The sequence below is a fragment of the Rathayibacter sp. AY1F9 genome (genome assembly GCF_002932155.1).
In the GTDB taxonomy this organism is placed as follows: Bacteria; Actinomycetota; Actinomycetes; order Actinomycetales; family Microbacteriaceae; genus Rathayibacter.
This window is the reverse complement of record NZ_PSVA01000024.1, coordinates 1-56,222: the sequence shown is the minus strand read 5'-3', so window position 1 is coordinate 56,222 and position 56,222 is coordinate 1. Positions and strand designations below refer to the sequence as shown.

Here is a 56,222-nt window from a genome sequence, read left to right as displayed (position 1 = left end):
CGCGCCTCGCGGGGGTCTCGATCGCGACGGTCTCGTTCGTGGTCAACGACACCAAGCCCGTCTCGCCCGAGACCCGCGAGCGGGTGCGGGCGGCGATGCGCGAGCTCGGCTTCCGGCCGCACGCCCTGGCCCGCGCTCTCGCGCGGCGCCGCTCCGGGATCGTCGCGGTCGTCTATCCGCTCGTGTCGAGCCGGCCGCTCAACACCGCCACCTCGTTCCTGCTCGGAGCCGCCGAGGCCGCGGCGGAGCAGGACCACTCGATCGTCCTGTGGCCGACGGTCGGCGGCTCCGACCGCCTCGCCGACCTGCGCGCCGACGGCCTGATCGACGGCGTCGTGCTGATGCAGGTCACCAGCGAGGACGAGCGCGTGCCGGTCCTTCGGGACTCCGGCACGCCCTTCGCCCTCATCGGGCGCACCCGCGACCCGTCCGCCCTCGACTGGGTCGACATCGACTTCGAGGGGATGGTCGAGGAGGCGCTCGGCCGGCTCGCCGGCCTGGGGCACGCGCGGGTGGCGCTCGTGCTCGGCCCGGACCGCGACGCCGCGGCCGACTTCGGCCCCTATGCGCGCACCCAGGAGGCGTTCGCGCTCGCCTGCGCGGCCCGCGGCGTCGAGGGCGTGCTGCTGCGCTGCGAGGAGTCGCCCGCCGGTGGCCGCACCCTCGCCCGCTCGTTCGACCCCGCCTCCGCGACCGCCGTGGTGATCGTCAACGGGGGCGCCGCCGTCGGGTTCGCGCACGAGGTGCGGCACCGCGGGCTGCGCGTGCCCGAGGACCTCTCGATCGTCCTGCTCGCCTCCGACCCCGACGTCGCCGACCTGGCCGACCCGGCACTCGACCTGCTCGTCGCGCCCGGCCGCGAGCTCGGCCGCCGCGGAGTGGAGGCGCTGCTCGCCCGCCTCGCCGACCCGGCGGCGCCGCTCCTCCAGGAGCGCATCGGCGGCCCGTGGCGCCCCGGCGGCTCGGTCGCCCCTCCGCGCTGACGGCCGGCGCCCCGGGAAGCCCCGGGAGCGCGCGCTACGGCACGATCGAGTCGATGTAGCCGCCGTCGACGCGCACGGCGGCGCCCGTGGTGGCCGAGGCGAGCGGGGAGGCGAGGTACGCCACCATGTGGGCGATCTCCTCCGGCTCGATGAGGCGCTTCAGCAGCGACTGCGGCCGGTGCAGGCGCATGAACTCGCGCTGCGCCTCCTCCCACGGGAGCTCGCGGTCGACCAGCTCGTAGACGAAGTCCTCGACGCCGCCCGTGTGGGTCGGCCCGGCGAGCACGCTGTTCACCGTCACCCCGGTGCCGGCGGAGGCCTTGGCGAAGCCGCGCGAGACGCCCAGCAGCGCGGTCTTCGACACTCCGTAGTGGATCATCTCGGCGGGCGTGACGACGGCGGAGTCGCTGCCGATGTAGAGGACGCGGCCCCACTCGCGCTCCATCATCCCCGGGAGGTAGGCGCGGGTGAGGCGCACGCCGGTGAGCACGTTGACCTCGAAGTAGCGGCGCCACTCGTCGTCGTCGATGGAGAGCGCATCGGCGGAGCCGAAGATCCCGAGGTTGTTGACGAGCACGTCCACGTCGGCGGCCGCGCGCAGGAGGGAGGCCGTGCCCTTCTCCGTCGACACGTCGGCCGCGACTCCGCGCACCCGCGCCTCCGGCACCGCCGCGCCGACGGCCTCGATCGCCCGGCGGATCGACCGCTCGGAGCGGGCGTTCACGATCACCTCGGCGCCCGCCTCCGCGAGCGTCGTCGCGATGGCCAGCCCGATGCCCTGCCCCGACCCCGTGACGAGGGCCGTGCGCCCGGTGAGATCCAACCCGATCATGCTGCTCCGCTCCGCTCCGCGCCGCCGCCCGCCGGCCGCGCTCGGGGTCGAGCATGCCACCGAGCCCTGACATCCGGCCCGCTTCCGGCTGAGGACGCCCGCGGGTCGCCGCGGCATCGCTCGGAACGGCGGAGACCGTTGCCAACCGGACACTCGTGCGTTACGGTCTAATCAATCGGCAATACGTATTACCCGCGGGTAGTAGGCCGATGACCCAGACTGTCGACGAGGACGAGGCGGACGCGTGACCCCGATGCAAGCAGATGTCGCCGTGATCGGCGGCGGCCTCGGAGGAGTGGCGGCGGCGATCGCCCTCGCCCGCAACGGCCTCTCGGTCGTGCTGACCGAGCAGTACCCGTGGCTGGGCGGCCAGCTCACCTCGCAGGGCGTCCCGCCGGACGAGCACACCTGGGTCGAGCAGTTCGGCGTCACCGCCGACTACCGGCGCCTCCGGGACGGCATCCGCGGCTACTACCGCCGCAACTACCCCCTCACCGCCGAGGCGATGCGCGACGACCGCCTGAACCCCGGCCGCGGACTCGTGAGCCGGCTCTGCGCCGAGCCCCGCGTCGCCGTCGCCGTGCTCGACGAGATGCTCGCCCCCTACCGCTCGAGCGGAGCGATCCGCGTCGTCACCGGCGTCGTCCCCTTCGCCGTCGACGGCGGCCCGGGCCGGATCGAGCGCGTCCTGCTGCGCGACGCGGTCTCGGGCGAGGAGCTCGCCGTCTCCGGACGGTACGTGGTCGACGCGACCGAGACGGGGGAGCTGCTCCCCCTCGCGGAGGTCGACTACGTCACGGGGTCCGAGTCGCGCGACGAGCACGGCGAGCCCAGCGCTCCCGCCGTCGCCGACCCGATGAACGTGCAGGCCGTCACCTGGTGCTTCGGCTTCGACAGCGCGGACGGCGACCACACCATCGAGCGCCCGGCCGACTACGACTACTGGCACGAGTACGAGGTGCCGTTCTGGGGCGGGAAGCTCCTCTCCTTCACCGCGCCGAACCCGAGGACGCTGCGCCCCGAGACCCGCACGATGCACGTCAACGCCGTGGGCGACACCCGCACCGCCGACCAGCGCGCGCAGGGCGGGGACACCGACCTCTGGATGTTCCGCCGGATCCTCGCGACCGAGACCCTCCGGCCGGGCGCGCTCGACAGCGACATCGTGCTCGCGAACTGGCCGATGCTCGACTACCTCGACAGCTCGATCCTCGACGTTCCGGAGCCGGAGAAGCACCTCGCCGGCGCCCGCGCGCTCTCGCTGTCGTACTTCTACTGGCTCCAGACCGAGGCGCCCCGGCCCGACGGCGGCCGCGGCTGGCCCGGGCTCCGGCTCCGCGGCGACGTGATGGGCACCGCCGACGGCCTCGCGCAGGCCCCCTACATCCGCGAGTCCCGCCGGATCCGCGCGCTCAACACCGTGCGCGAGCAGGACGTCTCCGTCGCCGCCCGCGGGACGGGGAGCCCTGCGCGCTTCGACGACTCCGTCGGCGTGGGCATGTACCGGATCGACCTGCACCCGACCACCGGAGGCGACAACTACCTCGACGTGGAGTGCTCGCCGTTCGAGATCCCGCTCGGCGCCCTCGTGCCGCGCACCCCGACGAACCTGCTGCCCGGGGGCAAGAACATCGGGACGACGCACATCACCAACGGCGCGTACCGCCTCCACCCCGTGGAGTGGAACATCGGCGAGGCCGTCGGCGAGCTGGCGGCCCTCGCCCTCGCCGAGGACCTGTCGCCCCACGAGATCGCCGCCGACCCCGCCCTCGTCGCCCGCCTGCAGGCGAGGCTCGAGTCGCGCGGCGTAGAGACCCACTGGCCCGACGTCGTCGGGTACTGACCGGGAACACCGAGAAGACCATTGGAGAAAGAGAGACGATGAGACCAGCGAAGAAGCTGATGGCCTCGCTCGCCGCAGTCGGAGTGATCGCCGCCCTCTCGGGCTGCGGCGCCGTCGGCGGCGGGGACGACTCAGCACCCGTCGCTCTGAGGATGTCCGTCTGGACCTCCGACGAGAAGCAGCTCGCCCTGTTCGACTCGATGGCCGACGAGTACATCGCCGACCACCCCGAGATCGAGTCCGTGACCTTCGAGTCCCTCCCGTTCGCGGACTACAACTCGACCCTGACCACGCAGGCCGCGGGCGGCAACGCCCCCGACCTCGCCTGGGTCGGCGACATCGCGAAGGACCTGATCGACGCCGGAGCGCTCGCTCCGCTGACCGAGACCTTCGAGGGGACCGAGGGCTACGAGTACGACGACATCCTGCCCAGCGTGGCGCAGTCGTTCAGCCAGGACGGCGAGCTCTACGCGTACCCGTTCTCCAACTCGCCGTTCGCGCTGTACGTGAACCAGGACCTCATCGCGCAGGCCGGGCAGACCGTCGACCCCGCGACGCTCAGCTGGGAGGACGTCGACCGCATCGGCGCGGCCGTCAACGAGTCGACCGGCAAGGCCGGCTACATCATCCGCGACTTCGACTTCTCGGGCTGGCTGAGCCTCGCGAACCTCTGGGCGGGCTGGGGAGCCCAGCCGTGGAGCGACGACGGGACCCAGTGCACGATGGACTCGCCCGAGATGGTGGAGGCGTTCCAGTTCTTCCACGACTCGGTCTACGTCAGCGGCGCGACCCCCGGACCCGGCGTGACGGCGGACTTCTTCGCCGGCGACGCCGCGTTCACGACCGCGCAGGTCTCGCGCGCGAGCCTGCTCGACGGCTCGTTCCCGTTCGAGATCTACCCGCTGCCCGTCGGCCCCGCCGGCGAGTACGGCAACATCGGCCAGGCCGGCATGGCCGCGCTCGCAGGCGGCGACCACGTGGAGGAGGCGACCGGCTTCCTCTCGTTCATGACCAACCCGGAGAACTCCGCCAAGCTCGCGCAGTTCTTCCCGCCGCCCCGCGAGTCGCTGCTGTCCGGTGAGGAGCTGGCGAAGGTCAACACGCGCCTCAGCGCCGAGCAGCTCGACCGCGTCGTGGTCGACGAGCTCGCCGACGTGTCCGCCACCCCTCCGGTGACGAGCCCCGCCGAGATCACCTCGGTCGGCAAGACGGCGCTGGACCGCATGTGGTCGGCCGATGCCGACGTCGCCGAGGTGCTCGGAGGCGTCTGCGACGCCATCGCGCCCGTCCTCCAGGGGAAGTGATCCCGTGACCGCGACCTCGACGGACAGCCGCCGATCCGCTCCCGCCGGCGCCTACTGGAACCTCCGGCGCCGCGACGCGCTCGCCGGCTGGCTCTTCATCGCGCCCCAGCTGCTCGGTGTGATCGTGTTCGTGCTGCTGCCCGTCGGGCTCGCGGTCTGGTTCAGCCTCAACGAGTGGAACGTCTTCACCGGCTCCATGACCTTCGTGGGCGGCGAGAACTACGAGCGGGCGATCAACGACCCGAGCATCGGCGCGGTGCTCGGCACGACCGCGGTCTTCTCCGGGGGAGTGGTCGTCCTGAACCTCGCCCTCGGGCTGGGCCTGGCCGTGCTGCTGAACCGGAGGATCCCGGGCGGCGCCCTGTTCCGCACGCTCTTCTTCTCGCCCGTCGTCATCTCGGTGGTCGCCTGGACCCTCGTCTGGGGCTTCCTCCTCCAGGACAACGGCGCGATCAACGGCCTGCTCTCGCTGGTCGGCCTCGACGGGCCGAACTGGCTCCAGGAGGGACCCACCGCGATGGCGAGCGTCATCGTCACGCAGGTCATCCGCAGCGTCGGCGTCAACATGGTGCTCTTCCTCGCCGCGCTGCAGGGGGTGCCGGGCGACCTCTACGAGGCGGCCCGGCTGGACGGCGCGAGCCCCCGCGCGATCTTCTTCCGGATCACGCTCCCGCTCATCTCGCCCACCCTGCTCCTCACCGCCATCCTCACGATCGTCGGCTCGCTGCAGGCGTTCGCGCAGGTCGCCGTCCTGACCGAGGGCGGGCCGGAGCTGTCGACGACAGTGCTCGTCTACTACGTGTTCCAACAGGCCTTCGAGTTCAGCGACATCGGCTACGGCGCGACGCTCTCGCTGATGCTGCTCCTCTTCGTCCTGATCCTCACGGTCGTGCAGTGGCAGCTGCGCAGGAAATGGGTCTTCTATGAGAACTGACGCCGTCGTCGAGCAGGGGACCCCGCTCACGCCACGCCTCGAAGCCGTCCCGGAGCCGCCCGTCAAGCGCCGCCGCGGCCGCAGCCCGCTCATGACCGCCCTGCTCGTCGTGACGCTGATCCTGCTCGTGCTGCCGTTCGCGGTGCCGACGTTCTGGATGATCGCCTCGTCGTTCAAGCCGGTGAACGAGATCTTCTCGAACCCGCCGACCCTGCTGCCGGACTCGCCGAGCCTGGCGGGCTACGCCGAGGCGTTCCGGTTCCAGCCGTTCGCGCTCCAGTACTGGAACAGCCTCTACATCGCGGTCACGGTCACCGTGGTCACGCTGCTGGTGTCGAGCCTGGCCGGCTACGCCTTCGCCCGGATCCCGTTCCCAGGCCGCAACGCGGTGTTCCTCGTCGTCCTGACCGGCCTGCTGGTGCCGACGGAGGTGACGATCATCCCGCTGTTCCAGATCTTCCGGCAGCTCGGCTTCATCGACACCCACGTGCCGCTGCTGCTGGTGCCGATGGTCGGAGCGCCGGCGGTGCTGGGCACGTTCATCATGCGGCAGTACTTCATCGCGATGCCCGGCGAGCTCGAGGAGGCCGCGCGCCTGGACGGCCTCGGCCGCTTCGGGATCTGGCGGCGCATCTTCCTGCCGCTGTCCAAGCCCGCGCTGTCGGCCGTCGCGATCCTGACCTTCCTCGGGTCCTGGAACATGTACCTCGAGCCGACGGTCTACCTGACCTCGCCCGAGCTCTTCACCCTGCCCCAGGCGCTCACCCGCTTCACCGACGCCTACGGCGGGGAGATGTGGGACGTGCAGCTCGCCGCGGCGACGATGACGGTCGTGCCCGTGCTGGCCGTGTTCCTCCTCGCTCAGCGGCAGTTCGTGGAAGGGCTCGCGCACTCCGGTCTGAAAGGCTGACCCGGTGTTCACGGATCGCCCCCTCGCCGCCCTCCGCGAGTTCCGTGCGGAGGTCGCGGAGCCCGACGACTTCGACGCCTTCTGGCGGGCCACCCTCGCGCTCGGGCGGGAGGGCGGCCCCGGCGTCAGCGCCGTGCCGGTCGACGCGGGCCTCCCGCTGGTGCGGGTGCGGGACGTGCGGTTCCCCGGCTTCGCGGGCGAGCCGATCGCCGCCTGGCTGGTGACCCCCGCGGTCGACCCGGGCGCCCCGCTCCCCGTGGTGATCGAGTACCCCGGGTACGGCAGCGGACGGGGCCGGCCGATCGAGCACCTCTGGATCGCCGCCGCCGGGTACGCGCACCTGGTCGTCGACGCGCGAGGCCAGGGAGCCGGCCGCCTCGCCCGCTCCGGAGCCACCCCCGACCCCCACGGCAGCGGCCCCGCCTACCCCGGGGTCACGACCCGCGGCATCGAGTCGCCCGAGACGTACTACTACCGGCGCCTGATCGCGGACGCGGCGCTCGCCGTCGACGCCGTGGAGGCGCTCCCCGGGCTGGACCCGGACCGGGTGTCGGTCTTCGGCGGCAGCCAGGGCGGAGCGCTCGCGACCGCCGCGGCGGCGCTGCGCCCCCGGATGCGCGCGGCGATCGCCCTGGTGCCCTTCCTCTCCGACGTCCTCCGCGCCACGACCGTCACGAACGAGGCGCCCTACGTGGAGATCGCCCGCTACCTGGCGACCCGCCCCGAGGACCTCGACGCCGTCGAGCGGACCCTCTCCTACGTCGACGGCGTCCACTTCTCGCGGCGCCTGCGCTGCCGGGTGCACCGCTCGGTCGGCCTGATGGACCCGATCTGCCCGCCCTCGACGGTCTTCGCCTCCCACAACGTCTCCGGCGGTGAGACGTCGATCGACGTGTGGCCGTACAGCGGGCACGAGGGCGGCGGGGTCGGCGACCGCGAGCGGGCGCTGGAGGTGCTGCGGGAGGTCCTGTGACCGGACGGGCGTGACCCCGCGTCGTGGCGCCCAACCCTCCTTCCGCTGAGGGGAGCGAGGTGCGCCTCGGTCGGTGCGTCCGAACGGATACCGCACCCAGTCGCGCAGCCGGCACGCGGTTCTAATTTAAGGAGGGCAAGAGGTATCGTTCCTCGGCTCACTGCCACTCCGCGGCCTTATGAAAAATCGGGAAGGCTACGCAACCCTCTGGCCAGATAACCAGCTAGCCCGGATTCAAGAGCGAGTAAACGTCAATAGTCCAGAGCTTAATCAATTGCTATCTGCCAAAACCTACACTTAGCTTCACCTGACGTTATGCTGAGGTGTTTCTTGGCAGCGTTTCCTCGGTCCGAAAGCACACCTTCGTCGAGTTCAAATCGGTCGCAGATCGAAATCGGCGGTGATCCATTAGGGCCGCCGGACCGCACTGGTGAACCCAGCCGCAAACAATGCCGTGAATGCCCAGCCTGCGGCGTTTAGGATCACCGCCGCGATGCTAAGCAGGCCTCCCTGAGGAGTAGCGGTTGCTGCGCAATCGATGCTACTGCTTGAGGAAACCAGCGGCACGGACATGTTAACGGCAACCTGGAGGATTTCGGAAACGCGACAAGAAATAGCTGCTGTAGGAGCAAGGGGATTAGGATTGGCGACACTTTGCGCTAGCGCTCCGGGCATGAGACACGCGAGACATGCAAGCAGGAATATGAGGAACACGCCAATGAGCGCTCGCCATGGTTCGTATCCGTACCCAAGCGTGATACCGGTGAATCGCGCCCAGCCTTTTTCCCGCCGGGAGAGCGTGCCTCGTGTAACTTGGTCGTTCCGCTGAGCAATTAATGCCCTCCGAGCATCACCGTCGTGTCCAGCAGCCCGAGCTGCAGCGGCAAGCTGTTGGTACGGTTGCGGTCGATATTCGAGGGTCGACTGCGTAAGAATACCCAACCATTTGCTAAATCCGATACTCGGATAGCCTCCATACGTGAGCCCATCGAGTTTCCATGTCGACGGCCCTTCACTGCCGTTCAGTGTCAACGAGCCGCCGATCTTACAATTCTGGACGTCAATAGTACTGTTACCTCCAGAAGAAGATGCAAACGAGCCATTGAGGTAAGCGCTTGCTCGCACTTGCATTCCAACGCCAGAGAATGCCACGCCCTCGCTTATCGATACTCGAGCTGAAGATAATACTAAACTACCGTCAATCTTTGCGCCATCTAAAACAAGAGCCCCATTGCCCCATGTTTTTCGGACCTCAAAATGTCCTGAGAATATTGCATCTTTTGTAGCCGACAATCCCTCTGCCATTAGTGCTGGGCCCGCGGTGCTGACTATGTGGACCGAATCTAGGTCCACTTGGCCCGCGATACTACTTCCTGCAATGCGGACCGCCCCGTCTGGTCCGCTACTCGTTACGTGAACCTCAGCGAGAATTAACGACCCACCGATTGTCATACTGTCCGCCACAAGAGCCGGACCCGAGAGATTAGTAATCTCCCCCTCTCTAAAAACAAGTTGGCTCCCAACGTCCGCGCCGACCATCCGGATGGCGCCTGTCTCACCAACGCCGATCGCTGAAAACTTGTCCTGTAAGATAATCCCGTTATGTACAGATATGCCATCCGAATTCAATGCTGGTCCGCAGTCGTTTTCCATTAGGCCCGAAACCACAAATGGTCCTACGATCCGGGCATTATTCAGTCTTACACAACCGCTATCAAAGCTGCTCTGCGCAGAAAAGTCATTATCGAAAAATGCATCAGCGTCGAGTGTCAGCCCGTCGGCGACGAGAGCTGGCCCTGTCCGGTTTATCAAGGTGGCCCCCGACATGTTGAAAGTTCCCGAGATTTGAGCACCTTTTAGCATTACCGTACCTCTAGGGCCGTTGCCGGTCGCATTGAAGGTGCCATCGAGAAAAACTCCACTCCTAGCGACTAGACCATCGGCTACAAGACCTGATCCGGAGGAGTTTTTGATAGTTGCGTTGGACATGTCGATTTGCCCCAAGACTTCCGCTCCTGCTATCCGTAGGGCACCTTCATCTCCCTCTCCATCGGCTCTAAATCGCAAGTCCAGTTTCAAGTTTTTGAGGACTTTCATTCCGTCTGCGTGGACGGCGGGCCCGCTGTCATTCAGGATTGTCGCGCTACTCAAGCGGAGATCGCCGGCTATCACAGCACTTGCGAGGCAAAGCGACCCTTGTGGACTCGCACCACTTGCCACGAAATTTCGATCCATCAAAACGTCACCGGCAACTTCAATGCGTACACATTGCAGAGCAGGACCGGATTCATTTACGATGGTTGCGCCACTGAGAATAAACGACCTCGAAAACCTTGTATAAGCCATCTCAACGGCACCAGCCTGACCCGCGCCGCGCGCTACAAACTGACGAAGGTTGACCTCTCCCTGAAACGTCGATCCTGCGGCATTAAACGCAGATCCGTTTTCGTTGTAAGCACTGGTTCTTTGAAGATCGAAACCCTTTGCCACGTTCGCTCCGGCGAGATCGAGGGCGGAGTGCTGGGACGTGCCATTTGATTCGACAATGGAGTTTATTAAAGATAGGCGAGAGACGGACATGTCACGCCCGCTGAAGCCTTCTGTGAAGTGGCAAGTATCGAACGTTAGTCCGGCCTCGGTCGTGACCTCGTCAAGAGCAAGGCGACCGATGATTCTGGCCCCTCTTATGTAGAAGGTGTGTGGCTTTATCGAAACTCCCTGAACAAGATTCTCGAGGATGAGTTCCATCAAAACCGCAGCGCGAATTTCGCGGCTCTCGTCAAATTCTCGTACCGCCATCTCATCGAGATGAACGTGAGGAGGCAACGCGGTGAGGTCGACGGGGCCGCCAGAATCGAGCAATTTTTTGACGCGCTGTTCAACGATGGTGAGGTCCACCTGACAAGGGTCTCACGACGAGAGGTGCTACTTCGTATCGATCAGACGGATTAACCAGGTCCCCTGAGGCCAACGGCATCACAAGGTCAACGCTCATGCTTCGCGCCGCTCGCCATTAGCGGCCGCGACTTCACGATCCACACCGCAGGTGACTTACATGTGCGGCTGTGCCCCTTAGCGTTGACTTCGCCGAGCCCGTGACCTGTCCAACCTGAGATTCCGCCAAATGCACACGGCTCCGCTGCCCGCGTCTCAGCGCGTCGGCGCCTCCTCCATCCCGAGCCGCATCGCCAGGTCCATGGCGCGCAGGCGGGCCGGCGAGACGTCGTAGGGCAGGCTCCGGATGATCTCGCCGGCGCTCCGGGCGCGGGAGCCCCGCGCGGGATCGGGGGCCGGCGCGGGGTCCTCGGGCGGGTGCGCCTCGTCCCACGCGTCGAAGATCGCCTCGTCCTCCTCGAGCTGACCGGACTCCTCGACGACGCGCATCAGCCGGGCCTCGAAGGCGTGCCGCTCCTGCGCCACCTGCTCCACCCGGGGGTCGTCCTCGGCGACCGTGTCGTCGAGGGCCTCCTCGGCGGCGTCGACGCGGTCGGCCTCCGCCCGCAGCGCCGGATTGGCGGCGAGGACGACGAAGCGGCCGGCCTGGGAGACGGCGCCCAGCGGGCCGAACATCCGCTCGGTGACCAGCAGGGTGTCGAGGTCGGCCTGGCGCAGCGAGCCCTCGGGCGCGCCCTCGAGGCGGCGCGAGACGATGTCGTCGAGCAGCCCCAGCCGGCCGCCGAGGGTCCGCATGCGCCGGACCGAGGCCCGCTTCCGCTGCAGCTCCTCCTCCTGCGCGGCGAGCGCGTCGTCCAGCCGCGCGAGGACGCCCGCGACCTCGTCCTCGCGGTCGGCGCTGTCCTCGGCGCCGGCCGGGGCTGAGACGGCGAAGGCGTCCCGGATGTCCTCGAGCGCGACCCCGGCGTCGGCCAGGCGGCGGATCCAGAGCAGCCGGATGATGTCGTCGTAGCCGTAGCGCCGACGACCGTCTCCGCCCCGCTCGCGCTCGGGAAGCAGGCCGAGCCGGTGGTAGTGGCGGATCGCCCGCGGAGTGACGCCGGCGAACGCGGCGGCGTCGCCGATCTGCACCTGGCGGGGCGGGGCGGGGAACGACTGCATGGGGGACCTCTCCGATCGGGACCTTGTGCATCGAGCAGACCACATGACGCAGGGGCAGGAGCAAGCCGGCCCGGCCTGCTCCCGCCCCGCGTCCCCTCGCGCTCAGCGCGCCAGGCGCACCGTCGCGATCTCGAACGGGCGCAGCTCGAGCCGCACGTCGGCCGACTCCGCCTCGACGGAGCTCTCGATGCGGACCTGCTCGGTCTGGCGCTCCATCAGGTCGGTGCGGGTGACCGCCCGGACGGCGAAGGCGGCGCGGAGGGTCGCTGCGGCGCGGCGGCCGAGCGACTCGTAGAGCCGCACGATCACGTCGCCGCTCCCGTCGTCCGCCGCCTTCACGGCCTCGACGATGACCGAGGGGTCGTCGATCGACACCAGGGGAGCGACGGGCGCGGCGCCGGTGAGCCTGCGGACCGGGGTGTTCAGCGCGTAGCCGGCCTCGACGGCGTCGGGCAGATCGGCGCCGACCACGAGCGAGACGGCGAGGCGGTGGCGGCCCTGGTCGGCGTCCGGGTCGGGGAACAGCGGCGCGCGCAGGAGCGAGAGCCGGAGCGTGGTCGTCGGGGTGCCGGCCGCGGCGCGGTCGCGGGTGATGTCGTGCCCGTAGGTGGAGTCGTTGACGACCGCGACACCGAAGCCCGGCTCGCCGACGTGCACCCAGCGGTGCGCGACGGTCTCGAAGCGGGCGGCGTCCCACGTCGTGTTCACGTGGGTCGGGCGGTGCACGTGGCCGAACTGGATCTCGGACGTCGCCCGGTCCGAGAGCAGGTCGAGCGGGAAGGCGAGCTTGAGCAGCTTGCGGCGCTCGTGCCAGTCGATGTCGAGGTCGAGGTCGACGGCCGCCCGGCCGATCTGCAGCGAGACGGTCTGCACGACCGTGGAGCCGCCGAACGAGCGGGTGATCACGACCGTCGGCACCTCGCGGCCGAGCGGGTCGCTCACGGTGCCGGCGCGGACCGAGTCGACGCCGACGAGGTCCTCCACCGTGCGGCGGTAGTTGTCGTCGAGGTCCCAGGCGTCCCACTTGTTCGGGGTGTCGCGGTGGAGCTGCAGGAGCCCCGCGGCGGCGCCGGCGGGCACGACCTCCCGGCCGCTCGCGAGGTCCACGACCGACTCGAGGAGCCCGGAGGCGCCGATCCGCACCCGGACGAGCCCGTTGTCGAGGACGTGGGCGTCGCCGTCGGAGCGGAGCGTCGGGGCCGAGTGCTCCGCGGCGGGGTCGGCCGCGGCCGCGCCGAGCGCCGGCACGCCCCCGACGGGGAAGGGGGAGGAGTTCACCAGCAGCTCCGCGGAGCCCTCGCCGGCGAGGGCCCGGACTGCCTCGGCGATCATCTCCTCGATCCGCTGCGCGATGCGGGCGTAGTTCTCCTCCGCCTCGCGGTGCACCCAGGCGATGGAGGTGCCGGGCAGGATGTCGTGGAACTGCTGCAGGAGGACCGTCCGCCACATCTCGCGCAGCTCGTCGGCCGGGTACGGGACCCCGGCGCGGACGAGGGCCGTGGTCGCCCACAGCTCGATCTCGCGGAGCAGGTGCTCGCTGCGGCGGTTGCCCTGCTTGGTGCGCGCCTGCGACGTGTAGGTGCCGCGGTGGAACTCGAGGTAGAGCTCGCCCGACCAGGTGGGCGCGTCCGGGTACTCGGCCTGCGCCTCCTCGAAGAAGCGGCGGGGCGTGGACAGCTCGACGGTCGGCGAGCCCTCGAGGCTGCGCGTGCGGCGGGCGGCCGCGATCATCTCGCGGTTGGGGCCTCCTCCGCCGTCGCCGTAGCCGAAGGGCACGAGCGACATGGTGCCGCTGCCCTTCTCGGCGTACTGGCGCTCGGCGCGGGCGAGGTCCTCGCCGGAGAGGTCGGAGTTGTAGAGGTCGACGGGCGGGAAGTGCGTGAACACGCGGGTGCCGTCGATGCCCTCCCACCAGAAGGTGTGGTGGGGCATCGTGTTGGTCTCGTTCCACGAGATCTTCTGCGTGAGGAACCAGCGCCCGCCCGCTCCGGCGATGATCTGCGGCAGCGCGGCGGAGTAGCCGAAGGAGTCCGGGAGCCAGACCTCCTCGGTGTCGATCCCGAACTCGTCGAGGAAGAAGCGCTTGCCCTCGAGCAGCTGGCGCACGAGCGCCTCGCCGCCGGGCATGTTCGTGTCCGACTCGACCCACATCCCGCCGACCGGCACGAAGCGGCCCGCGAGCACGTGGCCGCGGACGCGCTCGAACAGCTCCGGGTGGTCGCGCTTCAGCCACGCGTACTGCTGCGCGGAGGAGGCGGCGAAGACGAAGCCCTCCTCGCGCTCGATCAGGTCGCAGACGTTCGAGAAGGTGCGGGCCACCTTGCGGGCGGTCTCGCGGGCGGGCCAGAGCCAGGCGGAGTCGATGTGGGCGTGGCCGACGGCGTGCAGGTGGTGCGCGCTGGCCGAGGCGGGCCGCTCGAGGACGGTCCGCAGCGCCTCCCGGCCCGCGGCGGCGGTGCCGGACACGTCGTCCGGATCGAGGACGTCGACGGCGCGGTCGAGGGCGCGCACGATCTCGGCGCGGCGCTGGGAGGACTCGGGCAGCTGCCCGATCAGCCCGACGAGCACGGCCATGTCCTGCTCCAGCTCCCAGACCTCCCGGTCGAGCAGCCCGAGCTCGAGGCGGCGGAGGCGGTAGAGCGGGTCGGACGGCAGGGCGCCGTCGGCGGGGCGGCCGCCGAGCGCCGTGGGGGTGAAGGACCAGTCGCCGGTGATGTTCGGGTTGGCGGCGGCCTCGATGTAGAGCTCGACCGTGCGGTCGCCCGCCTCGCGGCCGGGCAGCCGGTCGAGCGGGACCGACTGGTTGAACGGCTCGACGGCCTTCACGACCGTGCCGGTCGCGGTGAAGACGAGCCCCTCCGCCTCGAAGCCGGACTGGGCGCCGGTGTAGCCGAGGTCGACGACGAGCTCGGGCTCGCAGCCGTCGACGCCGACCCAGGAGGCGGGGATCTCGCCGCGCACGTGGAACCACACGGTGCCCCAGGGGGCGCCCCACGGCTCCCCGATGCGGGCGGGCGCGTAGGACGCGGCCCGCGCCTGCTCGAAGGGGACCGGCTCGCCCGGAGCGGTCCACGACTCGATCCCGAGCGGCTCGACCGCCCGGTGGATCGCCGGCCGGAGGCTCTCGGCGCGGAAGCGGGCGATGCGGGCTTCGATGCGGGTGCTGTCGTCATGCATGCGTTCTGGTGCTCGTTCCGTGTGCGGTGGGGGAGGGCGGCGGCGCGGAGGGCGCCGCCGCCCGGGGTCAGGAGGCGATGACGACGCGGTGCCCGTCGGGGAAGACGGCCACCTTCCGCCAGGTGTCGCCGGAGCGCTCCCAGCCCTCGTTGACCTGCCCGGCCGGAGGGGTCGGGATGGTCTCGGGGGCGCGGGCGATCGTGGTGTAGCCGGCCGCGCGCTCCACCCGGCCGCGGCCGAGCTCGAACGAGGTCAGGCGTCCCTCGTCGACGATCAGCGAGCCCTCGTCCACTCCCGCGGCGCCGCGCTCGATGAACGGGTTCACGAGGCGCGTCTGGGAGGAGTCGCTGCCCAGCACGATCGCCTTCTGCTGCGGGAAGCGGCCGAGGCTGAGCCCGTAGAAGCCGCCGAGGACGGTGAGGTTGCGCACCTCGAAGTCCGCTCCGCCGTTCGTCAGGCCGACGCCGAGGCAGTTCGCGCCCGAGGTCGGGAAGAAGTTCGGGTTCACGATCATGTGGCTCGTGCCGGCCTCGATCAGCACCTCCCAGCCGTCGCGGGAGCCCTCCGAGCGGAAGTTGATCAGGGTCAGGCCGGAGTTGACCGAGCGCCGGTTCTCGTTGCGGATCGACCGGAGGCCGACCGTGCCGCCGATGGCCTGGCAGTCGAGCAGCGTCATGTTCGTCGGCGCGAGGAGGAAGCCGCCGAGGCCGGGGCTGATCGCCTCGACGTTGGTCATCGAGCCGCCGATGGAGGCCTTGCCCGAGTCCTCCACGCCCCAGCCCGCGGGGGCGACGATCTTGATCTTGTTCCAGGAGTTGGCGTACGAGTACTCGTCGTCGACGCCCGAGACGAAGGTGGCGCGCTCGCGGAAGATGCCCGACTTGCCGGTCTTCTGGATCCACAGGTTGCGGAACTCGCAGTTGACCAGCGAGCGCAGCGACATCCCGTGGCCGCCGGAGGGCGTGCCCGTCATCTCGAAGTCGGCGAGAACGACGCCGGTGGCCTTGTTGTTGTTGGCGGGACCGGCCGCGTCGCCGGTCTGGCCGGAGACGGTGAAGATGTCGCGGGTCGAGCCCTCGATCTGGACGATCCTCGTCTGGCGCATGCCGGCGCCGACGATCTTCGGCCCGGCGTAGCCGTAGGGCGGCCCGTTCTCGGGCTGCACCGGGTAGCCGCGGTAGTCGACCGCGAGGCCCGTCACCCGGATCTCGCCGGCGGGCAGCGACACCTCGCCGCCCGGAGCGGTCATCGCCTTGTCGATGGCCGCCTGCACCGCGCGGGTGTTGTCGGCGCCGGCGCGGTCGTCCCAGCGGAACTCCTTGTCGAGCGGCGAGATCGGCCCCTCGGTGACGCTCAGGCGCTTCTTCTGCCCGGGAGCGTCGGCCGGGGGCGCGGCGGCGGCCGGAGTGGCGGCGCCGACGGCCCCTGCCGCGCCGGCGAGGGCGGCGGCGCCCCCGGCGAGGAAGAGGCGGCGCGAGTTGTCGGGCCTGCGCTGCGGATCGTGCTCGGGCTGCTGATCGGGCTTGTGCTGCCGATCGGGCCTCGGGGAGGCCGTGGTCTGGTTGTCTGGGTCTGCGGGATTCATCATCGTCGACGTTCCGCCCTCTCTCGCCCCGGATGGGCGTACGGCGATCCTTCGTCATCGGTAGCCTGAGGTCAAGACGTAATACCTATTACCAGGATGAAGCGGGGGTGTCCGGGTGCCGCGGATCACGCAGAAGGACATCGCGCGTCTCGCGGGAGTCAGCCAGACGACGGTGTCGTTCGTGCTCAACGACAAGGGCGAGCAGCTCGCCCGGGTCCCGGAGGCGACGCGGGCGCGGATCCTCAAGGCGATCCAGGAGACGGGGTACGTCGCCGACCCCATCGCGCGCCGCCTCAAGCAGGTCGGCACCGGCATGATCGGCGTCTACACCTACGAGAGCCTGTTCCCGCTCGACCGCGAGGACTTCTTCCACCCGTTCCTCGCCGGCATCGAGGAGGAGGCGCAGAACCGCGACATCGACCTCCTCCTGCTGACCAGCGGCCGTGTCGGCGGCCGCCGCGGCGGCCTCAGCGGCGGCACCACCCGGCTGCGCCTGGCCGACTCCTGCATCCTCCTCGGGCAGCGCATGCCCCGTGAGGAGCTCGAGTTCCTCAACGCGAGCGGCTTCTCCTTCGTCAGCGTCGGCCGCCGCGACGACGCCGGCGGGCCCGTGCCCTACGTGGCCGCCGACTACGCGTCGATCGTCCGCGAGCTGATCTCCTGCGCGCGCGCCCTCGGCCACACCCGCTTCGCCTACGCCGGCCACGGCGAGGGCGTCGAGTCGTACACCGACCGCATGGCCGGCGCGCGGGCCGAGCTCGGCGACGGCTTCCTCCACCTCGTCCCGGGGCCGGAGGCGTCGCCGCGGGAGTGGATCCGCCGGATCGCCACCGAGGGCGTCACGGTCGTCCTCGCCGAGCAGGAGGAGCAGTTCGTCCTCCTGCAGGAGGCCGCCGAGGCCGAGGGGGTGGCGGTGCCGGGCGACCTGTCGCTGGTGTCGCTCTCCGGATCGGCCGACCGCACCGGCTGGCAGGCCGGCTTCGAGCTGCCCCGGCGCGACATGGGCCGCCGCGCCGTGCAGATCCTCATCGAGGGCGACCCCGCGCGACGGGAGCAGCAGCTCCTCCGCTGCACGCTCGTCGACGGCGCCTCCCTGGCCGCGGCCCCGGCCTGACCGCTCAGTCTGAACGGCCGGGCTCAGCCCGAGTGGTGGCGCCCGATCGGCAGCACCAGCGGCGTCCGCGAGACCGGGTCCTCGATCACGCGCGACTCCATCCCGAACACCGCGCGCACCGTCTCCGGCGTCACCACCTCGGCGGGCGTGCCCGAGGCGTACAGGGCTCCGTCGCGCACGGCGACGAGGTGGTCGGCGTAGCGGGCGGCGAGGTTGAGGTCGTGCAGCACGATCACGATGGTCGTCCCGCGCGAGCGGTTGAGGTCGGTGAGCAGGTCGAGCACCTCGACCTGGTGCGACACGTCGAGGTAGGTCGTCGGCTCGTCCAGGAGGAGCACGTCGGTCCGCTGGGCGAGGGCCATCGCGATCCACACCCGCTGGCGCTGCCCGCCCGAGAGCTCGTCCACGGGGCGGTCGGCGAGCTCGAGCGTGCCGGTGTCGCGCAGCGCCTCCTCGACGATCGCGTCGTCGTCCGATCCGGAGCCGCGGCCGAAGAGGCCCCGGTGCGGGTAGCGGCCCCGGGCGACCAGGTCCGAGACGGCGATCCCCTCCGGGGCGATCGGGGTCTGCGGCAGCAGCCCCACCTGCTGCGCGACCTGGCGCGTCGGGAGCCGGTGGATCGCGCGCCCGTCGAGCAGGACGCTCCCCGAGCGCGGGGTGATCAGCCGCGCCATCGCGCGCAGGAGCGTCGACTTGCCGCAGGCGTTCGCGCCGACGATCACCGTGATCCGGCCGGGCGGCACGGCGAGCGAGAGCCCGTCGACCACGACGCGCTCGTCGTAGGCGAGGGTGACCGCGTCGGCGGCGAGGGTGGGCGGGGCGTCGGTCACAGGGAGCCTCCGGAGCGGTTGCGGCGGGCGAGGAGCCAGAGCAGGAAGGGCGCGCCGAGGGCGCCGGTGACGACGCCGACCGGGAAGCGCGCGCCCGAGAACAGCGCGCCGACGACGTACTGGGCGAGCAGGTCGGCGGCGAGCACCACGACCGCGCCGACCAGGGCGGAGGGAATCAGCAGCGTGCGCGCGCTCGGCAGGATCCGCCGCGCGATCGGCCCCGAGACGAAGGCGACGAACGCGATCGGGCCGGTGGCGGCGGTCGCGACGGCCACGAGGCCGACTCCGACCGCGAGCAGGGCCAGCCGGCTGCGCCGCACGTCGAGCCCGAGCGCGGTCGCCGACTCGTCGCCGAGCTGCAGCACGCCGAGCCGGCCCGAGAGCAGCAGCGCCAGCGGCACCAGCACGAGCATCGTCAGCGCGAGCGGCGGGACGGAGGGCCAGGCGGCCGAGTTGAGGCTGCCGGTCAGCCAGCGCAGCGACTCCTGGACGTCCTCGAAGTCGGCGCGGGTCTGCACGTAGGCGATCACGCTCTGGAACATCGCCGCGACGCCGATGCCGATGAGGATCAGCCGCGCCCCGATCACTCCGCCGCCCTCGGCCAGCCCGGCGATGATCAGGGCCGTCGCGAGCCCAGCCGCGACCGCGATCACCGAGACCGCGCCGCCCGAGAGCCCGAAGAACGCGATCGCGACGACGGCCGCCGCGCTCGCCCCCGACGTGATGCCGATGATGTCGGGGCTGGCGAGGGCGTTGCGCAGCATCGTCTGGAAGATCACGCCGCCCATCCCGAAGCCCACGCCCACCAGGACGGCCGTGATGGTGCGCGGCAGCCGCAGCGTGCCCACGGTGAAGGAGGCGCCCGGCACGGTCTCGCCGAGGATCACGCGGACGACCTCCGGCACCGAGTAGACCGTGCTGCCGACCGTGAGCGAGACGACGACGAGCGCCAGCACGAGCACCGCGAGGACCGCGCAGCCGATGACCGTGCGCCGACGGCGCAGCGTGCGGCCGGCCGCGATGCCGACCGCGGCGGGCGCCTCCGCGGTCCTCACAGCGCCCGCACCTTCGAGCGGCGCACGATCGCGATGAGCACCGGGGCGCCGATCAGCGCGGTCACGATGCCCACCTCGACGTCGCTCGGCCGGGCGACCACGCGGCCGACCACGTCGGCGACGAGCAGCAGCAGGGCGCCGAGCAGAGCGGAGGAGGGCAGCAGCCAGGCGTGCGCGGGGCCGGTGACGCGGCGGGCGAGGTGCGGGACGACCAGGCCGATGAATCCGATCGGTCCGGCGATCGCGGTCGCGGCGCCGCAGAGCAGCACGGCCGCGAGCCCCGCGACCAGGCGGATGCGCCCCACGCGCCGGCCGAGGCCGGTCGCCAGGTCGTCGCCGAGCGCCAGGGCGTCGAGCCCTCGCGCGCTGGAGAGGGCCAGCACCGCGCCGACCGCGAGGAACGGGAGGACCTGCAGGATGCTCGCGGTCTCGGCGCCGCCGACTCCGCCGACCTGCCAGAAGCGGAAGCGGTTCAGCGTGGTCTCCTGGGTGAGCAGGACCGCGCTGATGAGGGAGGTGAGCGCGGCGGCGGTGGCGGCTCCGGCGAGGGCGAGCTTCAGCGGAGTGGCGCCCTCGCGGCCGAGCGACGCGACCGCGTAGACGCACGCCCCGGCGGCGGCGGCTCCGAGGAACGCGAGCCAGATGAACTGCGGCAGGCTCGTCGCGCCGACCCCGGCGATCCCGAGCACGACCGCGAGCGAGGCGCCGGAGTTGAGGCCGAGGATGCCCGGATCGGCGAGCGGGTTGCGGGTCAGGCCCTGCATCACGGCTCCGGCGAGCCCGAGCGCGGCGCCGACCAGGATCGCGAGGACCGTCCGCGGCACCCGCCCCTGCACCGCCGCGTCGACGATGGACGCCGGATCGGGCGAGGTCAGCGCCGGCCAGACCTCGCCGAGCGGGATCTCGCGGGAGCCGTACACGAGCGAGAGGACCGACGCGACGGCCAGCGCGACGAGGGCGACCGCCAGCGCGGTCGCCCTCGTCTTCCGGGTGGGTGCGGTGCGGGTCACGACACCTTGTCGGCGGCCGCGGCGAGGCCGGCGGTGTACTCGTCGAGCACCCACGGGATGCTGAGCAGGTTCGGCGACGAGGTGGCCATGGCGGCGGAGGAGCCGTCCTCGAGCACGTAGACGGAGCCCCGCTCGACGGCCGGGATCTTGGAGAGCAGCGGGTCGGCCTGCAGTGCGGCGAGGGTCGTGTCGTCGCCGTAGACGACGAGCACGTCGGCGTCGAGCTGGTCGGCGTTCTCGGAGCTGATCGTGCCGCTGAACGCCTCCGAGTCGCCGGAGAGCTCGGCGACGCTCGGGGCGACGTCGAGTCCGAGGTCCTCGACGAACTTCACGCGCGCGTCGTTCGGCGTGTAGTAGGTGAAGGTGCTCGCGTCGGTCGGGTCGTACCAGCCGTACATGAACGTGGTGCCCGCGAGCTGCGGGTAGGACGCGGTGGTCTGCGTGATGTCGCTCTCAATCTCGCCGACCTTCGCGACGGCCTCGTCCTCGAGGCCCAGCGCGGCGCCGTCGAGCTTCGCGGAGTCCTGCCAGGTCGTGCCCCAGGGCAGGCCCGGGTAGGCGACGGTGGGGGCGATCTGGCTGAGGGTGTCGTAGTCCTGCCGGGTGATGCCGGAGTAGGCCGAGAGGATCACGGTCGGGCTGAGGTCCGAGATCGCCTCGAAGGGCACGCCGTCGGTCTCGTCGAACAGGGTCGGGGTCTCGGCGCCGGAGGCGTCGAGCGCTTCCTTCGTCCACACCAGCAGGCCGTCGCCGTCCTCGTCGCCGTAGGAGGCGCGGGTGAAGCCGACCGGGGTCACACCCAGCGCGAGCGCCACGTCCTGGTTGGTCCAGCTCGTCGCGACGACGCGGTCGGCCGACTCGACGGTGGTGCTGCCGAAGGCGTGGTCGACGGTGACGGGGAAGCCCTCGCTGCTCTCGGCGGCGCTGCTCTCGGACGTGCCCTCGGAGCCGGCGTCGGCTCCTCCCGAGCAGGCGGTGAGCAGCAGCGCGGCGAGGCCGAGCGAGGCGACGGCGGTCAGGCGGAGGGGGGTGCGAGTGGCGGGCACGGCGATCCTTCGAAGGGGGTGGTGTGGGTTGCGAAGGTTAACCTAACCTAACCGCCTGGACGGGGCCAGTGGCCGAGGGGATCAGCGGACGGGTCGCGCCTCCGCCGCCGCGTCCATCCGTCGCCCGCGGCCCGTGCCCGCCGCGGGGACGGGCCGCTGCTGACGGATCGATCGCGGGTGCGGCCCAGCGGGAGCATCGTTAGCGTGGAGGTCCGCGCCGATCGCCGGCGCCGAGGGGAGCCCCATGGATCAGACCGTCGAGATCGACGCCCGGGCGGAGGCCCTGCGTGCCGACCCCGAGAGCTTCGCCGCGATGGACGCGCTCTGGCGCAGCGTCTACGCCCTGCCGATGTGGTGCTTCATCGCGCGGGGGCCGGACGACGCGCCCACCCCCTTCGTCGGCGGCCTGGAGTCGGGGCCGATGGTCTTCGCCTTCACCACGGGGGAGCGCGCCCGCGCCGGGGCGCTGCACGCCGGCCTCTCCGACGAGGACGCGTCGCGCGTGCTGAAGGTGCCGATGCCGGCCGCGCTCGAGTGGATCGCGGCGATGGGATCCTCCGGAGTCGCGGGAGTGGTCTTCGACCTGCCCCGCTTCGGGTACTTCGCGCCCCTCCAGAACCTGCTGCCGATGCGCGACTTCATGGCGGCGAACCCGCCGGCCTGAGCCCCGCCCCGTCGAGACCAGCGGATCCGCCGATACCAGCTGATCCGCCGGTTGTCGCCGCCCCGAACTGGTCACTGGACGACACCCGAGGATGGTGGGCCGGAGGCGCGCCCGTCCTCCGAGGACGAGGCCGGAGACGCCGATGGGGAAGCTGCACTACGACGGATCGGTCGAGATCGACGTCGAGGACCGGGTGCTCGCCCACCTGCAGATCGTCCTCACCGCGAAGCTGCGCCGGGGGGAGTCGTGCCTGCTCACCTGGCGCGACGAGAACGGGATGAGCGACGGCCGCAGCGCGATCTGGCTGCACCCCTCGCACACGCTCCGCTACACCTACGCCGGCGGCCGCATGCCCCGCATCAACCCCGCCTGGATCTCGGCGCTCACCGATCTCGCGAACTCCGCCGGCGGCCTCCGCTTCGTCCCCGAGCCGCCGGAGCCCGTGCATCCCCCCGGCGGGAGCCCTCGCCGGTGACCGGCGGCCGGCCCCGTGCCCGGCCTCGGGCTCAGCAGCCGGAGTCGGCGGCGTCCGCGTCGAGCGCCGCCGCGGTGCCGAGCGCGATCAGCGACTGATCCGTCGCGACCGCGACCCTCGGGAAGCCGAGCGCTCGCAGCAGCCCGGCGCGCTCGCGGTCGCCCGCGTAGGCCCCGGCGCCCTTGCCCGCGCGCCGGGCCGCCGCGGCGATCCTCGGCAGCGGGTCGTCCGGTCCGTCCGCGGCGAGCAGGTCGGACAGGTCCCGTCCGAGGCCGATCGCGAGGTCGAACGGGCCGACGAAGACTCCGCTCACGCCCGGCACCGCGAGAATCCGATCGACGGCGTCGAGGCCGGCCTGCGTCTCGATCATGACCCAGAGCGCGGTGCGCGCCTCGGCGGCCGACGGGGGAGCGGCGCCCCAGAGATCGGACATCGGCCCCCAGCTGCGGCGGCCGAGCGGCGGGTAGTGCGCGGCGCGGACGGCCGCGAGCGCCTCCTCGACCGTCTCGATCATCGGGACGACGACGACGTCCGCTCCGGCGTCGAGCGCCCTGCCGATCAGCGCGTCGGAGAGCCCCGCGACCCGGACGCCGACGGGCGGCCTTCCGCTCACGACGCCGAGCGCGCGAAGGGAGGCGAGGACCGCGGCGTCGTCGAACGCGCCGTGCTGCGCGTCCAGGCACAGCCACGCGGGCCCGCCGCGAGCGATTTGCGCGACCGTCAGCGGCTCCCCGAGCCGGCACCACACCCCGTCGGCCCGACCGTCTCCGAGAACCCGTTCCGCATCCACGGGTCCGATCCTCGCGCACGGAGCGCCGCCTAGGCGAGGACCGCCAGCGCCGTCGACAGGATCCCGAGGACGACGCCCGCCCCGAGCAGGATCAGGCCGGTCAGGCGCAGCGCCCGCACCGCGTCGCTCCACCGGTGCAGGCGGATGCGGTGCGGATCCTCCTCGCGGTAGTGCACCTCCCGCTGGTCCGATCGTGTCGGCGTCAGCGGGTCCCCGGCGGACAGCGGACGCGATCGCACCTCGCCGGCTCGGGTCACCCAGTGCAGCGCGAGGGGCGGACCCTCCTCGAGGTAGGCGGTCGTCGTCAGCCAGCGTCCGTCGATCAGCGCCGCGACGAACGCGGCGAGCAGGAACAGCACGCCGAGGGGGAGGGTGACAAGCGAGAGGGCCTCGGAGATCGTCTCCAGCATGCAGCGTCCCTCCGACCGGATCCGGTGCTGAGCGTACCGAGTCGGCGGCCGGCGCGTCCGCAGTGGGACGCGCCCCGCCGCCGAGCCCGCGGGCCTCAGCCCCAGACGACCTCGAGGTCGACGACGAACGTCACTCCGAAGCGGTCGCGCAGCATCCCGTAGAGGGGCGACCAGGCCGCCGGGGCCAGGGGCACGATGACCGCCGCCCCCTCCGAGAGGCCGTCCCAGAGGTGGTGCAGCTCGTCGGCGTCGGAGCCGCGCAGCGACACGAACACCGGGATCGTGCCCGGGTCGTAAGCCGTGTGCGCGGGGACGTCGTACGCCATGACGCGGAAGCCGGCCTCGGAGACGACCTGGCCCCACATCAGCTGGTCGGCCTCGTCCGGCGCGGTGACAGCGTTCGCGTCCGCGTAGGTCATCGCGTCGAGCCGGCCTCCCGTGACCGAGGCGTAGAACTCCAGTGCCTCGCGGGCCTGTCCGCGGAAGTTGAGGTGGGTCGTCGTGGTGATGCTCATGGTGCGCTCCTCGCAGTCGTGCCGGGTCGATCACCCGGTGCCCCGACGCTCCCAGGAGAAGAGGACGGTGACGGTCCTCTTCTCGGAATACCCTCGGGACGTGCCCACGACGACCGAGCGGCTCCTCCTGCTCCTCTCCCTCCTGCAGACCCGCCGCGACTGGCCGGGCGGAGTGCTCGCCGAGCGCCTGGGGATCGCGCCGCGCACGGTGCGTCGCGACGTCGACCGACTCCGCACGATGGGCTACCGGATCGACGCGGCGAAGGGCCCCGACGGCGGGTACCGGCTCGAGGCCGGCGCCGAGCTCCCGCCGCTGCTCTTCGACGACGAGCAGGTGCTCGCCCTCACCGCCGCCCTGCGCGCGCCGATCGCGGGGCTCGAGGAGGCGTCGGCCCGTGCGCTGGCGACGGTGCGGCAGGTCCTGCCCGCCCGGCTCCGGCCCCGAGCTGATGCGCTGCGCTTCACGGTCGCGGCGGCGCCGGCTCCCGCGGTCCCCTCGGAGCGGCTGGTCGCGGTCGCGGCGGCCGTCCGGGCCTCGGAGGTGCTCCGCTTCGCGCACGCGGAGGCGGTGCGCCGCGTCGAGCCCCACCACCTGGTCGCGCGTCAGGGCCGCTGGTACCTCATCGGCTTCGACCTCGACCGCGACGACTGGCGGGTGTTCCGCGTCGACCGGCTCGAGCCGCGCTCGCCCCGCGGGGCTCGCTTCCGCCGCCGGGTGCTGCCGGGCGGGAGTCCCGCCGAGTTCCTGGAGGCGCGGTTCCGCGGCGGAGCGCCCGGGGAGGGGTGGCCGTGCCGCGGCTCGGTCGTGCTGACGGCGCCCGCCGCCGAAGTCCTGCCCTACGCGGGCGACGGGGAGGTGGAGGACCTCGGCGACGCGGGCTGCCGACTCGCCCTCGGCGCCTGGTCGTGGGAGGCGCTCGCCGCGTCGTTCGGCCGGTTCGACGCTCCGATGGCCGGGGCCGAGCCGCCCGAGCTGGCCACCGCGTTCCGCGTGCTCGCGGAGCGGTACGCCGCGGCGGGAGCCTGACAGGACCGCGGCGGCCGTCCGGCGCCGCTACTTCACCGAGTACCGGGCGCTCCCCGTGCTGCCGTCCGCCGTCGTGACCGTCAGCGTCCAGCAGGTGCCCCGCTTCGCGGGCACCGTCCACGCCTTCACGTAGCGGTTCGTCGCGGTGTCGTAGCGGAGGCGTCCGGTCAGGGTGGTCGTCGGCGCTCCGGTGAGGACGGCGCCGGCGGTGCAGGAGGTCTGCTTCTGCGTGACGCTGCGCACGTCGGCGAGGGCGGAGTGGCGGAACGTTCCCGCGGAGGACGTCGAGGTCACCTGGAACGTCATGCCGGTCGCGGCTCCGGCAGCCACGCTCTTCACCGAGGTGCTGAGCCCGCCGATCGTCCACGGGGTCACGGTGTAGGACGCGGTGAGGGTCGAGACGTTGCCCGCCCGGTCGGTCGCGGTCGCCCGGTACACGTGCGGTCCGACGGAGCGGCCGCCGCCCGTGATCACGCAGTCGCCGGTGAGGCCCGAGAGCGCGTCGTCCGCGAGGCAGCGCGCCTCCGGGAGCACGGTGCCGAAGGGGTAGGACCCCTCGGGCCTCGACGTGAACGAGAGCTGCGGCTTCGTGGTGTCGATGGCGATGCCGCTGCGGGTCGTCGTGGCGCGGTTGCCCGCGTTGTCGACGGCGGTGCCGGTGACGCTCTGGCCGGGGCCCTCGCGCAGGATCCGCGCGGGGGTGCAGCTGCGGATCCCGGAGCCGCTGCCGTCGGCGCAGGAGAAGCCGACGGAGACGGGGGAGCGGAACCAGCCCGCGGCGTTCGGAGCCGTCGGCGCGGTCGTCGCGGCGATGGTGGGGACGCCGGTGTCGACGATCCGGTAGGTCGCGGCGGCGGTCGTGGTCAGTCCTCCGGGGTCGGTCCAGGTGCAGGTCGCCGTGCGGGTGCCGAGGCCGTTCACGAGCGTGCCGGTGACGACGGCCTCCTCGCTGAACGTTCCGCTCTCCGCATCCGTGATCGCGCAGGCGGCCCTCGGCTCCGAGCCCTTCTCGTAGGAGGCGCCGTCGGTGGCGTAGGCGACCGTCACGACGGGCGGGGTGTTCGCGTGGACCACGGTGACCGTGTGCGGCACGCCGGCCGTGGTGCCGTACGCGTTCCGCGCGCTCACTGTAAAGGTGGAGTCGCCTGCGGTGGTCGGCCTGCCCGAGACGACGCCCTCCGGCGAGAGGGCCACCCCCGCGGGAAGGGCGCCGGACGAGACCTCGAAGGTCGCGGCCGGGCCGGACGCCGTGAAGGTCGCGGAGTAGCGGGTCCCGGTCGTGACGAGCGTCTCGGCGGTGTCGGCGGTGAGGGTCGGCAGCGGGCCGATCGCGAAGGCGTGGTTGAAGCCGACCGCGATGCCGGTGGCGCCGGTGATCCCGGCCGGGACGTCCAGCTCCGTGTCGCCGTCGGGGTGCAGGGAGACGACGGTGCCGTCGGACGTCAGCAGGACGCTGAAGCCGATGCCGGCGGCGATCGCGGTGATGCCGCCGAGATCGGCGGGGACCCGCGGCAAGCCGGAGTCGGCGGGGTCTCCCCAGGTGACGACGGTGCCGTCCCGCTTCAGGGCGAGGCTGTGGGAGTAGCTGACCGAGACGGCGACGACGTCGCGGAGGCCTGCCGGGGCGGTGTACGCGCCCCTGTCGTCGCCGCCCCACGCCACGACCGTCCCGTCGGCGCGCAGCGCGAGGCTGTTCCAGCCGCCCGCGGCGATCGCGACCACTCCGGAGAGACCCGCCGGCACGTCGGTCGCTCCGAACTGATCGGAGCCCCAGGCCGCCACGGTCCCGTCGCCCCGCAGAGCGAGGGTGTGGTAGCTGCCCGCGGCGACGGCGGTCACGCCGCCGAGTCCGGCCGGGACGTCGGTCTGGCCCTGACGGTCGTCGCCCCACGCGACGACCGTCCCCTCCATCGTGAGGGCGATGCTGTGGAGGTACCCGGTCGAGATCGCGGTCACCTCGCGGAGCCCGGCCGGCACGTCCCGCTCGCCCTCCAGATCCGCTCCCCAGGCCTCGACCGTCCCGTCGGTGTGGAGCGCGAGGGTGTGGCTGTAGCTGCTCGCGACGTCCGTGAGGTCGGACATGCCCGCCGGCACGTCCCACTCCCCGTTGAGGTAGCGCCCCCAGGCGGCGACGCCGTTGGCGAGGTGGTCGTTCCCGACCGGCACCGGGTCCGGCTCGGCGGAGGCGAGGGGGGCCGCGGTGCCGGCGAGCAGCGCGACGGTCGCGGTCAGAGCGAGCAGAGTGCGGCGCAGGCCCGCGGCGGTGCGGGCGGGGCGCGGAGAAGCGGGGTCGGTCACGGGCTCACGCTAGGGGCCGGCTCTCCTCCGCAGCGGGGGCGGGGGCGCCCTGTAGCGGACATGTCCTCTAGAGGGCGGAGCGCCGCTTCTCCAGGGCGGAGCCCGTCCCCTCCAGGGCGGAGCCTGGCCCCTCGGGGCCCGCGGCGGAAGGGCTTGCCCGGATCCGCGGCGGGGGATTGGCTGGAGGACAGGAGAGAGAGGTGTCACCATGACGCAGACCTTCCCCGCCTGGTTGCGGGATCAGCAGAAGAGGGACGACGAGGTCGGCCGCTTCGCGCAGGCCTTCGGCGGTCGCGACGACCTGCCCGAGCACGGCGGCCGCGCGATCTACGACGGCTACTTCGCCAGCGAGCCCGAGTCGGCGCAGGCCGATCTGGACCGCGCCTGGATGGAGTTCGAGGCGCACCCCGAGCCGTCCGCCACGTCCGACGAGCCGGAGGGACTCCGATGAGCGACCAGACCCCGAGCCCCGTCGAGGACCCGGACGACCAGTCCGACAAGCCGTCGCAGGCCGAGGGCGAGGACGAGCGCGACACCCCGCACGAGGTCCTGCCCGCCGAGGGCAAGCCCTCGAAGGCCGAGGGCTGAGCCGACGCACTGAGCCGACGCACTGAGCCGACGCACTCCCCGGAGGGGCGCATCCTGCAGAGGGTGCGCCCCTCCATCGCGTCAGCGCCCGGTGACCGCCAGCAGCTCGTGCGCTGCGGCGCTGTCCGGGTAGCGGGAGAGCACGCGGTCCAGATCGCGCCGAGCAGGAGCCGTGCGCCCGTCCGAGAGGAGCCTGCTCGCGCGCTCGAGCAGCGCCTCCGCCCCCAGCTCCACGGGACGCGCGCTGGTGACGGTCGGGCGCACCACGCGGTCGAACGCCTCGAGGGCGCCCTCGATCAGGCCGAGCTCGCGGAGAGCGACGCCGCGGCGGATGAGCACCGCGGCGGAGGCGGCGTCCACGTTCTCGACGGGCGCCGAGAACTCGGCCACGTCGCTCCAGCGGCGGCGGGCGGAGTAGAGGGAGGCGAGCGTCGACGCCGCGAGGGTCGACGGCTCCAGGGTCTCGACCGCCACGACAGCCGCGGTCGGATCCATCGGTGCTGCCAGCTCGGCGTAGAGCAGGCGCAGCGCCGGGGCGTCGAGCGGCACCTCCACGTCGAGGCCGCCGCTCAGCGGCAGGCGGACGGTCAGCGCGATCCCGTAGCGGCGGAGGAAGGAGTCGGCCGACGGGTCGTAGCGGATGCGCACCAGCCGGCCGGTGAGCCGCAGAGAGCGATCGTCGTCCGCGGAGTGCAGGGCGTCGCGGACGAGCTCGACGACGGCCGCGAGGCGCGAGCCCTCGGGGGAGCCGGTGGTCGCCTCGTGCAGGTCCTCCGCCGGCGCCCCGGCGCGCACGAGCCGGAGCAGGGGCGCCTCCCACGCCGGAGCGAGGGCGGAGGGGCGCACGAGACCCGGCCCGCCGGGCATGCTGAGCCAACCGGACAGCCGGGAGCGGTGGTCCTCGGGGGAGAGCGGGTCGCCGGCCGCCCGGAGCCGGGGGCGCGCGAGGGCACGGAGCTCACCGCTCCGCCGGAAGCCGACTGCCACGGCCGATCCCCCTCCGCGTGCGGCGGCGGCTGAGGACCGTCGATCCGCCGAGTCTACGGCGTCGCCCCCCGCCGTCACCCCCGAACGGGGAGCGACGCGCTGGCGGCGATCCCCCGCCTCCCGTCGTCGCCCCCCGGCGCTGTCAGGCGCCGATCGAGCCCGCCGTGCGCAGCGGCATCACGTCGGGCTTCTCGGCGGTGCTCGCGATCGTCACGACCGCCTTCTCCTCGTTCGAGCGGAGCACGGCGTCCATGATCTCGAGCACGTGCAGGGCCACGCGGCCGGAGGCGCGGTGCGGGCGGTCCTCCGCGATCGCCTCCGCGAGGTCGGCCAGTCCCACTCCGCGACCGGTGTCGATCACGCCGGCGGAGTCGGGGACGACCCGCCAGTCCTCGTCGCGGACGGCGACCTCGACCGGGTCCGAGAACATGTTCGGATCCGGGACCGAGATGGTGCCCTCGGTGCCGTAGACCTCGAACTTCGGGGCCCGGCTGCGCCAGACCTCGAAGCTCACGGTGACGGTGGTGCCGACTCCGCTCGCGTGCTCGAGCAGCGCGGTGATGTGCGTGTCGATCGTCACCTCGATCGGCGTGCCCGCCTTCGGCCCGGTCTCGATCGTGCGCGGGCGGTCGGAGCGGGTGGCCAGGCCCGTGACGCGGACGACCGGCCCGAAGAAGTGCACGAGCGCCGTCAGGTAGTACGGGCCCATGTCCAGCAGCGGGCCGCCGCCGGGCTGGTAGTAGAACTCGGGCGCCGGGTGCCAGCGCTCGTGGCCGGGAGCGGCCCAGTGCACCTGCGCGGCGATCGGGGTGCCGATCGCTCCGGAGTCGAGGGCGAGGCGCGCGGTCTGCACGCCGGTCCCGAGCACCGTGTCCGGGGCGCTCGCGAAGCGCAGGCCCAGCTCGTCCGCGAGGTCGAGCATCGGCGCGGCCTCGGCCGGGTTCAGCCCGAGCGGCTTCTCGGCGAAGACGTGCTTGCCCGCCTTCAAGGCGCGGGTGCCGATCTCGACGTGCGCCGCCGGGATCGTGAGGTTCAGCACCGCGTCGATCTCCGGGTCGTCGATCAGCGCGTCGACGGTGAGGGCGCGGACGCCCTGCTCGTCGGCGACCTGCTGCGCCCGCTCCTGGTTCAGGTCGGCGACCGCGACGAGGCGGAGGCCGGGGAAGGTCGGGAGGTTCGCGAGGTACTGCTCGCTGATCTTCCCGACGCCGATGATGCCGACTCTCAGCGGGACGCCCACAGCATTCCCCTCTCGATGATCGTGCGGACGTTGTCGTCCTGGAGGATCTCGACGCGGTGGCCCGGCGTCGAGACGAAGATGCGGCCCTCGCCCCAGAGGCGGGTCCAGATCGCGGGGGAGGTGATGGGGCGCTTCCACGGGTCCCACGGGCGGACGGCCTGCGTGGTCGTGGCGAGCACGTCGTTGTAGTCGTCGTGCAGCACCCAGTACTGCTCCGTGACCAGCTCGAAGTCGGAGATGCCCTGCGTGATCGGGTGGTCGGCGGCGAGGGCCGTCATCTCGATCGTGTGCGGCATGTAGTTGTCCGACTGCTCGCCGGTGCGCTCGTCCGGGTGCTTGCCGGGGTGCGAGGCGAACTGGCCGCCGATCAGCTGCAGGTAGTCGGAGTTGTCGCGGTAGGAGTCGGCGATCCCGCCGTGCCAGCCGGCGAGGCCTGTGCCGCGCTCGACCGCCGCGCGGAGGCCCAGGAACTCCTCCCACTGGATGGAGGTCATCGTGTTCGACTGCACGATCAGGTCGACCGTCCGCATGTAGGCCTCGTCGGCGTACACGGCGGTCGACTCCTCGACGCGCACGTCGTAGCCGTTGTCGCGGAGGAACGGCAGGAACAGCTCGGTCGCCTCGACCGGTTGGTGGCCGTCCCAGCCCCCTCGGACGACGAGGGCCGTCTTGCCGGGAGTGGTCGGGGAGTGGTCGGTCATCGTCGTCCTCACGTGCGGGCGGATCGCTCCGCGGTTCGTCATCGAACAGGACTTGCGCAACTTCTGTGCGGGAGCCCCGGCGTCCGACCATCATGCACCGCGGTTCCCGGCGGAGCAAGCCGTCCTGGCGCAGGGCTAGTTGCGAAAGTCGGTATCCGCTACGGTGAGCACATGCCCGACCACGACGACGTCTCCGGAGCGACCACCCGCCCGACCATGGCGCTGATCGCCGAGCGCGCCGGGACGAGCGTCCCCACCGTCTCGAAGGTGCTCAACGGCGGCACCGACGTCTCGGAGGCGACCCGCCTGCGCGTGATGGAGGCGGCGCACGCGCTCGGCTACCGCCGCCGCCCGCGCCTGCGCCCGCCGGTCGAGGATCCGCACTCCGCCCAGATCGTCGACGTCGTCGTCGGCCACATCGGCGGCACCTGGATCGGACCGGTCCTCGAGGGGATCGAGGCCGAGGCCTCCGCCGCCGGGGTCGACCTGGTGCTCACCCGCGCCCGCGACGACGGCGCCTGGATCAGCCGCCTCCTCCGCCGCCCCTCGCTCGGCGCCATCGTGGTGCTGGTCAACGTCTCGGCCGCGCAGCTGCACCTGCTGACCACCGCCGAGCTGCCCGTCGTCGTCGTCGACCCCAGCACGCGGCCGCCGGCCGACGTCGCGAGCGTCGGCGCGACCAACTGGGACGGGGGCCGCATGGCCGCCGAGCACCTCCTCGACGCCGGCCACACCCGCTTCGGCGTCCTCGGCGGCACCCGCACCCAGCTCTACAGCAGCGCCCGGATCGACGGCTTCACCACCGCGCTCCGCGCCGCCGGGGTCGAGGATCCGCGCGTCGCCTACTGCGACTGGGACCGCGAGCTGGCCCGCGAGGCCGCCGGGCTGATGCTCGCCGAGCCGGACGCGCCGACCGCCTTCTTCGCCTGCTCCGACGTGATGGCGCTCGGCGTCTACGAGGCCGCCGACGACGCCGGCCTCCGCATCCCGCGAGACCTCAGCGTCATCGGCTTCGACGACGTCGAGGAGTCGGCCTGGGCGACCCCGCCGATGACCACGATCCAGCAGCCCATCGGCGAGATGGGCGCCATCGCCTTCCGGATGCTGCACCAGGCGCACCGGTCGGCGACTCCGCTCGCCTCGGGCGCCTCGGCCACCCGCATGGAACTCGAGACGCGCCTGATCCGCCGCGCCTCCGTCGCACCCGTGCGCGTCTAGCCCGCCCTCCGCGGGATCGATGCGTCACGATCGGCCCCTCTCCCGCGCCCGTGACGACCGTTCGTGACGCATCGACCCCGGCGGGCGCCGCGGTCGGTGGCGACCCGGGTCGCACCGCCTATGCTGCCCGGATGCGCAGCGCGACCGGGGGGATGGTGGTCGCGTCGTTCGTCTCGCGGATCCTCGGGTTCGTCCGGCTGGCGCTCCTGATCGTGGCGGTCGGCGGCACGAGCGCGTCGGTCGGCGGGCAGGTGTTCGAGGTCGCGAACTCCGCGCCCACCTACCTGTACGGGCTCATCGCGGGCGGGGTGCTCGGCGCGGTGCTCGTGCCGCAGATGGTCCGGGCGCGGGCCGACGGACCGGAGGGCGTGCGGACCCTTGAGCGGCTGCTCACCGTGTGCCTCGGCGGAGCGGCGCTCCTCACGGCCGCCTGCACGCTCGCGGCACCGCTGATCGTCGGGCTCTACGCCGGGGGCTGGTCGGCCGACTGGGCTCTGCTCGCCACCCAGATGGCCTACTGGTGCCTGCCGCAGATCTTCTTCTACATCGTCTTCGCCGTCTTCTCTCAGCTGCTCAACTCCGCCGAGAAGTACGGGCCGGGCGCGTGGGCGCCAGCCTGCGCGAACGTGATCTCGGTGCTCGGGATCGCGGTGTTCCTCCTGATCCACCCCGAGGCGGCGTCGACACCCGCCGACGAGTGGACGCCGGAGATGGTGGCGCTCCTGTGCGGCACTGCCACTGCGGCGATCGTGGTGCAGGGGGTGATCGCGGTCGCGTTCTCGCGGTCCGTCGGCGTCCGCCTGCGGCCGCGCTTCGGCGTCGCCGGGCTCGGTGGAGTGTCGCGGGACGCGGTCTGGGTGTTCCTCGGCGCCCTCGTCGCAGAGGTGTCGTACATCGTCGTCTCGAACGCGGCGACGTCGGCCGGCCAGGCCATGAACCGCGCCGGCGTCGACGGGCCGAGCCTCAACTCCTTCTCGAGCGCGCAGCTGCTGCTCCTGCTGCCGCACGGCATCCTGGTCGTCTCCGTCGCCACGGCGATGTTCACGCCGCTCAGCCGGGACCTGCACCGCGGCGATCGGGCGGCCGCGGCGGTGAACCTCCGACGGACCGAGGACGCGGTGCTCGCCGTCACTCTGCTCGCGACGCTCCTGTTCGTCGCGGCGGCGCCACTGCTCACGCAGCTCGTCTTCGGCACACCGGTGATCGGCGGAGTCCTGCAGCTGCTCGCCCTGAGCCTGGTCGGCTTCAGCCAGACCTACGTCCTCAACCGGGCGATGTTCGCGCTGGGTCGGGCCCGCGACTCGCTGGCGACCCAGGTCGTCTCGGCCGTCGGCGTCGCGGCGGGGGCGCTCGTCGGCGGGCTCCTCCTGCCTGCCGAACTCGTCGTGCCGGCGATCGCGGGCGGCACCGCCCTCGGGACCACGGCCGCGTGGGCCCTCGCTCACTGGCTGGTCCGGCGCCGGATCGGCGTCGTGCCGCAGCCGACCCGGGACTGCCGCGCCGCTCTCGTCGCGGCGCTGGTCGCAGCCTGCGCGTCGGTGCCGCTCGGCCTGCTGCTCGCCGTGCCCGCCGACCGCCTCGCGGCCGGCGCCGTGCTGCTGCCGGTCGGACTCGCGATCACCGCCCTGTTCGTCGTCGTGCACCGGGTCGTCGGCGGGCGCTGGCTCTGGTCGCTGGTGCTCGCGCCGCTCTGAGGGGCTGCGCGTGCGGTCCCGCAGCCCCGACCCTCAGTGCCCCGCGCCGAGATTCCCGGCTAGGCGGCCGTGCATCCGGGTGGAGGCGTCGTTCATGCCCGCGATCACGGCGCGGGTGCCGTGGCGCTCGTACTTGGTGGTGACGGCGTCCAGCGCGGCGACGGTCGAGGCGTCCCAGATGTGGGAGCCGGAGAGGTCGATCACGACGTGCGCAGGGTCCTCCGCGTAGGAGAACTGCGTGGTGAGGTCGTTGCTGGAGGCGAAGAACAGCTCGCCGGTGACCGTGTAGTGGGCCGTCGATCCGTCGGCCGAGAGGGTGCGCTCGACGGTGGCGAAGTGGGCGACCCGGCGGGCGAAGACGACCATGGCGGCCAGGACGCCGATGACGACCCCGATCGCCAGGTTGTGGGTGAGGACGACCACGACGACCGTGGCGATCATGACGACCGTCTCGCCCACGGGCATCCGCTTCAGAGTCGACGGGCGGATGCTGTGCCAGTCGAACGTCGCCACCGAGACCATCACCATCACCGCGACGAGAGCCGCCATCGGGATGATCGCGACGAGGTCGCCGAGCGCGACGACGAGGATCAGGAGGAACACGCCGGCGAGGAAGGTCGAGATGCGGGTGCGGGCGCCGGACGCCTTCACGTTGATCATCGTCTGGCCGATCATCGCGCAGCCGCCCATGCCGCCGAACAGGCCGGAGAGCACGTTCGCGGCGCCCTGCCCGAGCGACTCGCGGGTCTTGCGGGAGGGGGTGTCGGTGATGTCGTCGACGAGCTTCGCGGTCATCAGCGACTCGAGGAGTCCGACGAGCGCCATCGCGACGGCGTACGGCGCGATGGTCGTGAAGGTCTCCCAGGTCAGCGGTACGTTCGGCAGGAACAGCTCGGGGAGGCTGCGGGGCAGCTCGCCCTGATCGCCCACGGTGGGGACGGCGACCGCCGTGACGACGACCGCCGCGGTGATGAGGACGATGGCGACGAGAGGCGCCGGAACGGCCTTCGTCAGGCGCGGCATCACCACCATGATCACGATGCCGACGGCGACCAGCGGGTAGACCAGCCAGGGCACGCCGATCAGGTTGGGGATCTGCGCCGAGAAGATCAGGATCGCCAGCGCGTTCACGAATCCGACCATCACGCTGCGGGGGATGAAGCGCATGAGCTTCGCCACTCCGAGCAGCCCGAGCACGATCTGGAGCACGCCCGCGAGGATCACCGTCGCGATGAAGTAGTCCATTCCGTAGTCGCGGGCGACGGGGGCGATCACCAGGGCGACGGCGCCGGTGGCGGCGGTGATCATCGCGGGGCGGCCGCCGAGGAACGCGATCGACACGGCCATCACGAACGACGAGAAGAGGCCGACCCGCGGATCCACGCCCGCGATGATCGAGAACGAGATCGCCTCGGGGATGAGCGCGAGCGCGACCACGAGGCCGGCGAGGACCTCGCGGGTCAGGATGCGGGGGGTGCGCAGCGCCGTCATCACGGTGGGCTCGGCGTGCGGGCGGGCAGGGGTCTTCGAGGCGAGGGCCATCGCGGCGGCTCCAGGGAGTGGGAGGGGTGCTCGACGAGGAGCGCGGAGGGCTGCGGCATCGGGTCGGCGGAAGCGGGCGGGGATGCCAAGCTTGCAGAGGCGTGTCAGCAGCACGGGCAACCCTACCCTCACGTAAGGGTAGATCTGAAGGGGTGAGCAGGATCGGCACCATGCACATCGGCGAGCTCGCCGAGCGGACCGGCCTCTCGCTCCGGACCCTGCGCCACTACGACGAGATCGGCCTCGTGAAGGCGTCCGGCCGCACCGAGGGCGGCTTCCGCCTCTACACGTCCACCGACTACGACCGCCTGATCCTCATCCGCCGCATGAAGCCGCTCGGCTTCTCGCTGGAGGAGATGGCCGCGCTGCTCCGCGTGATCGACACCCTCGAGGCCGAGGGCGACGACGCGCCGGCCGAGGTCCGCGCGCAGCTCGACGCCTTCGTCGCGCAGGCCCGCGAGCGCCGCGAGGCGCTGAGCGCCCAGCTCGCGATGGCCGACGAGTTCGTCGAGCTGCTCACCAGCCGCTGAGCCCGGCCGCCTGCGCGATCGATGCGTCGCGAACGGCTCCCCTTCGCCTCCGATGACAACCTTTCGCGACGCATCGGATCCCGGGAGCGCGGGAGGGCCGCTCAGGTCGCGCTCGCGTCGGGCAGCTGCTCCGGGCAGTCGCCGCCCGGCTCGGTGGCGAGCTCGAAGTGCCAGATCTCGTTCGCGTAGATCTGGCAGAGCCCGTAGTCGGTGCCGTGCTGCGCGAGCCGGCTGTCCGCGTCCGTGTAGCCGATGTCGACCGCGCCGCCGGTGAGGTGGGCGGAGGAGGTGACGGATGCGACGCGGCGGCCGCGGCCTGACGGCGGCCGTCAGCCGCGCGGACCGCGGGCCAGCAGGGCGTGCAGCAGCGGCAGCGCCGACGCGATCATCAGCACGGTCCCGAAGCCGCTGTCGTCCGGGCGCACGACGGCGCCGGCGATCAGCAGTCCCGCGAACAGCACGGCCGAGATCACGCGGCGGACGGTGCCCTCGAGCCGGTTCAGCCGGCGCTCGATCGTGGGGACGGTGACCGCGAGCTCGCCGTCGTCGAGGGTCGTGACGAGCTCGTCGAGCCGGCGCGGCAGGCGCCAGATCAGGCCGAGCGTGTCGACGGCCTGCTTGCCGACGTCCTGCACGACGGAGCCGCGCTCCTCGCGGATCAGCTGCTGCGCGTAGGGCTCGACCGAGTCCCACAGGTTGAAGGCCGGGTCGAGCGCGCTGCAGACGCCCGAGGTCAGCGACATCGCGCGGATGACGAGCAGGAAGTTCTCGGGGAGCTGGAACGGCAGCGCGCGCACCACGTCGCCGAACTGGACGGCGAAGTCGCGGAACTCGCGCGGATCCACCTCCCGCAGCTCGGCGAAGCCCATGCCGCCGAAGCGGGCGAAGAGCTGCGTGAGCGCCCGCTCCAGCTCGCGGGAGTCGGCCGAGGGGAGGAGGACGCCGACCGCGCGGGCCGCGTCGACGAGCCCCTTGCCGTCGCGGGAGGCGGCGGCGATCAGCATCCGGCGCAGGCCCGCACGGGTGCTCGGCGGCACCTCGCCCATCATCCCGAAGTCGATGAAGGTGAGGCGCCAGGGCAGCTCGCCCCCGGGGGTCGGCGTGACGAAGACGTTGCCGGGGTGCGGATCCGCGTGGAAGTAGCCGTTGGTGAAGAGCTGGTCGAACATCACGGCCGCGAAGACCGGAGCGACCTCCCGCGGGTCGATCCCGGCGGCCAGCAGCGCGGCGTGGTCGGTGATCTTGATCGCGGTGACGTCCTCGAGCGTGAGGACCTTGCGGGTCGAGCGCTCCCAGACCACGTCCGGGACGGCCACCCGGGCGTCGCCCGCGAAGTCGGCGGCGAAGCGGACGGAGTTGGCCGCCTCCTGCAGGTAGTCGATCTCCTCGAGGCTGGTGACCGCGAACTCCTCGACGAGCGCCGGGGCGTCGACGCGGTCCGAGACGAGGCGAACGTGGCTGAGCCAGCCGCCGACGCGGCGCAGAGCCGCGAGGTCGACCTCGACGATCTGGTCGATCCCCGGCCGCTGCACCTTCATGATGGCCGCGGAGTAGCCGGTGTCCTCGGCGTCGACGGGGGAGAGCCGGGCGCGGTGGGCCTGCCCGAGAGAGGCGGCGGCGACGGGCGACTCGTCGACTCCGGCGTACGCGCGCTCGAGCGGCAGCCCGAGCTCGGACTCGGCCAGCGCCCGGATCCGCGGGAACGGGACGGGCGGGACCTCGTCCTGCAGCCCCTCCAGCTCGCGCGTGATCTCGGGCGGCAGCACGTCCAGGCGCGACGACATGAACTGGCCGACCTTGATCATCAGGCCGCCGAGGTCGACCGCGAGCACGTGGAAGCTGCGGGCGAAGCGGCGCATCCGGCCGGGCCGGGTGCGGAGCGCGACGCGCGTGAGCCCCACCCGCGGCAGGAGCAGGTCGAAGAACCAGGTGACCGCGAGATGCCACGCGGCGAAGCGGAGGATCCGGCGGTAGCGCCGCCGGTCCTCCCGCTCTCGGTGGCCCGGGGCGGCAGGACCCGGGCTGACCGAGGCCACCCGGGTCAGTCCTGCGCGAGGATCGCGTACAGGCGGCGGCGCACGTCCTCGAGTTCGGCGACGGCCTTGCGGATCTGCTCAGGGGTGCCCGAGCGTCCGACCTGGGCCGCGGCCTGGGCGAGCTCGAGGCCCGCCTTGGGCAGGGCGCCGAAGTCGACGTGGTCGGAGTCGTTCCAAGGGGTCGAGGTGCCGTGCTCGGCGACCGTCGCGCGGCCGGCGTCGGTCAGCGTGTAGGTCTTGCGGCCGTTCTGCTCGTCGGCCGTGATGAGTCCCTCGTCCGCGAGGAGCTGGAGGGTCGGGTAGACCGAGCCGGGGCTCGGCTTCCAGTCGCCTCCGCTGCGCTCCTCGATCTCGCGGATGATCTGGTAGCCGTGCATGGGCTGCTCGGCGAGGAGCGCGAGCACCGCGGTGCGCACGTCCCCGCGGCCGACCCGGGAGCCGACGCGCTTCTCCATGCGGGAGCGGGCCTGCTCCATCGCGCGCCAGATGCTCTCGATGGGCGTGCCGGTGCCGAACGCGCCGGTCGATGACGATCCGTTCATGATGACCTCCTGTTTCTCCGAACGATACTCAGCGATATGGGTGGCGACTGTGAACGACTGCCGCGTCGGCTCAGAGCTTCGCGAGCTTCGCCCGGGCGACGAGGAACAGCCCGTACATGACCAGTCCCGCGCTGACCAGGGTCAGGGCGATCGTGCCGTACGGAGGGACGTCGAGGAAGCGGATGGCCCCGTCGAGCCCGGTCGCCTGGCGGGCGTCGCCGGTCAGCGCCGCGACCACGAAGATCCCGCCGGCCAGGCCCAGAGCGAGCCCCTTCGTGATGTAGCCGGTCGCGCCGAGGATCAGCACTGCCGTCCCCGTCGGGCCCTCGGGGATGCGGACGAGCTTGCGGAAGCCGCGCCGGATCCCGATCGCGACGAAGCCGATCCCGCTGCCCAGCACGATCCCGCCGACGATCACGAGGATCACGACGCCGACCGTGCTCGTCAGCAGCTCGGTGTTGATGCGGCGGATCGTGGCCGAGGAGCTCGTCGAGCCGCCGAGCGCGAAGACGAGCGTGGTGCCCGCGAGCGTGAGCGAGGCGAAGCCCTTGCCCGACTCGACGATCCGGCGGCCCAGGCGGGCGGGGAGCCCCGGCGCGGAGGAGCGCCCGCCGAGGGAGAGCTGCCAGAGCCCGAGCGCGACCAGCCCGACCAGCGCAGCCCAGACCACCACGAGCCCGACGGGGGAGTCGGCCATGCGCCCGATCGCTCCGGACGCGTCCGCCTCCCGCGAGGTCTCGTCGCTGACCGCGACGCGCAGGGCGAGGCCGCCGATCAGGAGGTGGATCAGTCCGTTCACGGCGAATCCCGTGCGGGCGAGGCGCCGGAAGCGCCGGGTCCGGACTCCGGCGCGCGGCGACGGCACGCTCGCAGTGGACATCGCGCAACCCTCTCATCCCCGGCGCCTCCTGACCCGCCGACGCGCGCGTGGCAACCCTCTCCCCGGCCCGGGTGCCCACGTCGTGTGATGGAGGTGCGGTGCAGTTCGCGCCGCAGCAGGACGAGAGAAGGAACCCCATGCGTGCACGCCGACGTCGCGCGGGCGGTCGCCGAGGGCCGAGGCGGGGCGGACGTCCCGGACCGGTCCCGGGCAGGGGAGGGCGGCGACGATGACCGGAGCGACGCTCCTGGTCCGCCGCCCGTCGAGCCCGGCCTCGCGGGTGCTGGTGCTCCACGCGACGGCGGTCGAGCTGGAGCTGCTGGTGGCCGCGCTGCTCGGGCTCGCCGAGGAGACGCCGTGCCTGGACGTGCGGGTGGCGGCGAGGTCGCGGGCGGCGCTCCTCCTGGCGACCGTCGATCCGGAGGCGGTGCTGCCGCTGGCCGAGGCGCGGCGGGTCCGCGTCGGGCTCCGCCGCGAGCGCGAGGAGCTGGAGCGCGGCGGGGTCGGATGCCGGCACGTCGTCGAGGCGCGGGCCGGCGGTCGGTGAGGGGATGCCGGGATGTCGGCTGATCGGCGTCTCCGCGGTGCTGAACGGGGGGGTGCCCTGATCCGTGTGCGAGCGGGCGGCTGACCTCAGACTGGGGAGGCCGCTCTCCGCAGCGACTCCGCGCCTCCCTCCCGATCCGACAGGACCCGGCATGCCGCTCAGCTCCGACCGCCCCGCCGTCGCCGATCCGCGGCGCCGCTCCTTGGTGCAGGCCGCGTGGGCCGCTCCGGTCGTGATCGCCGTCGTCGGCGCTCCCGCCGCGATGGCGTCGACCTCGGCGGCTCCCACCCTCTACGTCTTCTTCACGGGCGTGGGCGATTCGGGCGACGTCTTCCTGGAGCTCCTCGCCGGCGACGGGACGCCGCTCCAGCAGCAGTTCGAGTTCCAGGGCGTTCCCCGCGGCACGGACGCCTGGGTCACGGCTTTCCGACCGAGCACCGACGCGTCGGGGATCTTCCGGGCCCGGATCCCCGCCACGCTCACCGCGGCCTACTCCGCCCTCCGTATCGTCGTGCGGGTTCCCGGATTCGCCGAGCCGCTGATCAGCCAGGTGCAGAGGCTGCCCTTCGAGGCCTGAGCGCGGGCATGTGTACGGCTCGAGGCCCGTCCGACAGCGCCGCCGCTCACTTCTCCCGTCGGCGGCGACGCTGTTGCAGGACCGCGACCGCCGTGAAGAAGGCGGCGGAGAGGACGAGCAGCGCCGCGACTCCGACGAGCAGGAGTCGGGCGGCCACGAGGAACTCCTCCATCGGAGCCTCCGACAGCAGCATCTGGATCGCCGCGACCGCATGCACCAGTGCGATCCCGCAGAGGATCCGCCCGGTGTTCGCGATCCACCGCCACCCGTCGAGGTCCGGATGCGGCCGCTCGACCTCGGCCTGCTTCGCCTCGAAGTCCGCGATGAGCTCCCCGAGATCCCCGAGGTCCAGCGGCGACTCCGGCGGAAGCGCCAGCAGTCTCCGCAGGCGCTCCTCCGTGCTCGCTCCGGTCCGCTCCATCACTGCGACGAAGAGCCGGCGCTCGCGAGCAGTCGTCCACCCGGGCACGAGGACGCCCCAGCGGCCGGCCTGATCGTCGTAGCCCTCGTCGCGATAGGTCTGCGCGAGCAGCTGCCGCGCCTCGAGGGCGAGCGGATCCGCGTCGATCCGCGAGCGCAGCTCGCTCCGCCGCGCTCTGAGCCGACGCCGCTCGTCGGCTTCCGCTCGATCCATCCGGTCAGTATGGCGCCCCGCGATCGCTCCCGGCCGATCCGTCGAGCTCACCGACCAGAAGACGCGGCTCGGAGGAGGGATGTGGCGGTCGGACGCCCCTCCGAGCGCCCGTCGAGACCCACCTGCCGGGCGTCTAGAGGGCCGCAGGCCTCGTGATGAAAGTTGTCTCCAGGTAGGGCAGCTCGGCGCGGGCGAAGACCGCAGTGAGGAAGCGGTCCTCGAACGCGACGCCGAGGCCGACCACGAGGGCGTCGGTGTCCACGCGCATCCCGTCGCGTGCCACGCCGTCCACCAGGACCGGGACGCCGTGCTCGACGGCCGACTCGGTCACGGGCCCGAGCAGGTCTCCCGGCAGGCCGCCGCGCACCCGCTCGTTCCGGAACTGATTGATCAGCACGTGCTCGAGGTGCTGCACCAGCGCCTGCTCGGGAGTAGCCCAGGGCCCGTCGGAGTCGAGGGGCACCGTGGTCCTCACGGCTTCCCAGAGCATCGGGTGCCTCATCTGCTCGCGGACCTTCATCAGGCTGTCGGGGAGCGGCCGACGCGGCGGCCCGTCGAGCTCGGCCCGCAGGTCGTCGTCGAGGTCGGCCAGGTTCACCGGATCGCTGCGGTCGTCCGGATTCCGCCACAGAGCGTAGGAGAGGGATGCGGACTCGAGGTGGGTCCGCCCCTCCGACGTGGTACTCACGGTCGAGACGCCGAGCTCTTCGATCGACGGCTGAGGCGTCAGCGCGAAGAGGGGCCCGCCGAAGCGTGCCGTCACCTCGTCGGGCGTCGGAAGCTCGAACTCCTCGGACGGTCCAGGATCCACCACGAACATGCGCCTCAGCCTGCCCGCGGCCCACGCCGCGTGCAACGGCTGCGCGCGATCCGACGCGCGGCCGTCGCGACCGGTCCGGGGGAGCGTCCCAGCCCGCCCTCCTCGAGGGAACAGCACCGCCCCATCAGCAGCAGCCGCAGGCCTCGGAGTCCTCGCTCGTCAGCGCGGAGATCGGCGTCGTGCAGGACTCGCCGCGCCAGGCCTCCAGGCCCTCGCGGACGGCGACCGCGGCGATCACGAGGCCGGCGACGGGGTCGGCCCACGTCCATCCGAGCGTGCTGTTCAGCAGCAGGCCCACCAGGACGGCGGCGGAGAGGTACGAGCAGAGGAGCGTCTGCTTCGAGTCCGCGACGGCAGAGGCCGAGCCGAGCTCGCGGCCGGTCCGGCGCTCGAGCAGGGAGAACGCGGGCATCACCAGCAGGCTGACGGCGGCCAGCACGATGCCGACGGGGGAGTGCTGGGCCTCCGAGAATCCGAGCAGCGCCCGGACCGAGTCGACGGCGACGAACGCGGCCAGGCCGAGGAACGAGACGGCGATCACCCGCAGAGCGGTGCGCTCGCGCGCCTCCGGATCGCAGCCCGAGAACTGCCAGGCGACGGCCGCGGCGGAGAGCACCTCCACCACGGAGTCGAGGCCGAAGGCGACGAGTGCGGTAGACGAGGCGACCGTCCCGGCGGCGAGTGCCACGATCGCCTCCACCACGTTGTAGGCGATGGTCGCGCCGACGATCCAGCGGATCCGCCTCTGCAGCACGCGGCGGCGGGCGGGGAGGAGCGGAGCGCGCAGGGCGGTCATGCGCAGCGGCAGTCGTCGCCGGAGCAGCAGTCCGGATCGACGACGAGGGCCAGGCGGAGCAGGTGGTCGAGCGCCCCGGCGATCCGGGTCTCGGCCAGCCGGTACCAGGTGTACCGGCCGTCCTTCACGGCCTCCACCAGCCCGCATCCGCGGAGGCACGCGAGCTGGTTCGACATCACCTGCCGCGAGACCCCGAGCGCGTCCGCGAGGTCGGAGGGGACGGCCGGAGCCTCGCGCAGCGCGAGCAGGATCCGGGACCGCGTCTCGTCGGCCAGGGCGGATCCGAGGCGCGCGAGAGCAGCGGAGTGGGTGAGGGTCGCGGTGGCGGGCACGGGAGCGACGGTACACGCGATGCTGTATCGAGCGCGAGGGCGGTGGTCTCTCCTCGAACGTGCGAGCCCCCCCTCCTGCTCCCCCCCCCCCGTCGGGTGGGCGGACGGGCCGCACTGCCGCGGATCCCCGGGGCCGGCCTCCACGGCGCGCCGCGTACGGCCCGTGCGCCGTGCCAGGATCCCCTTGATCACGGCGCCCGTCCGCCGCTCGGTCTCCTGGAAGGGCCACGGACCCGCCTTGCTCGATGCCACGACCCTCCGCGTCGCCTTCGGGGTCACCGCCCTCACCCTCTTCCTGCTGTTCGCGCTGGTCACCTACCGGTCGACACGCTCGTCCTTCAGCTTCTGGTGGTGCACGGCGCTCGCGCTGTTCATGGGCGGCTCGCTCGCCTACCTCCGCGACGGCACGGCCGACCAGGTGTGGGCGAATCCGCTCGGCAACGGGCTCATCGTGGCCGGCGCCGCCGCGGTCTGGGCGGCGAGCCGCTCCCTCCGCGGCAGGCCGACGCCGTGGTGGCTGGTGGTCGCTCCGACCGTGGTGGTGACGGGCGTGTCCAGCCTCGACTCGCCCGCCGTCAACGACTGGTCGGGAGGGCCGCTCTACCTCGCCTCGATGGCGCTCCTCATCGGCCTGTCGACCCGCGAGGTCGCGCTGCTCGGCGCCGGACGCTCGCGCACGCGCTGGCCGCTGCTGCTGAGCTCCGGCGCCCTCTCCCTCTACTACGCGCTCCGGTTCGCCGTGTTCCTGGCCGCGGGGCTGCGCAGCGAGCTGTTCGCGACCTGGTTCGGGACCCCGACCACCACGCTGATCACGCTGGTGCTGCTGGTCGTGGTGTCGTTCAGCATGGCGTCGCTCAGCGGCGAGCAGGTCGCGCAGATGCTCACCGCCGGCGCCGCCCGCTCGCGGCAGGAGCTCGCCGACGGCGAGAGGGTGCAGCGGCGGCTCGAGCCCCGCTCGGTCCCGGACCTCCCGGGCTACGACGTCGCCGGCGCCTGCGTGCCCAGCGGGACGGTGAGCGGCGACTTCTTCGACTGGCGCTGCACGCCCGACGGGCTCGCCGTCACCGTCGCCGACGTGATGGGCAAGGGGGTCGGCGCCGCGATGATCGCCGCCACGGTCCGCGCCGCCCTGCGCGTCACTCCTCCCGCCCTCGGCCCCGCGGCGACGATGGCGCTCATCGACCGGGTCGTCGAGCCGGATCTGTCGGCGAACGACGCGTTCGTCACGCTCCTCCACCTGCGGCTCAGCGCCTCGACCGGCGACATCGCGCTCGTCGACGCCGGGCACGGACTCGGGATCGTCTGCCGCGCCGACGGCTCGCGCGAGCGCATCCCCTCCGCCCACCTGCCGCTCGGCCTCCTCGGCACGCAGGAGTGGGAGCCGACCGGCCTCCGACTCCACCCCGGCGACCTGCTGCTGATCTGCAGCGACGGTGTGCTCGACCTCTTCGACGGCTCCCTCGCCGCCCTCGACCGGGTGGCCGACGCGGCCGTCGCCGCCCCGGCGACCGCCGCCGACGCGGTCGCCGGCGTCACCCGCCTGGCGGCCGAGGGGCTGCTGGCGGACGACGTGACCGTGGTCGCGATCCGGCGGACCTCAAGGAGCTGACCCGGCCTCAGCCCCGCCCCGCCTGCAGCCGGAGCCCGGCCAGCAGCAGGTCGAGGCCGGAGCGGAACACGTCGAGGTCGTCGTGCGTCGCCATGACGTCGGCCGCGTGGTGGCCGAAGGGGAACTCCTCCGGATCGAGGGCGCGCCAGCGGTCGGCCAGGTGCTCGAGGAACTCGCCCCTCTCCATCCCGCTCTCGAGGAACTCGCGGGGCGGCGGCTGCGCCAGGTCGGCCGCGACTCCGACGACGTAGCTGACGATGGACGACACGGCGTGGAACCGCTGCCGGGGCGTCAGGTCGAGAGCCATGAGCTGCTGCCCGAGGCGCTCGTACATCGCCATCGAGTTGGGCTGCACCCCGGTCGTGCGGAGCATGTAGATGCCGAACCAGGGTCGGCGGACGCACTCGTCGAAGAGGGCCAGTGCGACGGCGCGGACGTTGTCGATCGGGTCCGGCCCGTGGGTGAGCGGCTCGCTGTCGGCGAGGACCCGACCCATGACCTCGTCGGTCGCCCGCTCCAGCAGCTCGTCGCGGCTGCCGACGTACCAGTAGATGCTCGCCACACCGCCGCCGAGTCGGGCCGCGAGCGCGCGGAACGTGAGGGCCGACTCCCCGGACTCGTCGAGGATCGCGATCGCCTCGGCCAGCACGGTGTCGAGCGAGTGCGACGCTCGGCGGCGGCCCCGGGCGGGGGAGGGCGCGGCAGCGGTCTCCGTCGGGCGATCTGCAGGCATGGCTTGCATCTTACCGAACGGCGTTCCATACTATCGAACGCCGTACGAGAGTCGAACGGCGTTCGATAGGAAGGCGCCTCGATGTCCGCTCCGACGACCACCTCCGCCGAGTCCCGCGCTCACACCTCCCTCCGCTCCGCGGCACTCCCGCTCGCCGCTCTCTGCCTCGCGTTCTTCGTCGAGATGGTCGACAACACGCTGCTCTCGATCGCCCTCCCGACGATCGGACGCTCACTCGACGGGTCGACCGCCGGACTGCAGTGGGTGACCGGTGCCTACTCCCTGACCTTCGGCGGGCTGCTGCTGACAGCCGGGTCCGCCGCCGACCGGTTCGGCCGCCGCCGCGTGCTCCTCACCGGCCTCGCCGCGTTCGGGCTGATCAGCCTCGCCGTCGTCCTCGTCACCGACATCGGCCAGCTGATCGCCCTCCGCGCGGCGCTCGGCTGCGCCGCGGCCGCCATGGCGCCCGTCACGATGTCGCTGGTGTTCCGGCTCTTCGACGACGAGAGGCTCCGCATGCGGTCGATCACGATCGTGATGATCGTCGGGATGTCCGGCATGGTCCTCGGCCCCCTCCTCGGCGGCTCGATCCTCAGCACCGTCAGCTGGCAGTGGCTGCTCGTCGTCAACGCCCCGATCGCGCTGCTGGTCTGGATCGGCGTGCGCCTCGGAGTCCCCGCAGACCAGCGCGCCGACCTCACCTCCGGTCGGCTCGACCTGCCGGGGACCGCCCTCACCGTCGCCGCGGTGGGGCTCGGCTGCTACACACTCACCAGCGGAGTCGAGAACGGCTGGCTGTCGCTCCTCACGATCGCCTGCGCCGCGGGCACCGTCGCCGCCGTCGCGGGATTCGTCGTCCGCGAGCGCCGCGCCGTCTCGCCCATGATCGACCTCGCGATCTTCCGCGCCGGCCCCGCGCGGGGAGCGGCGCTCACGCAGCTCGGCGCCTCGGTCGCCTTCGCGAGCGTCCTGTTCGGCCTGATCCTGCACTTCCAGTACGCCTACGGCTGGAGCCCGGTGCGCGCCGGCCTCGCGAACCTGCCCGTCATCGTCACGATGCTCGCCGCCACTCCGGTCACCGAGCGCCTCGCCGCGAAGCTGGGGCACCGCGCGGCCTGCCTGATCGGCACCGGGCTCCTGGTCGGCGCGCTGCTCGGGATGTCCTGGGCGGTGGACCGGGGCTACCTCGCGATCGCCGTGATGATGGTCGTGATGACGGTGGGCCTGCGGACGATCATGACCATCTGCGCCGTCGCCCTCGTCGAGGCGATGCCCGCGAACCGCACCTCGATCGGTGCGGCGCTCAACGACACGGCCCAGGAGATCGGCACCAGCATCGGCACGGCCGTCGTCGGCACGCTGATCGCCGCACTGGTGGCGACCACCCTCCCGGCGGGCGCGTGGAGCGCGGACCTCGTCCGGAGCTTCTTCGCGGGTGAGCGGGTCGCCTTCCTGGTCGTGGCGGTCCTCGTCGGCGTGATCGCGACGATCGGCTCGCTGTCCCTCAGCGACTCCCGCTCCACCGAGGAGCCGGCGGCGGCCTAGTCCATCGGGTCGCGCCGAGCGTCCTCGAGGTCGGCGATGTCCGTGTACTCGAGGAAGTCCAGCGGCGGGATGTCCGTCATCTCCTCGCTCCAGGAGGGGCGGGCCGGCTGCATGCGGCGCGTCTCGAGCTCGATGTGGGCGATGACCTCCGCGTCGTCCGGCTCCTCCACCTCGCTGCTGTCGATCGGCAGCGACCAGAGCTGGCTCGCCGGCCCGATCAGCAGGTGGGCGTATGCGCGGCCGCCGCCCTCGGTCAGGACAGGCACCGAGACGACGTCCGACTTGTTGACGTCCGCGAGGGCCCGGGCGTACCGGAGGACCGCCTTGCAGGTCAGGTCGCCGACGAGGAGGTGGCCGCTGGAGTAGTGCAGTTTCCGCATGCGTCCAGCCTCCGCGCGCCGCCCGCAGGCCCTCAAGAGGGTTGCCGCGGGGAGGCGGCTCCCCTAATGGGCCCCGAGGTCCCGCCCGATCGGGATCACCGCTGGGGGCGCCCGGCGCTCTCGCGGAGCTCGCGGCCGTCGGCGACGTCCTCGGCGTGCTTCTCCGCCTTCTTCTCGCTCTGCCGGGTGTCGCGGGGCGGCAGCTGGATGTGCTCCTCGGCTTCGATGCCCGCCTGCAGCTGGCGGCCGCGCTCGAGCTCGGCGTCGAACTCGGCCCCGAAGAGCAGGGCGAGGTTCGTGATCCAGAGCCAGAGGAGGAAGACGATCACGCCGCCGAGCGCGCCGTAGGTCTTGTTGTAGTTGCTGAAGTTGGCGACGTAGAACGCGAAGCCGGCCGAGGCCAGCGCCCAGACGACGAGGGCGAGGATCGAGCCCGTGCTGGTCCAGCGGAACTTCGGCTGCCGCACGTTCGGCGACCAGTGGTAGAGGACCGCGACGATGACGACCATGATCGCGATCAGCACCGGCCACTTGGCGATGCTCCACACGGTCAGGGCGACCTCGCCGAGGCCGACGGCGTCGCCGATGGTCTGCGCGACGGGTCCGCTGAGCACGAGGATCAGCCCGGCGATCACGAGCAGGAGGACCGTCACGAGGGTGACGGCGAGCATCGTGGGGCGCAGCTTCCAGATCGGGCGGCCCTCGTCGATCTCGTAGACGCGGTTCATCCCGCGCCCGAAGGCGCCGACGTAGCCGGAGGCGGACCAGAGGGCGCCGAGGACACCGGTGACGAAGGCCAGTCCGGCGGCGGGGCTGGAGGTGAGCTCCTGGATCGGGCCGCGGACCGTGTCGAGGACGTCGGCCGACACGAATCCGCCGGCGATCTCGAGCACGGTGTCGGTCGTGGTCTCGGCCTGGCCGAAGAGGCCGAGGATGGAGACGATCGCGAGCAGCCCGGGGAACAGCGCGAGGACGGCGTAGTAGGTCAGCCCCGCCGCGATGTCCGTGCACTGGTCGGCGCCGAACTCGCGGAGCGTCTTCTTGAGGACGTAGCCCCACGAGCGCTTGGTGACGTCCGTCGGTCCGTCGGGCTTGCGGGAGTCGTCGGGGTCGGGCGCGGTGCGGTCGCGCTCGGTGCTGGTCTGGGCCACGGTCATCCTCCATCTCGAGCGTCTGCGGATCGTCGGGGACGGAAGGACCGCCTGCGATCGCTCCGAGCCCCGACGACGCCGTGCTCGCCACCGACCGTAGGAGCGCCGGACGCTCAGGGCAGGACGGTTGACAGCCGCCCGTCGAGTCCGGTGGGGGAGGTGTCCCGCGGTGGCGCCCGCGCTCAGAGCTGCGCGAGCAGCCTCTCGCACGCCTGCTCGCAGCGGCGGCAGGCCTCGGCGCAGATCCGGCAGTGCTCGTGCATTTCGGCGTGCTGCTCGCAGTCGTCGGCGCAGGCGCGGCAGGCCAGGAGGCAGGCCTCGACGAGGGCGCGGACGGCCGCGGATCCGACGACGCCGCGGCGCGAGAGCACGGCGCCGGTCGCGGCGCACACGCCGGCGCAGGCGAGGTCGGTGCGGATGCAGTGGACCAGCTCGGCGACCGACTCCTCGCCGAGGCACGCGTCGGCGCAGGCGGTGCAGGTGAGCGCGCAGGCGCCGCACGCGTCGATGCACTCGGCCAGGACCTCCGGATCGACGCCGCGCAGCTCCTCGGGGTGGCTCCGGATCATGTCGCTCGTGCTGCTCATGGCGCGTCCTCTCGTCGTGACCCCGGCGGGTCGATCGGTCCGGGCGACGCTACGGGCCCGCCCGCCGCCGGGCGAGGGCCTGGCCAGGCACCGCGGCCGGTGATAGCCGGGCGGTCAGCCCCTCACGACGAAGGCGTCGTGGATCAGGTTGCCCCCGGTCGCCGCCGGATTCCGTGTGCTGCCGCGGGTGATCGTGACGGTGTGGGTGCCGGCGGGCAGGGTCCCGCTGGTCCAGACGGTCTGGGCGGAGCGGGTGGTGGCGCTGTAGCGGTCGACCGAGGCCACGAGGACGCCGTCGAGGCGGACCTCGTCGATCCCGGACGTGCTGGACCGGCGGCTCACCCACGAGACTCCGGTGCCGGTGAAGCGGAGGGTGGCGGAGGCGCCCCCTGTCGACGAGAAGGAGACGCCTCCGCCGCTGTCCGCGGAGGAGGAGGTCGTGGACCAGGTGCCCGTGACGGCGACGGCCGGCGAGCCGTTCTGGTGGGTGCCGGCCCCGACGGCGGCGAGCGGAGTCGCGGTGGCGGTCGGCGTCGAGGTCGGCGCGGCGGTGGCGGTCGGCGTGGGCGTGGCCGTCGGCACCGGAGTGGCGGCCCTCTTCGCGAGCACGATGGACGCCGTCGCTCCCTTCAGCCCGCTCGGCCGGAACGTGATCGTCGTCGCGGTGCTCGTCCTGCTCGTCACGCTCAGGGCGGCGCTCGAGGACACCGTGCCCGCGGTCGGCCGCGCGAGCGTCACGGTGAGCGCGCTCGTCGAGACCTGCGTCGGGTCGACGGTCGAGACGGTCACCGTGTCCGCGTCCTCCCGGATCGAGACCAGTCCGGCGCCGGTGATGCTCGCGACCCGGGTGCCTCCGACGAGGACGGGGCTCGTGGTCCCGGCCTTCCACGACACGGCGCTCACGGTGCCGGTCGAGCGGTCGCGGGCGGCGCTCAGCTGGGGTGTGTTGCTGAGCACGGTCACGTCCGGGTCCGCCGCGTACGCGGCGGTCGCCGCCTCGGAGGCGCCGGGGAGGACCGTGTACGCGTAGGAGGCGCCGGTCGGGTTCGTGCCGTGGCTCGTCGTGAGGGAGTAGTAGTGGCCGGTCACCGGCGCCGTCGGACCGGCGGCGCTCACGGCGCTCCAGGCTCCGGTGCGGGTCCGTCCCTGCGCGGTCAGGGCGATCGGCGACGGGAAGACGTAGCCCACCGACTCCGCGGAGCCGGTGATCGAGGCCCAGCGGGCGGTGCTCGTGGCGGTCGCCTCCGCACCGCGGAGGACGCCGTCGACGCGGAGCCTCGCATCGGGAGCGACGTCGCGGCGGTCGTCGATCACCGTCTCCGCGCGCCGGCGCGCCCCGTCCCAGCCGGTCCCGGACATGTCGGTCGCCGTGATCCCGGAGCCGAGCGCGAGGATCTCGTCGTCGAAGGTGAACCAGGCCTTCTTCGCGACCAGGCTCACCGACGCCGCGTCGAAGTCGAGCGCCGCGATCCCCGTCCGCCGCGACGGGCTCTCGAGGCTCCCGGTGAAGGTCGTCGTCGGGCGGGACGACGCGCCCTCGCCCGCGCTCCGGACGATCGTGTCCTCGGTGGTGCCGGGCATCCGGTACGGGTTCGCCGTGGCCCAGTAGCCGTCGTCGTACTGGCGCCCGCTGCCCAGGTGGAGCGAGGTCGCGCCGTCGCCGGTGTACCAGCCGCTGCGGTTCTCGCCGTTGAGCGACTCGTAGCGCGCGATCCGCGTGCTCGACAGGCCGACGGCGAAGCCCGAGGTCGCCGTGGTCCGCGTGAAGCGGTCCATCCCGGCGAAGGCCCGGACGCCCGAGCCGATCGGGGTCGCGGTCAGGCCCGTGTCGGCGAGGACGAGCCGCGCGCGCACGACGTCGCTGACGGATCCGGCCGTCTCGATGCTCACGGGGCTGCCGGAGTTGCAGGCCAGCCAGCTCTTCGCCAGCGCGTTCGTCCGTGTCCTGGCCGAGGGAGGGGCGCTGTCGGCGAGGCGCAGCACCGCCGCCTGCAGCTGGACGCCGACGTCGCCGTCCTCCGACTCCGCCCGCGCCGTCTCGCGGCCGCGGACCGTCGACATCACGGCGCCGCACCAGGTGACGGGGGCGAAGGAGGAGGCGAGCCGGTCGTACACGCCGAGCCCCTCCGGGCTCGTGATCTCCCAGCGGGAGCCGTCGAGCAGCGCGTAGAGGTCGTCGAGGGTGTCGAGCATCGAGAGCCCGTACCCGCCGCTGTAGGCGAAGACGCTGTGCTGCACGAAGGAGCCGTCGGCGTGGAAGCCGTCGCCGGACGCCACCGTCCGCAGCGCCGGGTCGATGCCGGCGGCCGCCTCCGCGATCTTCGCCGGCTGCTTCAGCAGCACCGCCCGCCCGGCGATGACCGCCGCCGTCCAGACGCGGTTGGCGCCGGTCCGGGTGACGGTGTCGGCGAAGCGCGTCGAGGCCGACAGGTAGGCCTGCACCTGCGCCGCCGAGAGGTCGGGGTAGAGGAGGGCGGTGATGCTGTTCAGCTCGAGCGGGATGCCGATCTGCTGCTCCCACCAGCGGGAGGTGCCGGTGGTGGAGCGGTTGTAGCGGTTCGCCGAGAGCCAGTCGGCGGTCGTGACGACGTCGCGGAGGAGCGCCGGGTCGCCGCTGAGGGCGGTGCCGGGGGTCTTCAGCGCGGTCGCGAGGACGGTGACCCGCTTGTAGGCGGCCCACACCTCCACCGCCGAGGTGCCCGTGACCAGGTCGGGCCAGGGCTCGCCGCCGTCGGTCTCGAGCGTCGACCAGTAGCCCTCGGCCTCGGCGACGAGGCGGCCCTTCGCCGCGGCGAGGCCGCCGACGCTCCCGCTTCCCGGGATCGTGCCCGTCAGATCGGCGACGAGGGCGAGGCGCATCGCGTCGTACTCGTCGCCCGCCGAGTCGACGGCGGACGCGGTGGGCGCGGCGGCGAGCGGGAGGATCAGGACGGTCACGAGCAGGAGCGCCGCAGCGAGCGGGCTCCCGCGCCGGGGCGCGTCGGATCGAGAGGGTCGGTTCGTCTCCGCGCGCGATCGGCGGAGGGGACGCGGCTGGGTGGGCACGGGCGCTCCTGAGGCGACGCCCACGAGCCTGCGGGCTTCGGGTGCTCGCGGGTCGCCGGGGGAACGTCGGGTGAAGAGTAGGGGTCCGCTCCGTCCGGCGGCAAGAGGCGGAGGCGAGGACGGCCGGGATCGGCCACCGCCGACGCTCCCGACCGCGCGATCTGCGACAGCCGTACCCCGTGAGGGGTACAGAGGCGCCGAAGGTCCCCCACCCGTCAAGCGGGGCGATACGGTCGGAGGTGCGTGTGCGCTCCGGGGAGTCCCGGCGCGGCGCGCAGGGGGAAGGGGGCACGGATGATCGAGGCCGAGCAGGATCCGCGGCTGGTGGCGCTCGAGGCGCTCGAGATGATGGGGTCGGCTCCGGAGGAGCGCTTCGATCGGATCACGCGGATGGCCGAGGAGCTGTTCCGCGTGCCCGTGGCCGAGATCCACTTCCTCGACGACACCACGCTGTTCACGAAGTCCCCGCAGCGTCCGGACGCCGTGCTCGCGTACCCGCGCGCCGGCACCTTCTGCGACGCGACGCTCGAGAAGCGCACCACCTTCGTCGTGCCGGACCTCGGTGCCGACGAGGCGTGGGCCGGGCACGAGCACGTCGCGGGGTACCCGCACGTCCGCTTCTACGCCGGGCGGCCGCTGTCGGTCGAGGGCGACCTGCAGCTGGGCACCCTCTGCCTCATCGACTTCGTGCCCCGGAGCCTCACCCCGGACGAGCGGCAGCTGCTCGAGGAGTTCGGCGAGTGGGTCGAGCGGGAGCTGCGCGACACGGCGGAGCGCGACCGCGCCGCCGACATGCAGACGCAGATGGCTCCCTCCTCCCTCCACCACCCCGCCGGCTACGAGCTCTCGGGGCTCTCGCTGCCGCGGTGGACGATCACCGGCGACTTCTACAGCTGGCGCGGCGACGACGAGACGGTCGACCTGACCCTCGTGGACGTGATGGGCAAGGGGACGGCGGCGGCGATCGTGGCCGCGTCGATCCGCTCCGCGTTCCGGGCGCGCCTGGGCGGCGACCCCGACGCGGTCGTCAGCGCGGTGAGCGCCCAGCTGCACGACGACTTCACGGCCACCGAGACCTTCGCGACCCTCTTCCACGGGCGCCTCGACACCGCGTCCGGCCGGATCGACTTCGTCGACGCGGGCCACGGGCTCACCGTCCTCCTCCGCGCCGACGGCTCGTTCCAGCGGCTCGCGGCACTGGGCCTCCCGCTGGGCATCGCGGAGGACGGCGGCTGGATCACCCAGACCGTGGAGCTCGCGGTCGGCGACTCGCTCCTGGCCTTCACCGACGGCGTCCTCGACCTCTACGACGGGACGCTGCAGTCCCTGGCGCGCGCGGTCGACCTCGCCCGCGACTCCGCCGACACCGCCGCGTTCCTGCAGGCGCTGAAGGCGCTCGCCGCCTCCGGCTCCGCGTCCGACGACATCACCGCCCTCGTGCTGACCCGCACGGGCGCCGACCGCTCCGCCGAGAAGGACCCCGCATGACGTTCACGACCGAGACGACCGCCCCCGACATCGCCGTGCTGCGGGGGGAGGGGCGGCTCAACGCGGCCTCGGCTCCGGAGCTGCGCTCGGCCGTCCGCCGGGCGATCGACGAGGGCAGCCCCCGCATCGTCGTCGAGCTCAGCGCGGTGACGTTCATGGACTCCTCCGGCCTCGGCGCCCTGGTCGGCGCTCTCAAGACCGCGCGGCAGGCGGGCGGCGACCTGCGGATCGCGGCGCCCAGCGAGCAGGTCGTGATGGTGCTGCAGCTGTCCAATCTGGACCGGGTGCTCACCCTCTTCGACACGGCCGGCGACGCGTACCGTGACTGAGCGCAGCGTCGGGTTCCGCACGCCCCCGGACGACACCGAGGTCGTCCACGAGATGCTCGCCGGGCTCTGGGGCGAGCGGCCGGACCTGCCGGCCCGCGACCGCATGGCCGTCGAGACGGCGCTGGTCGAGCTGGTCGACAACGTCATCCAGCACGCGACGTCGACGACGACGATCGTCTGCCGCCTCGTCGTGCGCGTCGAGGGAGACGCGATCCACGCGGAGCTGGTCGACACGGCCGATCCGCCGGACATCCGCACGGGGCCGTGGGAGATGCCGGACGTCTTCGCGGAGTCGGGCCGCGGGCTCGCTCTCATCCAGGCTCTGACGACCACGTTCGAGCACGAGCGCTCGGAGGGGCGCAACGTCTGGACCCTGACCCGGGCGCTGGACTCCTAGCGACTGGCGCGGATCAGCGGATCGTGTGCGCGGTGATGACCGCGGCGGCACGCGCCAGGTCGTCCGCCATGCCGTTCAGCCCGGGGGAGGCCTTCAGCACCTCCGCGCTGACCTCGTCGTAGCGCTCGTCCACCTGCGCGAGCAGCTGCTCCCCGGAGGCGGTGAGGCGCAGGAGGACGCTGCGGCGGTCCTGCGGGTTGGCGAGCCGGTCGACGTGGCCGGCGGTCGCCAGCCGGTCGAGGAGCGCGGTCACGGCGCCCGTCGAGAGGGAGAGCTCGAGGCCCAGCCACTTCGGCGTGAGGTCGGGCGACTCGCCGAGGACCTCGAGCGCGGTGAGCTCCGATATGCCCACGCCCACGCCCGCGGCGATGCTCGCGCGGAGGTGCCGCTGCGCGTTCTCGAGCAGGCGGAGCGACTGCCGCAGCTGCACGGCGGGCGCGTCCTGGTCGACGTCGCGCGGGGTCGGTCTCTCGGTGGTCATTCGTCCTTCTCGGGGTAGGGCTGGGGTCATCGTACGGGTCGCCCTCGGGGGTCCCGGCCTGTCACCCGGACAGGGGGTGAAAGAACGATTGCAATGTATCTTTGCCATCAAGTAACTTAGCGGTCAATCGAGTTCGGCGGAACACCAGCCGGACCCTCCCCCTTCAGCATCAGCCCGCCCCACCCGATCAGGAGTCCTGCCATGTCGACCCACACCGCCAAGTCCAAGCGCGTCCGCTTCGCTCCCCTCGCCATCGCGACGAGCATCGCCGCCGCCGCTCTCCTCTCCGTCTCGATGTCCGGCACCCTGTCCGGCTTCGTCGCGAGCATCTCCAACACCGGCAACACCGCCGCCTCCGGCTCGCTCGTCATGGAGGAGAAGTCGACCGGCGCCAGCCCCATCACCTGCCTCAGCACCGACGGCGGCTCGATCAGCACCAACACCGCGACCTGCGCGACCATCAACAAGTTCGGCGGATCGACCACGATGGTCCCCGGCCAGACCGTCACCACCGCGATCACGCTGAAGAACACCGGCACCGTCGCCGCCAACACCTTCACGCTGACCCCCGGCGCCACCTGCTCGCAGAGCAACAACGTCGCGGCCGGCTCCTCCGGCTCCGCCACCGACTTCTGCGGCAAGCTCAACGTCGTGATCACCTCCGGCGGGACCACCGTCTTCACGGGCACCGCCGCGACCCTCGCCGGCTCCGCCGTCAAGACCCTCAACACCGCCCCGGTCACCCCCGGCACCTCCACCCCCTTCTCCATCGCCGTGACCCTCGACTCGTCGGCCACCAACGCCTACCAGGGCCTGTCCGCCTCGCTCCCGCTCACCTGGACCTTCGCGAGCTGATCCCCTCTCCACCCGGCCCGGAGCGCCCCCGCGCGACGGGCCGGGGGAGGAGCGTCCCGCAGCGCCGGCCCCGACGGCGGCGAGCGGAGTCGCGGTGGCGGTCGGCGTCGAGGTCGGCGCGGCGGTG

Annotated in this window: 53 protein-coding genes (1 of these 53 running past the window's edge); 23 read left to right on the top strand and 30 right to left on the bottom strand. The window is 72.4% G+C overall.

The genetic code is table 11. From position 1 onward, the window contains the following. Positions 1-983: the 3' portion of a LacI family DNA-binding transcriptional regulator gene (locus tag C5C37_RS14045; RefSeq protein ID WP_258059511.1), read on the top strand. The gene continues 13 nt to the left of window position 1, outside the view; only the last 983 of its 996 coding nucleotides appear in the window; the start codon falls outside the window, past its left edge; its stop codon occupies positions 981-983. 34 nt (positions 984-1,017) lie between these two features. Here C5C37_RS14045 and C5C37_RS14040 read toward each other — a convergent pair whose 3' ends face one another. After that, positions 1,018-1,812, bottom strand: coding sequence for an SDR family NAD(P)-dependent oxidoreductase (locus tag C5C37_RS14040; protein ID WP_104339128.1), 795 nt, complete (start codon positions 1,810-1,812; stop codon positions 1,018-1,020). A 256-nt stretch (positions 1,813-2,068) separates the two neighbouring features. Here C5C37_RS14040 and C5C37_RS14035 point away from each other — a divergent pair, with 256 nt between their 5' ends. Genes C5C37_RS14035 through C5C37_RS14015 form a run of 5 tightly spaced genes read left to right on the top strand, consistent with a single transcriptional unit; the run spans position 2,069 to position 7,779 of the window. Further along, positions 2,069-3,658 carry an FAD-dependent oxidoreductase gene (locus C5C37_RS14035; protein ID WP_104339127.1) on the top strand — a complete coding sequence of 530 codons (1,590 nt, stop codon included), beginning with the start codon at positions 2,069-2,071 and terminating at the stop codon, positions 3,656-3,658. Between the two features lie 38 nt (positions 3,659-3,696). Further along, positions 3,697-4,962: an ABC transporter substrate-binding protein gene (locus C5C37_RS14030; RefSeq protein ID WP_104339124.1), complete on the top strand. Its 1,266-nt coding sequence runs from the start codon at positions 3,697-3,699 to the stop codon at positions 4,960-4,962. A 4-nt stretch (positions 4,963-4,966) separates the two neighbouring features. Beyond that, entirely contained in the window at positions 4,967-5,896 is a 930-nt protein-coding gene (locus C5C37_RS14025) for a carbohydrate ABC transporter permease (RefSeq protein WP_104234014.1), read from the top strand. After that, positions 5,886-6,806, top strand: a complete 921-nt coding sequence (locus C5C37_RS14020; RefSeq protein ID WP_244229554.1) for a carbohydrate ABC transporter permease — start codon at positions 5,886-5,888, stop codon at positions 6,804-6,806. The genes C5C37_RS14025 and C5C37_RS14020 overlap by 11 nt, the downstream gene beginning before the upstream one ends. 4 nt (positions 6,807-6,810) lie before the next feature. Continuing rightward, positions 6,811-7,779, top strand: a complete 969-nt coding sequence (locus C5C37_RS14015; RefSeq protein ID WP_104339123.1) for an acetylxylan esterase — start codon at positions 6,811-6,813, stop codon at positions 7,777-7,779. Positions 7,780-8,187: 408 nt separating this feature from the next. Here C5C37_RS14015 and C5C37_RS17190 read toward each other — a convergent pair whose 3' ends face one another. The 4 genes from C5C37_RS17190 to C5C37_RS13995 form a co-directional block, all read right to left on the bottom strand. Beyond that, positions 8,188-10,677: a hypothetical protein gene (locus C5C37_RS17190; protein ID WP_146085236.1), complete on the bottom strand. Its 2,490-nt coding sequence runs from the start codon at positions 10,675-10,677 to the stop codon at positions 8,188-8,190. A gap of 252 nt (positions 10,678-10,929) precedes the next feature. After that, positions 10,930-11,835: a MerR family transcriptional regulator gene (locus C5C37_RS14005; protein WP_219814491.1), complete on the bottom strand. Its 906-nt coding sequence runs from the start codon at positions 11,833-11,835 to the stop codon at positions 10,930-10,932. A gap of 102 nt (positions 11,836-11,937) precedes the next feature. Then, positions 11,938-15,012: a glycoside hydrolase family 38 C-terminal domain-containing protein gene (locus C5C37_RS14000; RefSeq protein WP_104339120.1), complete on the bottom strand. Its 3,075-nt coding sequence runs from the start codon at positions 15,010-15,012 to the stop codon at positions 11,938-11,940. Between the two features lie 67 nt (positions 15,013-15,079). Then, the gene (locus C5C37_RS13995) at positions 15,080-16,600 is read right to left on the bottom strand and encodes a hypothetical protein (RefSeq protein ID WP_104339119.1); all 1,521 of its coding nucleotides are present in this window, start codon (positions 16,598-16,600) and stop codon (positions 15,080-15,082) included. Positions 16,601-16,712: 112 nt separating this feature from the next. Between C5C37_RS13995 and C5C37_RS13990 the strand changes: the two genes are divergently transcribed. Beyond that, the gene (locus C5C37_RS13990; protein ID WP_104263295.1) at positions 16,713-17,711 is read left to right on the top strand and encodes a LacI family DNA-binding transcriptional regulator; all 999 of its coding nucleotides are present in this window, start codon (positions 16,713-16,715) and stop codon (positions 17,709-17,711) included. 23 nt (positions 17,712-17,734) lie between these two features. Here the strand turns inward: C5C37_RS13990 and C5C37_RS13985 are convergent, their stop codons facing one another. The 4 genes from C5C37_RS13985 to C5C37_RS13970 are packed head-to-tail and all read right to left on the bottom strand — an operon-like array spanning position 17,735 to position 21,652. Then, entirely contained in the window at positions 17,735-18,541 is an 807-nt protein-coding gene (locus C5C37_RS13985) for an ABC transporter ATP-binding protein (protein ID WP_104224308.1), read from the bottom strand. Beyond that, positions 18,538-19,596: an iron chelate uptake ABC transporter family permease subunit gene (locus C5C37_RS13980; RefSeq protein ID WP_104261585.1), complete on the bottom strand. Its 1,059-nt coding sequence runs from the start codon at positions 19,594-19,596 to the stop codon at positions 18,538-18,540. Before C5C37_RS13980 ends, C5C37_RS13985 begins: the two co-directional genes overlap by 4 nt. Beyond that, entirely contained in the window at positions 19,593-20,606 is a 1,014-nt protein-coding gene (locus C5C37_RS13975; RefSeq protein WP_104297730.1) for an iron ABC transporter permease, read from the bottom strand. The genes C5C37_RS13980 and C5C37_RS13975 overlap by 4 nt, the downstream gene beginning before the upstream one ends. Beyond that, on the bottom strand, positions 20,603-21,652 hold the full coding sequence (locus C5C37_RS13970) for an iron-siderophore ABC transporter substrate-binding protein (protein WP_181027213.1): 1,050 nt from the start codon (positions 21,650-21,652) through the stop codon (positions 20,603-20,605). Before C5C37_RS13970 ends, C5C37_RS13975 begins: the two co-directional genes overlap by 4 nt. Positions 21,653-21,896: 244 nt before the next feature. On the opposite strand from C5C37_RS13970, the gene C5C37_RS13965 reads away from it, so the two are divergent. Both C5C37_RS13965 and C5C37_RS13960 read left to right on the top strand, forming a co-directional pair. Beyond that, complete coding sequence (locus tag C5C37_RS13965) at positions 21,897-22,316, top strand: hypothetical protein (RefSeq protein ID WP_104224305.1); 420 nt, start codon at positions 21,897-21,899, stop codon at positions 22,314-22,316. 142 nt (positions 22,317-22,458) lie between these two features. After that, positions 22,459-22,791: an ATP-dependent DNA ligase gene (locus C5C37_RS13960; protein WP_104263292.1), complete on the top strand. Its 333-nt coding sequence runs from the start codon at positions 22,459-22,461 to the stop codon at positions 22,789-22,791. 31 nt (positions 22,792-22,822) lie between these two features. Here the strand turns inward: C5C37_RS13960 and C5C37_RS17610 are convergent, their stop codons facing one another. The 3 genes from C5C37_RS17610 to C5C37_RS13950 all read right to left on the bottom strand — a co-directional run bounded on the left by C5C37_RS17610 (position 22,823) and on the right by C5C37_RS13950 (position 24,506). Beyond that, complete coding sequence (locus C5C37_RS17610) at positions 22,823-23,581, bottom strand: HpcH/HpaI aldolase/citrate lyase family protein (RefSeq protein WP_181027211.1); 759 nt, start codon at positions 23,579-23,581, stop codon at positions 22,823-22,825. A 29-nt stretch (positions 23,582-23,610) separates the two neighbouring features. Further along, positions 23,611-23,991 carry a hypothetical protein gene (locus C5C37_RS17605; RefSeq protein WP_104267914.1) on the bottom strand — a complete coding sequence of 127 codons (381 nt, stop codon included), beginning with the start codon at positions 23,989-23,991 and terminating at the stop codon, positions 23,611-23,613. 95 nt (positions 23,992-24,086) lie between these two features. Then, positions 24,087-24,506 carry a VOC family protein gene (locus C5C37_RS13950; RefSeq protein WP_104339117.1) on the bottom strand — a complete coding sequence of 140 codons (420 nt, stop codon included), beginning with the start codon at positions 24,504-24,506 and terminating at the stop codon, positions 24,087-24,089. Between the two features lie 100 nt (positions 24,507-24,606). Between C5C37_RS13950 and C5C37_RS13945 the strand changes: the two genes are divergently transcribed. Further along, complete coding sequence (locus C5C37_RS13945; RefSeq protein ID WP_258074142.1) at positions 24,607-25,533, top strand: YafY family protein; 927 nt, start codon at positions 24,607-24,609, stop codon at positions 25,531-25,533. 27 nt (positions 25,534-25,560) lie between these two features. Here the strand turns inward: C5C37_RS13945 and C5C37_RS13940 are convergent, their stop codons facing one another. Further along, positions 25,561-27,831, bottom strand: a complete 2,271-nt coding sequence (locus C5C37_RS13940) for a PxKF domain-containing protein (RefSeq protein WP_104339116.1) — start codon at positions 27,829-27,831, stop codon at positions 25,561-25,563. A gap of 208 nt (positions 27,832-28,039) precedes the next feature. Between C5C37_RS13940 and C5C37_RS13935 the strand changes: the two genes are divergently transcribed. After that, entirely contained in the window at positions 28,040-28,282 is a 243-nt protein-coding gene (locus C5C37_RS13935; RefSeq protein ID WP_104227148.1) for a hypothetical protein, read from the top strand. Beyond that, the gene (locus tag C5C37_RS17600) at positions 28,279-28,419 is read left to right on the top strand and encodes a hypothetical protein (RefSeq protein WP_159940045.1); all 141 of its coding nucleotides are present in this window, start codon (positions 28,279-28,281) and stop codon (positions 28,417-28,419) included. The genes C5C37_RS13935 and C5C37_RS17600 overlap by 4 nt, the downstream gene beginning before the upstream one ends. 81 nt (positions 28,420-28,500) lie before the next feature. Here C5C37_RS17600 and C5C37_RS13930 read toward each other — a convergent pair whose 3' ends face one another. From C5C37_RS13930 to C5C37_RS13920, 3 genes are all read right to left on the bottom strand, one after another. Beyond that, on the bottom strand, positions 28,501-29,406 hold the full coding sequence (locus C5C37_RS13930) for a tol-pal system YbgF family protein (protein WP_104339115.1): 906 nt from the start codon (positions 29,404-29,406) through the stop codon (positions 28,501-28,503). A 142-nt stretch (positions 29,407-29,548) separates the two neighbouring features. Further along, positions 29,549-30,646: a Gfo/Idh/MocA family protein gene (locus C5C37_RS13925; RefSeq protein WP_104339114.1), complete on the bottom strand. Its 1,098-nt coding sequence runs from the start codon at positions 30,644-30,646 to the stop codon at positions 29,549-29,551. Then, positions 30,631-31,347 (bottom strand): ThuA domain-containing protein, encoded by a 717-nt coding sequence (locus C5C37_RS13920; RefSeq protein ID WP_104224320.1) that lies wholly within the window; start codon positions 31,345-31,347, stop codon positions 30,631-30,633. Before C5C37_RS13920 ends, C5C37_RS13925 begins: the two co-directional genes overlap by 16 nt. Positions 31,348-31,518: 171 nt before the next feature. Here C5C37_RS13920 and C5C37_RS13915 point away from each other — a divergent pair, with 171 nt between their 5' ends. Next, positions 31,519-32,565, top strand: coding sequence for a LacI family DNA-binding transcriptional regulator (locus C5C37_RS13915; RefSeq protein ID WP_104224297.1), 1,047 nt, complete (start codon positions 31,519-31,521; stop codon positions 32,563-32,565). A gap of 131 nt (positions 32,566-32,696) precedes the next feature. Continuing rightward, a complete protein-coding gene (murJ, locus tag C5C37_RS13910) occupies positions 32,697-34,259 on the top strand; it encodes a murein biosynthesis integral membrane protein MurJ (protein WP_104339113.1) in 1,563 nt (520 codons plus the stop codon). A 33-nt stretch (positions 34,260-34,292) separates the two neighbouring features. Here the strand turns inward: murJ and C5C37_RS13905 are convergent, their stop codons facing one another. Continuing rightward, on the bottom strand, positions 34,293-35,801 hold the full coding sequence (locus C5C37_RS13905) for a SulP family inorganic anion transporter (protein ID WP_104224295.1): 1,509 nt from the start codon (positions 35,799-35,801) through the stop codon (positions 34,293-34,295). Between the two features lie 170 nt (positions 35,802-35,971). Between C5C37_RS13905 and C5C37_RS13900 the strand changes: the two genes are divergently transcribed. Beyond that, on the top strand, positions 35,972-36,331 hold the full coding sequence (locus tag C5C37_RS13900) for a MerR family DNA-binding transcriptional regulator (protein ID WP_104227142.1): 360 nt from the start codon (positions 35,972-35,974) through the stop codon (positions 36,329-36,331). Positions 36,332-36,660: 329 nt separating this feature from the next. Here C5C37_RS13900 and C5C37_RS13890 read toward each other — a convergent pair whose 3' ends face one another. The 3 genes from C5C37_RS13890 to C5C37_RS13880 form a co-directional block, all read right to left on the bottom strand. Beyond that, a complete protein-coding gene (locus C5C37_RS13890) occupies positions 36,661-38,367 on the bottom strand; it encodes an AarF/ABC1/UbiB kinase family protein (RefSeq protein ID WP_104267906.1) in 1,707 nt (568 codons plus the stop codon). A gap of 5 nt (positions 38,368-38,372) precedes the next feature. Then, positions 38,373-38,909 carry a PadR family transcriptional regulator gene (locus C5C37_RS13885; RefSeq protein WP_104224292.1) on the bottom strand — a complete coding sequence of 179 codons (537 nt, stop codon included), beginning with the start codon at positions 38,907-38,909 and terminating at the stop codon, positions 38,373-38,375. A gap of 70 nt (positions 38,910-38,979) precedes the next feature. Continuing rightward, entirely contained in the window at positions 38,980-39,789 is an 810-nt protein-coding gene (locus C5C37_RS13880; protein ID WP_104227140.1) for a DUF1206 domain-containing protein, read from the bottom strand. Positions 39,790-40,018: 229 nt separating this feature from the next. Between C5C37_RS13880 and C5C37_RS13875 the strand changes: the two genes are divergently transcribed. Further along, positions 40,019-40,336: a hypothetical protein gene (locus C5C37_RS13875; protein WP_104339112.1), complete on the top strand. Its 318-nt coding sequence runs from the start codon at positions 40,019-40,021 to the stop codon at positions 40,334-40,336. A 151-nt stretch (positions 40,337-40,487) separates the two neighbouring features. Then, positions 40,488-40,913, top strand: coding sequence for a hypothetical protein (locus C5C37_RS13870; protein WP_104227139.1), 426 nt, complete (start codon positions 40,488-40,490; stop codon positions 40,911-40,913). Positions 40,914-40,959: 46 nt separating this feature from the next. On the opposite strand, the gene C5C37_RS13865 is transcribed toward C5C37_RS13870, so the two are convergent. From C5C37_RS13865 to C5C37_RS13850, 4 genes are all read right to left on the bottom strand, one after another. Continuing rightward, positions 40,960-41,547 (bottom strand): hypothetical protein, encoded by a 588-nt coding sequence (locus C5C37_RS13865; protein ID WP_104339111.1) that lies wholly within the window; start codon positions 41,545-41,547, stop codon positions 40,960-40,962. A 133-nt stretch (positions 41,548-41,680) separates the two neighbouring features. Then, positions 41,681-42,361, bottom strand: a complete 681-nt coding sequence (locus C5C37_RS13860; protein WP_146082428.1) for a hypothetical protein — start codon at positions 42,359-42,361, stop codon at positions 41,681-41,683. Between the two features lie 130 nt (positions 42,362-42,491). After that, a complete protein-coding gene (locus tag C5C37_RS13855; protein WP_104297721.1) occupies positions 42,492-43,163 on the bottom strand; it encodes a cation diffusion facilitator family transporter in 672 nt (223 codons plus the stop codon). Next, positions 43,160-43,495, bottom strand: coding sequence for a helix-turn-helix transcriptional regulator (locus tag C5C37_RS13850; protein WP_104234042.1), 336 nt, complete (start codon positions 43,493-43,495; stop codon positions 43,160-43,162). Before C5C37_RS13850 ends, C5C37_RS13855 begins: the two co-directional genes overlap by 4 nt. Positions 43,496-43,679: 184 nt before the next feature. On the opposite strand from C5C37_RS13850, the gene C5C37_RS13845 reads away from it, so the two are divergent. Next, a complete protein-coding gene (locus tag C5C37_RS13845; protein ID WP_104339110.1) occupies positions 43,680-45,104 on the top strand; it encodes a PP2C family protein-serine/threonine phosphatase in 1,425 nt (474 codons plus the stop codon). A gap of 7 nt (positions 45,105-45,111) precedes the next feature. Here C5C37_RS13845 and C5C37_RS13840 read toward each other — a convergent pair whose 3' ends face one another. Beyond that, on the bottom strand, positions 45,112-45,837 hold the full coding sequence (locus tag C5C37_RS13840; RefSeq protein WP_219812305.1) for a TetR/AcrR family transcriptional regulator: 726 nt from the start codon (positions 45,835-45,837) through the stop codon (positions 45,112-45,114). Between the two features lie 81 nt (positions 45,838-45,918). Here C5C37_RS13840 and C5C37_RS13835 point away from each other — a divergent pair, with 81 nt between their 5' ends. Beyond that, the gene (locus C5C37_RS13835; protein WP_104227133.1) at positions 45,919-47,382 is read left to right on the top strand and encodes an MFS transporter; all 1,464 of its coding nucleotides are present in this window, start codon (positions 45,919-45,921) and stop codon (positions 47,380-47,382) included. Here C5C37_RS13835 and C5C37_RS13830 read toward each other — a convergent pair. The 4 genes from C5C37_RS13830 to C5C37_RS13815 form a co-directional block, all read right to left on the bottom strand. Beyond that, a complete protein-coding gene (locus C5C37_RS13830) occupies positions 47,379-47,762 on the bottom strand; it encodes a hypothetical protein (protein ID WP_104227132.1) in 384 nt (127 codons plus the stop codon). The two genes, C5C37_RS13835 and C5C37_RS13830, sit on opposite strands and share 4 nt — an antisense overlap. A gap of 95 nt (positions 47,763-47,857) precedes the next feature. Next, positions 47,858-48,919: a YihY/virulence factor BrkB family protein gene (locus tag C5C37_RS13825; protein ID WP_104339109.1), complete on the bottom strand. Its 1,062-nt coding sequence runs from the start codon at positions 48,917-48,919 to the stop codon at positions 47,858-47,860. Positions 48,920-49,095: 176 nt separating this feature from the next. Then, positions 49,096-49,500 (bottom strand): four-helix bundle copper-binding protein, encoded by a 405-nt coding sequence (locus C5C37_RS13820; RefSeq protein WP_104339108.1) that lies wholly within the window; start codon positions 49,498-49,500, stop codon positions 49,096-49,098. A gap of 114 nt (positions 49,501-49,614) precedes the next feature. Next, complete coding sequence (locus C5C37_RS13815) at positions 49,615-52,437, bottom strand: polysaccharide lyase 8 family protein (RefSeq protein ID WP_146085235.1); 2,823 nt, start codon at positions 52,435-52,437, stop codon at positions 49,615-49,617. A gap of 402 nt (positions 52,438-52,839) precedes the next feature. On the opposite strand from C5C37_RS13815, the gene C5C37_RS13810 reads away from it, so the two are divergent. From C5C37_RS13810 to C5C37_RS13800, 3 genes are read left to right on the top strand one after another with little or no spacing between them, the layout of a single operon-like run. Continuing rightward, complete coding sequence (locus tag C5C37_RS13810; protein ID WP_104227128.1) at positions 52,840-54,033, top strand: PP2C family protein-serine/threonine phosphatase; 1,194 nt, start codon at positions 52,840-52,842, stop codon at positions 54,031-54,033. Continuing rightward, the gene (locus C5C37_RS13805; RefSeq protein WP_104227127.1) at positions 54,030-54,362 is read left to right on the top strand and encodes an STAS domain-containing protein; all 333 of its coding nucleotides are present in this window, start codon (positions 54,030-54,032) and stop codon (positions 54,360-54,362) included. Before C5C37_RS13810 ends, C5C37_RS13805 begins: the two co-directional genes overlap by 4 nt. Further along, a complete protein-coding gene (locus C5C37_RS13800; protein ID WP_104339106.1) occupies positions 54,355-54,759 on the top strand; it encodes an ATP-binding protein in 405 nt (134 codons plus the stop codon). The genes C5C37_RS13805 and C5C37_RS13800 overlap by 8 nt, the downstream gene beginning before the upstream one ends. Before the next feature lie 13 nt (positions 54,760-54,772). On the opposite strand, the gene C5C37_RS13795 is transcribed toward C5C37_RS13800, so the two are convergent. Next, positions 54,773-55,240 (bottom strand): MarR family transcriptional regulator, encoded by a 468-nt coding sequence (locus C5C37_RS13795; protein ID WP_104224277.1) that lies wholly within the window; start codon positions 55,238-55,240, stop codon positions 54,773-54,775. Positions 55,241-55,441: 201 nt separating this feature from the next. On the opposite strand from C5C37_RS13795, the gene C5C37_RS13790 reads away from it, so the two are divergent. Beyond that, positions 55,442-56,095, top strand: a complete 654-nt coding sequence (locus C5C37_RS13790) for a hypothetical protein (protein ID WP_104339105.1) — start codon at positions 55,442-55,444, stop codon at positions 56,093-56,095. The last annotated feature ends 127 nt before the right edge of the window (positions 56,096-56,222 follow it).

Coding starts and splice junctions, on each gene's coding strand:
- C5C37_RS13960 (WP_104263292.1), top strand. CDS start 22,459: ATGGGGAAGCTGCACTACGACGGATCGGTCGAGATCGACGTCGAGGAC.
- C5C37_RS13835 (WP_104227133.1), top strand. CDS start 45,919: ATGTCCGCTCCGACGACCACCTCCGCCGAGTCCCGCGCTCACACCTCC.
- C5C37_RS13935 (WP_104227148.1), top strand. CDS start 28,040: ATGACGCAGACCTTCCCCGCCTGGTTGCGGGATCAGCAGAAGAGGGAC.
- C5C37_RS13795 (WP_104224277.1), bottom strand. CDS start 55,240: ATGACCACCGAGAGACCGACCCCGCGCGACGTCGACCAGGACGCGCCC.
- C5C37_RS13920 (WP_104224320.1), bottom strand. CDS start 31,347: ATGACCGACCACTCCCCGACCACTCCCGGCAAGACGGCCCTCGTCGTC.
- C5C37_RS13900 (WP_104227142.1), top strand. CDS start 35,972: ATGCACATCGGCGAGCTCGCCGAGCGGACCGGCCTCTCGCTCCGGACC.
- C5C37_RS13875 (WP_104339112.1), top strand. CDS start 40,019: ATGACCGGAGCGACGCTCCTGGTCCGCCGCCCGTCGAGCCCGGCCTCG.
- murJ (WP_104339113.1), top strand. CDS start 32,697: ATGCGCAGCGCGACCGGGGGGATGGTGGTCGCGTCGTTCGTCTCGCGG.
- C5C37_RS13790 (WP_104339105.1), top strand. CDS start 55,442: ATGTCGACCCACACCGCCAAGTCCAAGCGCGTCCGCTTCGCTCCCCTC.
- C5C37_RS13905 (WP_104224295.1), bottom strand. CDS start 35,801: ATGGCCCTCGCCTCGAAGACCCCTGCCCGCCCGCACGCCGAGCCCACC.
- C5C37_RS14000 (WP_104339120.1), bottom strand. CDS start 15,012: ATGCATGACGACAGCACCCGCATCGAAGCCCGCATCGCCCGCTTCCGC.
- C5C37_RS13820 (WP_104339108.1), bottom strand. CDS start 49,500: ATGAGCAGCACGAGCGACATGATCCGGAGCCACCCCGAGGAGCTGCGC.
- C5C37_RS13880 (WP_104227140.1), bottom strand. CDS start 39,789: ATGTCCACTGCGAGCGTGCCGTCGCCGCGCGCCGGAGTCCGGACCCGG.
- C5C37_RS13870 (WP_104227139.1), top strand. CDS start 40,488: ATGCCGCTCAGCTCCGACCGCCCCGCCGTCGCCGATCCGCGGCGCCGC.
- C5C37_RS14035 (WP_104339127.1), top strand. CDS start 2,069: ATGCAAGCAGATGTCGCCGTGATCGGCGGCGGCCTCGGAGGAGTGGCG.
- C5C37_RS13840 (WP_219812305.1), bottom strand. CDS start 45,837: ATGCCTGCAGATCGCCCGACGGAGACCGCTGCCGCGCCCTCCCCCGCC.
- C5C37_RS17600 (WP_159940045.1), top strand. CDS start 28,279: ATGAGCGACCAGACCCCGAGCCCCGTCGAGGACCCGGACGACCAGTCC.
- C5C37_RS17605 (WP_104267914.1), bottom strand. CDS start 23,991: ATGCTGGAGACGATCTCCGAGGCCCTCTCGCTTGTCACCCTCCCCCTC.
- C5C37_RS14030 (WP_104339124.1), top strand. CDS start 3,697: ATGAGACCAGCGAAGAAGCTGATGGCCTCGCTCGCCGCAGTCGGAGTG.
- C5C37_RS13915 (WP_104224297.1), top strand. CDS start 31,519: ATGCCCGACCACGACGACGTCTCCGGAGCGACCACCCGCCCGACCATG.
- C5C37_RS13995 (WP_104339119.1), bottom strand. CDS start 16,600: ATGATGAATCCCGCAGACCCAGACAACCAGACCACGGCCTCCCCGAGG.
- C5C37_RS13810 (WP_104227128.1), top strand. CDS start 52,840: ATGATCGAGGCCGAGCAGGATCCGCGGCTGGTGGCGCTCGAGGCGCTC.
- C5C37_RS14005 (WP_219814491.1), bottom strand. CDS start 11,835: ATGCAGTCGTTCCCCGCCCCGCCCCGCCAGGTGCAGATCGGCGACGCC.
- C5C37_RS13825 (WP_104339109.1), bottom strand. CDS start 48,919: ATGACCGTGGCCCAGACCAGCACCGAGCGCGACCGCACCGCGCCCGAC.
- C5C37_RS14020 (WP_244229554.1), top strand. CDS start 5,886: ATGAGAACTGACGCCGTCGTCGAGCAGGGGACCCCGCTCACGCCACGC.
- C5C37_RS13865 (WP_104339111.1), bottom strand. CDS start 41,547: ATGGATCGAGCGGAAGCCGACGAGCGGCGTCGGCTCAGAGCGCGGCGG.
- C5C37_RS13855 (WP_104297721.1), bottom strand. CDS start 43,163: ATGACCGCCCTGCGCGCTCCGCTCCTCCCCGCCCGCCGCCGCGTGCTG.
- C5C37_RS13805 (WP_104227127.1), top strand. CDS start 54,030: ATGACGTTCACGACCGAGACGACCGCCCCCGACATCGCCGTGCTGCGG.
- C5C37_RS13950 (WP_104339117.1), bottom strand. CDS start 24,506: ATGAGCATCACCACGACGACCCACCTCAACTTCCGCGGACAGGCCCGC.
- C5C37_RS13885 (WP_104224292.1), bottom strand. CDS start 38,909: ATGAACGGATCGTCATCGACCGGCGCGTTCGGCACCGGCACGCCCATC.
- C5C37_RS13965 (WP_104224305.1), top strand. CDS start 21,897: ATGGATCAGACCGTCGAGATCGACGCCCGGGCGGAGGCCCTGCGTGCC.
- C5C37_RS13830 (WP_104227132.1), bottom strand. CDS start 47,762: ATGCGGAAACTGCACTACTCCAGCGGCCACCTCCTCGTCGGCGACCTG.